The organism is Blastococcus sp. TF02-09, assembly GCF_003319105.1.
Lineage (GTDB): Bacteria > Actinomycetota > Actinomycetes > Mycobacteriales > Geodermatophilaceae > Blastococcus.
On sequence record NZ_QOHH01000006.1, the window covers coordinates 226,255 to 281,939 of the forward strand.

The window sequence follows — 55,685 nt, forward strand, 5'->3', positions numbered from 1 at the left end:
CCGCCGCCGCGAAGGCCGTCACCGAGCTGACCGCCGCCGAGCGGGCCGCCGAGCGGGACCGCGCCTCGTGGCAGGCCCGCCGCGACGCGCTGGCTCTCGGGCTGGCTCCCGTCGACGGCGCCGCCGCCGTCCTCGGCGCCGGGCTGCCCGGGGTCGTGGGCCCGGTCGCCGAGCGGCTGACGGTGCACCCGGGCGACGAGGTGGCACTGGCCGCGGCCCTGGGCGGGATGGCCGAGGCCGTGGTGGTCGCGGGCGTCGCCGACGCGGCCACCGCGCTGGAGCGGCTGCGGGCCACCGACGGCGGCCGCGCGGGGCTGCTCGTCACCGGCGGGCTGCCTCCGGTACCCCGGGACGGGTGGCCCGAGCTGCCCGCCGGCGCGCGCTGGGCGCTGGACGGGGTCACTGCGCCCGAGGAGCTGCGGCCCGCCCTGGCCCGCGCCCTGGAGCGGGTCGCCCTGGTGCCCGACCTGGCCGCGGCGGTCGGGCTGGTGGGCACCCACCCGCGGGTCCGCGCCGTCACCGCCGACGGCGACCTCCTCGGCGCCGACTGGGCGCTCGGCGGGCAGCGGGACGCCCCGTCGAACCTCGAGGTGCGCGCCCGCGTCGACGAGGCCGAGCGCGAGCTGGAGGCGGCGGTCACCCGCGCCGCGTCGCTCGCCGACGAGCTGGCGGCCGCCCGGGACACCGCGCGAGCACGGTCCGCCGACGTCGACGAGGCGCAGGCCGCGCGTCAGGCCGCTGACCGCGGCCGCTCGAAGGTGGCGGCCGAGCTGGCCGAGCTGGGCGCCGCCGCCCGGTCGGCGGCCGCGGAGGCGGAGCGGCACGAGGGCGCCCGCGTGCGCGCGGAAGGCTCGCTGGAGGCCGCGCAGCTCGCCCTCGCGGGCCTGGAGACCCGGCTCGCCGAGGCCGAGGCGGCCCCCGTGGAGGAGGAGCCGCCCACCGAGGAGCGGGATCGGTTGCGGGCCGAGGTGGCGACCGCGCGGCAGGGTGAGACCGAGGCGCGGCTCGCCGTCCGCACCGCGGAGGAGCGGGCCCGGGCGCTGCAGGGGCGCGCCGACTCGCTGCGACGGCAGGCCCGGCAGGAGCGGGCCGCCCGCGAGCGCGCGGCGCAGGCACGGGCCGCCCGTCAGCGCGGGGCGGCCGTTGCCGAGCGGGTCCGGGCCGACGCCGAACGAGCGCTGACCGCCCTCGGCACGTCCTTGGCGCGCGCGGCGGCCGAGCGGGACGCACTGGCCACGCAGCGGGCGGCCGCCGAGGCCGAGCTGCTGGAGGTCCGCGGCCGGGTGCGGGCGGCGACGGCCGAGCTGGACCGGCTCACCGACGAGGTGCACCGCGACGAGGTGGCCCGCGCCGAGCAGCGGCTGCGGATCGAGGCGCTGGAGGGGCGCGCGGCCGAGGAGTACGGCGTCGACCTGCCGACCCTGGTCGGCGAGTACGGGCCGGCCTCGCCCGTGCCGCCGTCCCCGGCGGAGGTGGCCGCCGCGGAGTCGGCTGGCACCGAGCCGCCGGCACCCACCGCCTACGACCGCTCCGTGCAGGAGCGGCGGGCCGCCCGCGCGGAGCGCGACCTGGCCACCCTCGGCAAGGTCAACCCGCTGGCGCTGGAGGAGTTCGCGGCCCTGGAGGAGCGGCACACGTTCCTCGCGACCCAGCTCGAGGACCTCAAGAGCACCCGCCGCGACCTGCTCACCGTGGTCCGCGAGGTCGACGACCGCATCCACGACGTCTTCGCCGCCGCGTACGCCGACGTCGCCCGGGAATTCGAGGCCGTCTTCGCCACGCTGTTCCCCGGTGGGCAGGGCCGGCTGGTGCTCACCGAGCCCGACAGCATGCTCACCACGGGCATCGAGGTCGAGGCGCGGCCGCCGGGCAAGAAGGTCAAGCGGCTCTCGCTGCTCTCCGGTGGCGAGCGCTCCCTGACCGCCGTCGCCCTGCTGGTCGCGATCTTCCGCGCCCGGCCCTCGCCCTTCTACGTGCTCGACGAGGTCGAGGCGGCGCTGGACGACGTCAACCTGGGCCGGCTGCTCACGCTGGTGGAGCAGCTGCGGTCGACGTCCCAGCTGATCATCATCACGCACCAGAAGCGGACGATGGAGATCGCCGACGCGCTCTACGGCGTGAGCATGCGGGGCGACGGCATCACCGGCGTGATCAGCCAGCGGCTCCGCGAGCTCCCCGCCGCTTAGGCCCCGTCCGGAGGCTCGCCGCGAGCTTGCGAGTGGCGAGAGGGACGGGGTCCTTCTTCAGACGCCGGAGGGGATGCGCAGGTCCACCAGGAACGGCAGGTGGTCCGAGGCGCCCTCGGCGTCCAGCACCCGCGCCTCGGCGACGGTGACCCCGCCGGAGACCCACGCCTGGTCGATCCGGCGGTGCGGGGAGTGCGCCGGGTGGGTGTGCCCCTCGTCGCGCTGCCAGAAGCGCCAGCCGGCCTGGTCGCCGCGGTCCTCGGCGAGCTCCCAGGCGTCGGTGAACCGCTCGCGCAGGGGGTGCAGCTCCGGGGCGTCGGGCCGCGCGTTGAAGTCGCCCACGAGGACGCCCGACGCCATCTCCTCGGTGTGCAGCGCGGCCAGGGCGGCGACCTGCTCCCCCCGCTCGGCGGCCGACCGCGTGGTGAGGTGCGTGGCGGTGACCCACAGGGTGCCGCCGTCGAGCTCCAGCATGGTGCGCAGGGCGCTGCGGGGCTCACCGGTACCGGGCAGCCGGTGGACGTCGCTGATCAGGATCGGCAGCCGCGAGAGCAGCGCGTTGCCGTACTGCCGGCGGGGGCGGTCGCCGGGGTGCGGCTCGTCGATGGCCGGCCCCCACGCCAGCTGCATGTCCAGCGCGCGGGAGAGCAGCAGCGCCTGGTCGACGTCCTCGCTGCGCGGGCCGAACCAGCGGTCGACCTCCTGCAGGCAGATGACGTCGGCGTCGGCCGCGGCCAGCACCTTGGCCAACCGCGGCAGGTCGTGCCGGTCGTCCTCCCCGACCCCGTGGTGGGTGTTGAAGGTGACCAGCCGCACCGGGATCGGCGGCTGGTCGGGACCGGGCGCGGGGCGGATGCCGAAGGGGTCGGTCACCCGCCCAGCCTCTCAGGCGTGCGACAGCGGGGTATCGAGCACCTGCCGCAGGGACGTGTCGCCGATCTCCGAGACCGACAGCAGGAAGCGCGCCTCCCGGTCGTGCAGCACCAGCTCGCCGATCTGGTTGCCGAAGAACGGCCCGGCCTGCTTCTCCCACTCCAGCGCCGTCGGCTCGGCCTTGGCCCACCGGGCCAGCCGCTCGGTCCAGCGGCGCGCCGCCCGGCTCCAGCCGATCTTGAAGCCGACCCGGATGGGGTGCGGGGCCTGGTTGTGCAGCGGGGAGACGGTGAGCTGGTGCACCCGCGCGTCCAGGTCGCCCGGGCGCACCAGCTCGGCGGCGTAGGCGTGGTGGACGTCGCCGGAGAGGATCAGCGCCGTGGCCGGGGCCCGGCCGTGATCGCCGCGCGCGACCGCGGTCAGCGCCTCGCCCAGCCGCTCGAAGGAGTGCCCGAACGCCGCCCAGTGCTCCAGGTCGGCCGCCTGCCGGATCCGCTCCGAGAGCCGGCCGCGCCACCGGTTGTGGTGCCGCACGTTGAGCGTCTCGTTCCAGCGCTCTACGTTGTGGATCGCGTGCGGCAGCAGCCAGGGCAGCGAGGTGCCGATGATCAGGTGCTCGACGCCCTCGTCGACCGCCCGGCGCATGGCCGCCTCCACCCAGGCGAACTCCTCCTCGTCGAGCATCCGGCGGTGCTGCTCCTCGAGCACCCGGCCGGCCCGGCTGTCGACCATGAGCAGCCTCGCCTCGCCCCAGTGCCGGACGAAGCTCCACCGGATCGTGGCGGGCTCGGCGTCGGCCAGCTCGGCCATGTGCCGCAGCATCGGCTCGGCGTCGCGGAGCTCGTCGTCCTCGGCCATGTCCTGGATGGCCTGCCAGGTCGCGTTCTGCTCGAGCTCCTGCGGGCTGAGATTGCCCAGGTGCTGGTAGACCCAGTAGCTGACCAGTCCGCCGCTGATCCGCCCGGCCCACCAGGGCTGCCGCGAGGCCGTGGCCCGCCAGGCGGCCGAGGTGTTCCAGTCGTCGATCATCTCGTGGTCGTCGAAGATCATCGAGGACGGGATGGTCGAGAGCAGCCACCGCACCTGCGGGTCCTGCCAGGACTCGTAGTAGAGCCGGGTGTACTCCTCGAAGTTCGCGACCTCGTCCTCCGGCGCCGTGTGCTCGGTGTGCCGGTCCCGCCGGCGGTGCAGCAGCGACGCCGTGTGCTCGGTGAGCTCGTCGGCGTAGACCTGGTCGCCCAGGAGCACGAGCGCGTCGGGCCAGCTGTCCTCGGGCTGGGCGGCGAGCTGCTGGGCGTACAGGTCGAGCGCGTCGGGCGGGATGCCCTCGCTGTCCTCGACGGTGCGCGGGCTGGCGTATCGGCAGGAGCCGAAGGCGAGCCGGAAGGGCCCCGGCCGGCCGGGGGTGCGGATCCGGCTCGGCGGGAACTGCGAGTCCGCCGGCGGCCAGACCTCGACGTCGTCGAGCCGCACCTCGTACGGCGTGGTGCTGCCGGACTCCAGGCCCTCCACCACGACCAGCGCGTAGTGGTGGCCGGCCACGCAGAAGGTGCGCGCGGTGCGGCCCAGGACGTCGACGACGCAGGCCCGGTCGGTCTCCACCCAGACCGTCGCCGAGACGGGGTCGACGTGCCGCAGCAGCGGTCCGAGGAGGAGGGCGGGCGGACTCGCCGCGTTCGGTGCCATGGGCTCAGCCTGGCCTACCGAGCTGTGAACTGTCTCCGCCCGGAGCCGCCGCTGCGGTACCGGCCCGGGCTGGGAGACTCGGGGACATGGAATTCGTGCTGATCGCCATCGCGATCCTCGTGGTCGGGCTCGTCGCCGGGATCGGTCTGCTGGTGAGCGCCGGACGGCGCACCACCCGCCTCGACGACGACGCCGCCACCGGCACGACCCTCACCCGGCCCCGGCCGCCGGAGACCGCGACGCCGGCCCCACCGGCGCCCTCCGGGTCGACCGCCTCGGGCCTGGGCCTGCCGCCGGAGACCGCCGAGCTGCCCCCGGCCGAGCCCGAGCCGGGGCTGGTCTTCGAGACGCCGCCGCCGTCGGCCGGTCGCCTGGTGCGGCTGCGCTCCCGGCTGGCGCGCTCGCAGTCGTCGCTGGGGCGCGGGCTGCTCACCGTGCTGGCCCGCGAGCGGCTCACCGAGGACGACTGGGAGGAGCTCGAGGAGACCCTCCTGGCGGCCGACATCGGCATCGGGGCGACCACCCGGATCGTCGAGCGGCTGCGCACCCAGTCGATGGTGCTGGCCACCGCGTCGCCGGCCGAGCTGCGCGAGCTGCTCGTCTCCGAGCTCACCGCCGTCCTCGGGCCCGACCTGGACCGGACGCTGGGCACCGACCGGCACGACGGGCTGCCCGGCGTCGTCCTGGTCGTGGGCGTGAACGGAGCGGGCAAGACGACGACGGTCGGCAAGATCGCGCGGGTGCTCGTCGGTGACGGCAAGAGCGTGATCCTGGGCGCGGCCGACACCTTCCGCGCCGCCGCCGCCGACCAGCTCGAGACGTGGGGCGAGCGGGTCGGCGTGCTCACCGTGCGCGGCCGCGAGGGCGGCGACCCCGCGTCGGTCGCCTTCGAGTCCGTGCGCACCGGCGTGGAGGCGGAGGTCGACACCGTCGTCGTCGACACCGCGGGCCGGCTGCACACCAAGTCCGGGCTCATGGACGAGCTCGGCAAGGTCAAGCGGGTCGTGGAGAAGCAGGCGCCGGTCACCGAGGTGCTGTTGGTGCTCGACGCGACGACGGGGCAGAACGGCGTCGTCCAGGCCCGCGTCTTCACCGAGGCCGTCGAGGTCACCGGCGTGGTGCTCACCAAGCTCGACGGCACCGCGAAGGGCGGCATCGTCGTCCGGGTGCAGCAGGAGCTGGGCATCCCGGTGAAGCTGATCGGGCTGGGGGAGGGGGCCGACGACCTGGCCCCGTTCGAGCCGCGGGCCTTCGCCGAGGCGATCGTCGGCTGACGCCGGAGGTCAGGACGGCGAGGAGCTGGGCGCCCACCGCTCCTCGATGCGGCCGAAGCGCCACACGGCCACCGCCGCGAGCCAGGCGACGACGAAGAGGCCGACGATCGCGAACCCGACGTAGCCCAGGTCGAGCGAGGCGGCCCAGGCGAGCGGACCGGATTCGACGCCCGCCTGCTCGACGATCAGCCCGAGGAGGACCAGCGCGCCGATCACGAGGGCGACGAGGACCGACAGCAGGGTGACGGTCAGGTTGTAGAAGACCTTCCGGACCGGCATGAGGAAGGCCCACCCGTAGGCGCGGGTCATGAGCACGCCGTCGGCGGTGTCGAACAGGCTCATGCCGGCCGCGAAGAGCACCGGCAGCACGAGGATCGCGTACCAGGGCAGCACGAAGGCCGCGGAGCCGGCGGCCAGCACCAGCAGCGCCACCTGCGTGGCGGTGTCGAAGCCCAGCCCCATGAGCAGGCCGACCGGGTAGAGGTGCCAGGCCTTGCTCACCCGCCGGGTCACCCGCCCCAGGAGCCGGGCGAGGAAGCCGCGGTTGTGCAGGTGGTGCTCGAGCTCGGCCTCGTCGAACTCACCGGAGCGCATCCGCCGGAACACCCGCGCGATGCCGATGGCGGCCACCAGGTTCATCAGCCCGATGGCCAGCAGGAACACCCCGGCCACGAGCGTGCCGATCAGCCCGAGGGTCTGCCCGACGGGGGAGTCGCCGTCCTGGACCACGCCGGCGACCGAGCGCACCCCCAGGACGAGCAGCAGCGCCGCCCCGAACACGACCGAGGAGTGCCCGAGGGAGAACCAGAACCCGGTGCCGACCGCGGACTTCCCCTCACCGACGAGCTTGCGGGTGGTGTTGTCGATCGAGGCGATGTGGTCGGCGTCGAAGGCGTGCCGCACCCCGAGCATGTACGCGGTCAGCCCGACGCCGACGCCGAACACCCCGGTACTGCCCAGCTGGTAGCCGTGCGGCGCCACCGCGAACAGCAGCACGCCCCAGCCGACGAGGTGGAGCACGAGCACGAACAGGCCCATGCCCGCGATGGACCGCCGGTCGGCGGGCGAGAAGCGCCCAGGGGCGGCTGCGGGGGAGGGCGAGAGAGTGGGCGGCACGTCCGGACCTTATTGCAGGTCGTTTGCAATTAGCCACGGGAGGAGCCGGGGAACGGCGCAGCGGGGCCCGCGCAACACGACCGCAACGAGGGGCGCCGACACGCGGTGCGGAGTTCACCGCCGCGAAACAACGACGCGCTGCCGGCAGAAACATCCGCGCGGCACGGTGAACGCCACGTCGCCCTCACCCCGCAGGGACCGGCGCCACCGACCGGCCGTCCGGCCGACGACCCCCTCAGGAGGTTGCCGTGGTCAACACCGGCGACACCGCCTGGATCCTCACCAGCGCGGCGCTCGTGCTGCTGATGACCCCAGGCCTGGCGCTCTTCTACGGCGGCATGGTCCGCGCGAAGAGCGTGCTGAACATGATGATGATGAGCTTCGGGGCGCTGGCGCTGATCAGCGTGCTCTGGGTGCTCTACGGCTACTCGATGGCCTTCGGCGACGACGTCGGCGCCGGCCTCCTCGGCGACCCGTTCCAGTACTTCGGCCTCGAGGGCCTGATGGAGGACACGACCAGCGAGGCCGGCGGTCTGCCCGCGATGGCCTTCGTCGGCTTCCAGGCGGTCTTCGCGATCATCACCGTGGCGCTGATCTCCGGCGCCATCGCCGACCGCGCCAAGTTCGGCTCCTGGATGGTCTTCGCCGGCGTCTGGGCCACGATCGTCTACTTCCCGGTCGCGCACTGGGTGTTCGACTTCAGCCTCGACGACCACGTCGGCGGCTGGATCGCCAACAACCTGGCGGCCATCGACTTCGCCGGCGGCACCGCGGTGCACATCAACGCCGGTGCCGCGGGTCTCGCGCTCGCGCTGGTGCTCGGCAAGCGCCGCGGCTTCGGCCGGGAGGCCATGCGGCCGCACAACCTCCCGCTGGTCATGCTCGGCGCCGGCCTGCTGTGGTTCGGCTGGTTCGGCTTCAACGCCGGTTCCGCCGTCGCCGCCAACAACACCGCCGCGGTCGCCTGGGTCAACACCCTCGTCGCCACCGCCGCCGCCGCGCTCGGCTGGCTCGCCACGGAGCGGATCCGCGACGGTCACGCCACCTCGCTGGGCGCCGCGTCCGGGGTCGTCGCGGGCCTGGTCGCCATCACCCCGGCCTGTTCGTCGCTCTCGCCGGTCGGGTCGATCGTCGTCGGCGCGATCGCCGGTGTGCTCTGCGCCCTCGCCGTCGGCCTGAAGTACCGGCTCGGCTACGACGACTCGCTCGACGTCGTCGGCGTCCACCTCGTCGGTGGCCTGTGGGGCACGATCGCCGTGGGCTTCTTCGCCACCGCGGCGGCTCCGGCCGGCGTCGACGGCCTCTTCTACGGCGGCGGCGCCGACCAGCTGTGGCGCCAGGTCGTCGGGGCGCTCGCGGTCCTGGTCTTCTCCTTCGTCCTTACGCTGGTCATCGGCCTCGCCATCCAGAAGACGATCGGCTTCCGGATCACCGAGGAGGACGAGGTCACCGGTATCGACAACGTCGTGCACGCGGAGTCGGGCTACGACTTCGCCTCGCTCGGCAGCAGCGGTTCGACTGCACCATTGGCCGGCCAGGCGCGCGCCGAGGCCCGTAGCACGGAAGGGAGCCGGGCATGAAGCTCGTCACCGCCATCGTCAAGCCGTTCAAGCTCGACGACGTCAAGAACGCCCTCGAGCTGATCGGCATCGCCGGTCTGACCGTCAGCGAGGTCCAGGGCTTCGGCCGCCAGCGCGGCCACACCGAGGTGTACCGCGGCGCGGAGTACCAGGTGGACTTCGTCCCCAAGGTCCGCATCGAGGTCGTCGTCAGCGAGCTCGACGCCGCCCGCGTCGTCGACGCCGTGGTCGAGGCCGCCTCCACCGGGCAGATCGGCGACGGCAAGGTGTGGGTCACCACGATCGACGAGATCGTGCGGGTCCGCACCGGCGAGCGCGGCGACGACGCGCTCTGACGCACCGAGCACACCCGCGGCGGCCGGGGTGGTGGCACCGCCCACCACCCCGGCCGTCGCACTTCCTGCTGGACCACCGGAGGGGGAACACGTGCTGGACACCGAGGCGCTGCCGGGACTGGGCCGCGCCGACCGCGTGCAGGTCGTCGACAGCTGGCTCGCGGGCCTGCTGGACGACGCCGTCGCCGGCACACCCCCGCCCCTCCCGCGCCGCGGCGGCGCCCCGCCCCGCACCGGCACCGACGGCCTGGCGCTCGTGGCCGTCGGCAGCCTGGGCCGCCGCGAGCTGCCGCCCTACGGGGACCTCGACCTCGTGCTGGTCCACGACGGCCGCCCGGAGATCGCGGCCGTCGCCGACGCGCTCTGGTACCCGGTGTGGGACGCCGGTCTGCGGCTGGACCACTCGGTGCGCTCGGTCGACGACGCCGTCGCGGTGGCCTCCAGCGACGTCAAGGCCGGGCTCGGGCTGCTCGACGCCCGGCTGGTGGCCGGCGACGCGGACCTCGCCGCCCGGCTGCGCACCGCCACGCTCGCCAGCTGGCGGCAGGCCGGGTCGCGGCTGCTGCCCGCCCTGCGCGACCTGCGCCGGACCCGCGCCCGGCAGGTCGGGGAGCTGGCCTTCCTGCTCGAGCCCGACCTCAAGGAGGCCTTCGGCGGGCTGCGCGAGGGTCAGGTGCTGCGCGCCGTGGCGGCCGCCCAGCTGGCCGACGAGCCCACGGCCGAGGTCGAGGCCGCCTACTCCTTCCTGCTCGACGTCCGCGACGAGCTCCGCCGGCGCAGCGGCCGGCCGACCGACGTCCTGGTCCGCCAGGAGCAGCGGCCGGTCGCCGTGGCGCTGGGCCTGCCGGGCGAGGACGCCCTGCTCCGCGAGGTCAGCCTGGCCGGCCGCCGGCTGGCCTTCGTCGCCGACGAGACCTGGCGGCGGGTGGAGGCCGCGCTCGTGCGCCGTCCCCGCAGCCGGTACCGGCGGGTGCGCCGCGAGCCGCTGGCCGAGGGCGTGGTCCGCCAGGGCGACGAGGTCGTGCTCGCCCGCGACGCCCGCCCCGGCGCCGATCTGGGGCTGCTGCTGCGGGCCGCGGCCGCCGCGGCGCGGGTCGACCTGCTGCTCTCGCCGTACACGCTCAAGGTCCTGGCGGTGCACAGCCAGGAGCTGCCCGAGCCGTGGCCCGCGGAGGTGCGCTGGTCGTTCCTCCGGCTGCTGGCCAGCGGGCGCTCCGCCGTCCCGGTGCTCGAGCAGCTGGACCAGGAGGGCCTGCTGTCCCGCCTGATCCCCGAGTGGGACCGCGTGCGGTCGCTGCCGCAACGCCACCCCTGGCACCGGTTCACCGTCGACCGCCACCTCGTCGAGGCCGCGGCCGCCGCCGCCGAGCTGACCCGGGACGTCGACCGGCCCGACCTGCTGCTGGTGGCCGCGCTGCTGCACGACATCGGCAAGGGCTGGCCGGGCGACCACAGCGAGGTGGGGGAGCCGATCGCCGCGGCCATCGCCGCCCGCATGGGCTTCGCCGAGGCCGACGTCGCGATGATCGGCACGCTCGTGCGCCACCACCTGCTCCTCCCGGCGACGGCGACCCGCCGCGACATCGACGACCCCGCCACCATCGACCGGGTCGCCGCCACGATCGGCGCCGACGCCGCCGTCCTCCAGCTGCTGCACGCGCTGGCGCAGGCCGACGGCGCCGCCACCAGCGCCTCGGCCTGGTCCCCGTGGAAGGCGCACCTCGTCGCCGCGCTGGTGGCCCGGGTGCAGGGGAAGCTGGTCGGCGGGCCCGTGGAGGAGACCAGCCCCGTGCTGCACCCCGCCACCCCTCAGGTGACCGCCGCCATCCCCGACGTCCCGGGGCTGGTGACCGTCGGGATCGAGGACGTCGCCGACGGCCAGCAGGTGACCATCGGGGCGCCCGACCGGCCCGGTCTGCTGAGCACCTGCGCCGGCGTGCTGGCGCTCAACCAGCTCGACGTCCGGGCCGCGAAGATCACCGTGGCCGACGGCTACGCCACCAGCGTGTTCGCCGTGCGCCCGCGCTTCGGCCGGGCCCCGGTGCCGGAGATCCTGGCCGACGGCGTGCGGGCCGCGCTGGAGGGCACCCTGTCCCTGGCCGAGCGGCTGCGGCAGCGGGAGGCCGACTACCGGGAGGACGGCGTGCGGTCCGCGCCGCCACGGATCTCCTGGCACAACAGCGAGGTGAGCGGGGCAGCGACCGGCATCGTCGAGGTGCGGGCCGGGGACCGCGCGGGACTGCTGTACCGGCTGACGGCGGCGATCGCGGGGGAGGGGCTCGACGTCACCTCGGCCCGGATCGAGACCCTGGGCGCCGACGCGGTGGACAGCTTCTACGTGTGCAACCCCTCCGGTGACGCCGTCGACGCGGAGCAGCGGCAGCGGGTGGATGCGGCCCTGGTGACGGCGATGCGGCCGGCGGTGGAGACGCCGCGGACCTAGCTCCGGCGGACGCGGGGTGGGAGACACGCCGGCCGGCGGTGTCCGGGAACTGTCGGTGGGGCGTGCTTGTGTCGGTGCCGAGCGGGACGGAACGGTCCCACCGGGGGAAGGATCGAGCGTGGACCGCGAGCTGTGGCACTGCTCCGACTGCGGCGACGAGCGCGAGTTCGTCCAGCCGCCGTGCACCGACGGGCACACCGAGGACGGCGGGCACTGCCCGGAGTGGGCCTGCGTCGACTGCGGCACCGCCCTCGTGACCGGGGTTGTCGTGCTGCAGCCGGCCGTGGTGGCCGCCACCGTGCGCGCCCGCATCGCCGCGTAGCCGCAGTCGATACCCTGGGGTCAGGTGGCACGGGTCTCCCGTGCCCGTGACTCCAGCTGAGGACGTGCTGTGTTCGAGACCCTCTCCGACCGCCTGGACAAGGTCTTCACCGGCCTGCGGGGCAAGGGTCGGCTGACCGACGCCGACATCGACGCCACCGCGCGCGAGATCCGCATCGCGCTGCTCGAGGCCGACGTCGCGCTGCCCGCCGTGCGGGCCTTCATCGACGCGGTCAAGCAGCGCGCCCGCGGCGCGGAGGTCTCCCAGGCGCTCAACCCGGCGCAGCAGGTCATCAAGATCGTCAACGAGGAGCTCATCGGCATCCTCGGCGGCGAGACCCGCCGCATCCGGCTGGCCAAGCAGTCGCCGACGGTGATCATGCTGGCCGGTCTCCAGGGTGCCGGCAAGACGACCCTCGCCGGGAAGCTCGGCCGCTGGCTCAAGGAGCAGGGGCACACGCCGCTGCTCGTCGCGGCGGACCTCCAGCGCCCCAACGCGGTCAACCAGCTGTCGATCGTCGCCGGACAGGCCGGTGTCGACGTCTTCGCGCCCGAGCCGGGCAACGGCGTCGGCGACCCGGTGCAGGTGGCGCGGGACTCGATCGACCACGCGCGGCGCACCATGCACGACGTCGTCGTCGTCGACACCGCCGGCCGCCTCGGCATCGACGCCGAGCTCATGCAGCAGGCCGCGGACATCCGCGACGCGGTGCGGCCCGACGAGACGCTGTTCGTCGTCGACGCGATGATCGGCCAGGACGCCGTCACCACCGCGCAGGCCTTCCAGGACGGCGTCGGGTTCAGCGGCGTGGTGCTGACCAAGCTCGACGGCGACGCCCGCGGTGGTGCGGCGCTGTCGGTGCGGCACGTGACCGGCCAGCCGATCATGTTCGCCTCCACCGGCGAGAAGCTCACCGACTTCGACGTCTTCCACCCCGAGCGGATGGCCTCGCGCATCCTCGGGATGGGCGACGTGCTCACCCTGATCGAGCAGGCCGAGAAGACCTTCGACGCCGACCAGGCCGAGCGCATGGCGGGCAAGCTCGCCTCCCGCGAGGGCTTCACCCTCGAGGACTTCCTCGAGCAGATGATGGCGATCCGCAAGATGGGGCCGATCGCGAACCTCCTCGGCATGCTGCCCGGCGCCGGCCAGATGAAGGAGCAGCTCAAGCAGGTCGACGACCGCGAGCTGGACCGCGTGGCGGCGATCATCCGGTCGATGACGCCGCAGGAGCGGGTCAACTCGAAGATCATCAACGCCTCGCGGCGGGTCCGCATCGCCAACGGCTCGGGCGTGACGGTGACCGACGTCAACAACCTGCTGGAGCGGTTCGCCCAGGCCCAGAAGATGATGGGCCAGATGGCCGGCAGCATGGGCATGCCGGGCATGGGGCCGATGTCGAAGAAGGCCCGCGGCCGGCAGATGCAGGCGCAGTCGAAAAAGGGCAAGAAGGGCAAGGGCGGCAAGGGCAAGGGCGGCCCCGCCCGCCGTCCGGTCGGCGCCCCCGGGCTGCCGCCCGGCGCCGGCAACCCGTTCGGTGGCGCGGGCGGCCTGCCCAGCCTGCCGCCGGGTCAGGGCCTGCCCGACCTCACCAAGCTGAACTTCGACCAGTTCAAGGACGGCAGCGGCCGGTGAGCCCGACGCCGTCCCCGCTGCACCTGTCCGGTGTGGTGCTGCCCCAGGGCGAGCACCGCGACGTCTGGGTGCGCGAGGGGCGGTTCACCTTCGAGCCGGTGCCGGGCGCGGAGACCGTCAGCCGCGGCGGCTGGCTGCTCCCCGGCCTGGTCGACGCGCACTGCCACGTCGGCATCCTGCGCGGCGGCGGGCACGCGGAGGACCTCTCCGCGGCGCGCGCCCAGGCGCTGACCGAGCGCGACGCCGGCGTGCTCGCGCTGCGCGACTGCGGCTCACCGGTCGACACCCGGGCGCTGGACGGCGACCCCGACCTGCCGACGATCATCCGCGCCGGGCGGCACATCGCCCGCACCCGCCGCTACATCCCCGGGCTGGGCGTGGAGATCGAGCCGGAGGACCTCGTCGAGCAGACCCGCGTGCAGGCCCGACGGGGCGACGGCTGGGTGAAGCTGGTGGGCGACTGGATCGACCGCTCCGTCGGCGACCTGGCTCCCGAGTGGCCGGCCGACGTCGTGGCCGCGGCGATCGCGGCGGCGCACGAGGAGGGCGCCCGGGTCACCGCGCACACCTTCGGCACCGACGCGTTGCCCGCCCTCATCGAGGCCGGCATCGACTGCATCGAGCACGGCACCGGCCTCACCGAGGAGCTCATCGGGCAGATGGCCGCCCGGGGCACCGCCGTCGTCCCGACGCTGGTGAACGTGGAGAACTTCCCTGGGTTCGCCGCGGCGGGGGAGAAGAAGTTCCCGACCTACGCCAGCACGATGCGGCGGCTGTACGCGAACTCCGGGGCCGTCGTGCGGGCCGCGTTCGAGGCGGGCGTGCCGGTGTTCGCGGGCACCGACGCCGGCGGCGGTATCGACCACGGGGTGATCGCCGACGAGATCCGGGCGCTGTGCGAGGCCGGCATCCCCGCCGCGGACGCGGTGGCCGCAGGCTCGTGGAGGGCGCGCGAGTGGCTGGGGCTGCGCGGCATCGAGGAGGGCGCCGTCGCCGACGTCGTCGTCTACGACCGGGACCCGCGCGCCGACCTCGACGCCCTGCGGTCGCCGCAGCGGACGATCCTGCGCGGTCGCGTCGTCGGCTAGGCAGCCGACGGCGGCCCGAGGACGAGCGTCACGGTGGTGCCCGAGCCGGATGCGGTGATCGTCATCCGGCCGCCCGAGCCCTCGGCGGTGCGCCGGGCGATGTCCAGGCCCAGACCGGTGGAGTGCGCGCCGCTGCGGCCCCGCGCGACGGCGCCCTCGGGCATGCCCGGCCCCGCGTCGCGGACGATCAGCTCGCCGCCGCCCGCGGGCCCCGGCCGGACCGCGACGGTGAGCGGCGTCCCCTCGGGGGTGTGCGCGAAGACGTTCCCGAGGAGCCCGTCGACGGCGGCGCCGAGATCGGCCGCCGACACCCGGACCGGCGTCGGCGCCGCAGGCAGCTCCACGGTGAGGGTGCGGTGCTCCTCCTCGGCGAGGACCGACCAGAACCGGGCCCGCTCGCCGACCACGGCGCCGGCGTCGCAGCCGGCCCCCAGCCCCTCGCGAACGCTGCGGCGTGCCTCGGAGATGACCTCGTCGATGCCGCGGCTGACCGCGTCGACGTCGTCCAGCAGCCGCTCGCGGTCACCCGGCGGCAGGCCCTCGACGTCGAGCCGCAGCGCGGTGAGCGGGGTGCGCAGCCGGTGGGCCAGGTCGGCGGCGTTCTCCCGTTCGGCGTCCAGCAGCTCGCCGATCCGCCCGGCCAGCCGGTTGACCGCACCGGCCACCGCGCGCACCTCGGCGGGGCCGGCGGGCGTGGCGCGGGCGGCGAGCTCGCCGTTGCCCAGCCGGTGGGCGGTCTCGGCGAGCTCGGTGACGGGACGGGTCATCGTGCGGGCCAGCCGGTCGGCGACGACGAGGGCGAGGACCAGGAGGGTCACCCCCAGCGCCCCGAGCACCAGCCAGGTGCGGGTCACCCCGGCGCGCAGCGTCTCCGCGTCGACGAAGACCTCGATCAGCGCCTCGCCGTCGGCCCGCTGCACCGGCTGCAGCAGCAGCACCCCGGACGCCGAGTCGGTCCGCGCGGCACCCGACGGGGTGCCGACGTCCCGGTCGGCGGGGTCCCCGAGCCAGGTGCCGTCGGTCCAGCGGACGGCGGTGCGCAGGTCGTCGGAGGTGCCGACCAGCCCCGCCGCGACCTGCTCGCGCGGGTCCAGCCCCACCGACGGGGTCAGGAACTGCAGCTGGGCCTGCGCCGCGTCCAGCGCCCGCGCCTCGGCCACCCGGGCCACGAGCGAGGCGGCCGGCAGGAGGAACGCCAGCAGCACGATGGAGGTGGTCGCCGCGACGAGCAGCGTGATCTGCCGCCTCACGGCTCGGGCTCGGCCAGGCGGACGCCCACCCCGCGCACCGTCTGCAGCAGCCGCGGTTCGGCGGCGGACTCGCCGAGCTTGCGGCGGAGCCAGGACAGGTGGACGTCGACGGTCTTGTCCGATCCGCCGTAGGGGAGCTGCCACACCTCGGTGAGCAGCTCCCGCTTGGTGACGACGGTGCCGGCGCGGGCCGCCAGGTAGGCGAGCAGGTCGAACTCCTTGGGCGACAGCTCCACCGCCCGGCCCGCCCGGGTCACCCGCCGGCTGCGCGGGTCCACCGTCACGTCGCCGACGGTCACCGCGGCCGAGGTCGCCTCGGCGTCGCCGGCGGCGCGGCGCAGCACCGCCCGGATCCGGGCCTCCAGCTGTCCGGCCGCGAAGGGCTTGACGACGTAGTCGTCGGCGCCGGCGTCGAGCGCCTGCACGATGCTCTCCTCGTCGTCGCGGGCCGTCGCGACGATGACGGGGACGGCGGAGACCGCCCGCAGCATCCGCAGCAACTCGCGACCGTCGAGGTCGGGCAGCCCGAGGTCCAGGAGCACCAGGTCGGGACGCTCGTCGACGGCCAGCCGCAGGCCGTCGAGCGCGGTGCCCGCCGAGGTCACGGCGTGCCCGCGGTCGCGGAGCGCGCGGATCAGCGCCGCGCGGATCCGCTCGTCATCCTCGACCACCAGGAGCTGGGCCATGCCGGGGACGCTAGCGGCGCTCGCCCGCCCGCAGGTGCGTGTCGACCCGATCCGGTGGTGCCCTTGACGCCGTCTTGGGGCGCCGTTAACCCTCGCCGTCGGAGGGTCTGCGCCATGAAGCGAACCATTGCACTCGGAACCGCCTGGACCGTGTCCGCGGCGGCTGCTGTCGGCCTGGGCTTCCTGGCCGTGTCCCTCGTCGACGCCTCGGCGTCGCCGGGATCGACGCCGGCGTCGGTGACCACCACCTCCGCCGCGCCGACGTCCGGAACCACCGCGTCGTCCTCCCCGTCGGCCACCGGCCAGTACGACACGGTCGGGGGCACCGTCGTCGCCGACTGCGCCACGGGAACGCCCGTCCTGGCCGGCGTCCCCGCCGCGGGCTGGTTCGTCGACGACTCGAACGACCCGGGGGAGATGGAGTTCGAGAGCGGGGAGCAGAAGGTGGAGGTGCACGTGGTCTGCACCGGCACCGAGCCGGTGTTCGGCCTCGACGACTCGTCGTCCTCGTCGCCGTCCACGTCACCGACGTCGTCGTCGTTGCCCACGACGGGCTCGGACGACGCCCCCGGGGACGACTCCGCCGGCCGGGTCGGTGGCGGGCACGGCGCCGACGACTGAGCGCTCCCGGGCCCGGCGGGAGAAATCGCTCGCCGGGCCTGGGAGACTGCGACCGTGCTCCTTCGCATGTCGACGCTGTTCCTGCGCACCCTCCGCGACGACCCGGCCGACGCCGAGGTCGCCAGCCACCGGCTCCTGGCCCGCGCCGGCTACATCCGCCGGGCCGCGCCGGGCGGGTTCACCTGGCTGCCGCTGGGCTACCGGGTGTTCCGCAACGTGGAGCGCGTCATCCGCGAGGAGATGGACGCGATGGGCGCGCAGGAGGTGCACTTCCCGGCGCTCCTGCCCCGCGAGCCCTACGAGGCGACCAACCGCTGGACCGAGTACGGGCCGAACCTCTTCCGGCTGCAGGACCGGCGCGGCAACGACTTCCTGCTCGGCCCCACGCACGAGGAGATGTTCACGCTCCTGGTGAAGGACCTCTACGGGTCCTACAAGGACCTGCCGGTCTCGCTGTACCAGATCCAGACCAAGTACCGGGACGAGGCGCGGCCCCGGGCGGGGCTGTTCCGCGGCCGCGAGTTCACGATGAAGGACAGCTACTCCTTCGACGTCGACGACGCCGGCCTGGACCGGAGCTACGCGCAGCACCGCGACGCCTACATCCGGATCTTCGACCGGCTGGGCCTGGAGTACGTGATCGTCTCGGCGATGTCCGGCGCGATGGGCGGCTCGAAGAGCGAGGAGTTCCTGCACCCGACCGAGATCGGCGAGGACACCTTCGTCCGCTCCGCCGGTGGCTACGCGGCCAACGTCGAGGCCGTCACCACCGTCGTCCCCGACGAGGTCCCGTTCGACGGACTGCCGGCCGCGCACGTCGAGGACACCCCCGACACCCCGACGATCGAGTCGCTGGTCGCCGTGGCGCAGCAGCTCTTCCCGGAGGCCGGCTACACGGCGGCCGACACGCTGAAGAACGTCGTCGTCAGCGTCGTGCACCCCGACGGCACCCGCGAACCGCTCGTCATCGGCCTGCCCGGCGACCGCGAGGTCGACGACAAGCGCCTCGAGGCGCAGCTCGCGCCGGCGGAGATCGAGGCGTTCACCGAGTTCGACCAGCACCCGCTGCTGGTGAAGGGCTACATCGGCCCGCAGGTGCTGGGTGCGGAGAGCGAGTCGAAGATCCGCTACCTGGTCGACCCGCGGGTGGTCGCCGGGACCCGCTGGATCACCGGCGCCAACGAGCCGGGCAAGCACGTCTTCGACCTCGTCGCCGGCCGCGACTTCACCTGGGACGGCGTCATCGAGGCCGCCGAGGTGCGCCCCGGTGACCCCGCGCCCGACGGCTCCGGCCCGCTGGAGCTCGCCCGCGGCGTGGAGATGGGCCACATCTTCCAGCTGGGCCGCAAGTACGCCGAGGCGCTGGACCTCAAGGTGCTCGACGAGAACGGCAAGCTGGTCACGGTGACCATGGGCTCCTACGGCATTGGCGTCTCCCGCGCCGTGGCGGCCATCGCCGAGTCCACCCACGACGAGCTCGGGCTGGTCTGGCCGCGCGAGGTGGCGCCTGCCGACGTGCACGTCGTCGCCACCGGCAAGGACGCCGCCGTGTTCGAGGCGGCCGAGGCGCTGGCCGGCGAGCTGGTCGCCGCCGGGCTCACCGTGCTCTACGACGACCGGCCGAAGGTCTCGCCCGGCGTGAAGTTCAAGGACGCCGAGCTGCTGGGGATGCCGACCATCGTGACGGTCGGGCGCGGTCTGGCCGAGGGCGTCGTCGAGGTCCGCGACCGGGCGTCGGGCGAACGCGAGGAGGTGCCGGTCGCCGAGGCCGCTGCCCGCGTGCTGGCCGCCGTCCGGGGCTAATCGGCGACCAGCTCGACCTCGTAGCCGTCGGCGTCCTCGAGGTAGGCCGCGCGGTGCTCCGAGCCGCCGGCGAACGGGTGCCGGTCGGTGAACATCAGCGCCCAGCCGTGGTCGGGCGCCTCGGCGACCAGGGCGTCGAGGTCACCGGGGGAGCCGACCCGGAACGCCAGGTGGTTCAGGCCGGGGGAGCGGCGCTCGTGCCGGTCGCCCACGAGTGCCGGCGACTGCTCCACCACTACGTAGGTCCCGTCGGGCATCCAGCGCCAGGACCGGCCGTGCTCCCACGACTGGTACGGCTCGGCGCCGAGGCGGGTGAGCAGCCACCCCCACGAGCGCTCGGCGCGGGGCAGATCGGGCACCCACAGCTCGATGTGGTGCAGCGGACTCATCCTGTCCACGGGGCTCCTCTCGCGATCTGGCATCATGGCGGGTCGAACATGGCGGCAGCGGCCCTCTCACCGGTGCCGACCGTGTCCATCGCTCCGCCCCGGCGTACCCCCACACGCCGCACCGGCGGGCAACCACACAGCGTTCGAGGAGAACACCACACACCGTGGCCACCAAGATCAAGCTCATGCGCCTGGGCAAGATGCGCGCGCCGTACTACCGCATCGTCGTCGCCGACGCCCGCACCAAGCGGGACGGCCGCTCGATCGAGACGATCGGCAAGTACCACCCCAAGGAGGAGCCCTCCTTCATCGAGGTGAACAGCGAGCGGGCCCAGTACTGGCTCGGTGTCGGCGCCCAGCCGACCGAGGCCGTCACCGCCATCTTCAAGGTGACCGGCGACTGGCAGAAGTTCAAGGGCGAGGCCGCGCCGCCGCCCATGCGGGTCGCCGAGCCCAAGCCGGACAAGAAGGCCCTCTACGAGGCCGCCGTCCGCTCCGGCATGGACGAGCCCACCACCGACGCGACGACGGCCAAGAAGAAGGCCGCGCCGAAGAAGGCCGCTGCTGAGGCCCCGGCAGCCGAGGCCGCCGCTCCCGAGGCGGACGCCGCCCCGGCCGAGACGCCCGCCGAGTAAGACGTGCTCGAAGACGCGCTCGAGCACCTGGTCAAGGGCATCGTCGACCACCCGGACGACGTGACGGTCGACCTGCTCACCAACCGCCGCGGCAAGACCCTGGAGATCCGGGTGCACCCGGACGACCTCGGCAAGGTCATCGGCCGCGGCGGCCGGACCGCCAAGGCGCTGCGCCAGGTGATGACCGGCGTCGGCGGACGCGGCCTGCGGGTCGACGTCGTCGACACCGACGGGCGCTGAGCACCTCTCCCTTGCCAGGAACACCGCACGACGACGACACCGTGGTGGTCGGCCGCATCGGCCGGCCCCACGGTGTCCGTGGTCTGGCCACCGTCGAGGTCCGCACCGACGACCCCGATCTGCGCTTCGCCCCGGGGACCGTGCTCCGCACCGACCCGGCCGCGCGGGGTCCGCTGACCGTCGTGGACAAGCGCTGGCACAGCGGCACGCTGCTGCTCCAGCTCGCCGCTCCCTCCGGGGAGGTCTACGACGCCCGCGAGACCGTCGACACGCTGCGCAACACGATGCTGCTGGTGCCGGTGGCCGAGCTGCCCGAGATCGAGGACCCCGACGCCTTCTACGACCACCAGCTGGTCGGGCTCAGCGCGCGGCTGCCCGACGGGTCGGTGATCGGTGAGGTCACCGCCGTCCGGCACGAGGCGCAGGACCTGCTCGTGGTCCGCCGTGGCGAGGGCGGGGAGGTGCTCGTCCCCTTCGTGGCCGCGATCGTGCCGACCGTCGACGTGGCCGGCGGCTTCCTCGTCGTCGACCCGCCCGAGGGGCTGCTCGAGCTGTGAGCTTCCGCGTCGACGTCGTCACGATCTTCCCGGAGTACCTCGCCCCGCTGCGTCAGTCGCTGCTGGGCAAGGCCGCCGAGCGCGGCCTGGTGAGCATCGGCGTGCACGACCTGCGGCAGTGGACCGACGACGTGCACCGCACCGTCGACGACTCCCCGTACGGCGGCGGCCCCGGCATGGTGATGAAGCCCGAGCCGTGGGCGCAGGCGCTGAAGGCGGTCCGCCCGCCGGGCACCCGCCTGGTCGTGCCCACCCCGGCCGGCCGTCCGTTCACCCAGCGCCTGGCCGCCGAGTGGGCCGCCGAGCCGGGGCTGGTCTTCGCCTGCGGGCGGTACGAGGGCATCGACCAGCGGGTCGCCGACTGGGCTGCCGAGGCCGGTCCGGTCTCCGAGGTCTCCATCGGCGACTACGTGCTGGCCGGCGGCGAGTCGGCCGTGCTCGTCATGGTCGAGGCTGTGACCCGGCTGCTGCCCGGGGTGGTCGGCAACCGGGAGTCGGTGGAGTTCGACTCGCACGCCGACGGGCTGCTCGAGGGCCCGTCCTACACCCGGCCGGCGTCCTGGCGCGGGCACGAGGTGCCGCCGGTGCTGCTGTCCGGCGACCACGCGGCCATCGAGCGCTGGCGGCGCGCGGAGTCGCTGCGGCGGACCGCCGAGCGCCGTCCCGACCTGCTGGCGGCGCTGCCCGACGGCGCCCTGGACGACGCCGAGGCTGCGGCGCTCGAGGGACGCTGAGCGGCGTGCCCGGTACGGCGGTGGTGCGGCCCTCGGCGCGCGTCGTCGTCCTCGACCCCGCCGGGCGGGTGCTGCTGCTCCGGGCCCGGCTGACCGATCCGGACATCCCTCCGGGCGAGGTCCTGTTCTGGTACACCCCCGGCGGCGGCGTGGAGGACGGCGAGTCGCTGCGGACCGCCGCGGTCCGCGAGCTGGCGGAGGAGATCGGCCTGGACGTCGACCCGGCGGCGCTGGAGGGCCCGGTCTGGCTCCGGCGCTTCGTCGGGCCGTTCGCGGGCGTCGCGTTCGACAACCGCGAGACCTACTTCGTGCTCCGCGACGTCGTGCATGAGGTCGATGCACGTGGCCGCACCGAGCTGGAGGTCCTGGGCGACGAGCCGCACCGCTGGTGGAGCGCGGGGGAGATCGCCGCGAGCAGCGAGGAGTTCGCACCCCGCGAACTGGCCGAGCTGCTCCCCGCGCTGCTCGACGGCCCCTGGACCGGGGTACCGCGCATCGTCACCTGAAGATGTGGCACGATGGACCACTGCTGCGCACCGTCGGCCGCGTCGACGGGAGTTCCCCCGGGGAGTCCGCAGCTCCCGGGCACGGACAGCCGGGGTGCTCCGCTGTCCGACCGCATACGAGCCACTGCCAGAACATGAGGACTGCCGCGATGAACACCCTGGACGCACTCGACGCCGCTTCGCTGCGCGACGACATCCCGACCTTCCGCCCGGGTGACACCGTCAAGGTGCACGTCCGCGTGGTCGAGGGCAACCGCTCCCGCATCCAGGTCTTCCAGGGCGTCGTCATCCGCCGCCAGGGCGGCGGCATCCGCGAGACCTTCACGGTCCGCAAGGTCAGCTTCGGCGTCGGCGTGGAGCGCACCTTCCCGGTGCACACCCCGGTCGTCGAGAAGATCGAGGTCCTGGTCCGCGGTGACGTCCGCCGCGCCAAGCTGTACTACCTGCGCGAGCTCCGCGGCAAGGCCGCCAAGATCAAGGAGAAGCGCGACGTCGTCGCACGCTGACCTGCGCTGACATCCGGGCGGTCGTTCCGCCCGTCTGCGTCTCCGGCGGGCCCTCCGCGCCGTACGCTGCTCTCGATGAGCAGTGAACGGCCCGGGGGGCCCGCCGACGTCGTCCCGGGGGAGCCCGACCCGCCACGCGACACCCGTGCCGCAGCCGACCCGGAGGGCCCGATGGACGAGCCCGAGGGCCGCGCCGGACGACGGAGACGCCGCAACGCCGAGGGGAAGAAGGGGTCCCTGCTCCGCGAGCTGCCCGTGCTGCTCGTCGTGGCGTTCCTGCTGGCGCTGGTGGTCAAGACCTTCTTCGTGCAGGCCTTCTTCATCCCGTCCGGGTCGATGGAGCAGACCCTGCACGGCTGCCCGGGGTGCACCGGCGACCGGGTGCTGGTGAACAAGGTGCCCTACTGGTTCGGCGAGCCCGAGCCCGGCGACGTCGTCGTCTTCAAGGGCCCGGACACCTGGACCCCGGAGGTCACCGTCGCCGAGCCGGGCAACTGGTTCACCAGCAGCATGCTGTGGCTGGGCCGCACCGTGGGCGTCGCCCCGCCCAGCGAGGACGACTTCGTGAAGCGGGTCATCGCCGTCGGCGGGCAGACGGTGGAGTGTTGCGACGCCGAGGGCCGGGTGACCGTCGACGGCGAACCGCTCGACGAGCCCTACATCTACGAGAACACCCCGACCGAGCAGCGCTCGTTCGCCCCGGTGACCGTGCCCGAGGGCCGGCTGTGGGTGATGGGCGACCACCGGTCCGCCTCCTCCGACTCCAAGGCGCACGTCTCCGACCGCTACTCCGGCACCATCGGCGTGGACGACGTCATCGGCAAGGCCGCGATCCGGGTGTGGCCGATCAACCGCTTCGGCTTCGTCGGCTCGCCGGACATCCAGGACGTCGAGGCGTCCGCCAGCGGGGTGCAGGCCGGTACCGCCGGGGTGCGCCCCGACCTGCTCGCCTCCTCGGCGGTGGGCCTCGTCGGCGCCGTCCCCGTGGTCGCCTGGCGACGCCGCCGGCGCCGTCGTCGCTGATCCCGCTCCGACCTCGCGGACCGCGCCGTACCCACGGCGCGGTCCGTCGTCGTTCCACCCCCGCCATTCCCGAATGGCTCCGCCGTGCGCGTCAATGCACGACCGATGGTGCGGGTGTGACCCGGAGCGCATTGGTCGATCTGCATCCGGGAAATCGGAAAAATGTCGGAAAAGTGTTCAAGCAACCGTTTCACCCTTCCGATGGAGGTTGTGCAAGCAATTCGGAGTGAAACGGAGTCTGTTGTGTCTGCACCTATGGCGAGCACCGCCCGCGGGGTCACCCGCGTGCTCCTCCTCGCCGACGCGCCCGTCCTGCGTCGTGGCCTGGTCAGCATGATCAACGAGACCGCGGGCATGCAGTCCGTCGGCACCCCCGGCGAGCTGCGCCGCGCCATGACGCTGGCCGAGACGGCCCGTCCGGACGCCGTGGTCGTCGAGCTGGGCTCCGGCCGCGCCGCCACGCTGAACGCCTGCCGCGACCTGCGCCGCCGCTTCCCGCGGGTCGCCATCGTCGCGCTGGCCACCTCCGAGGACCCGGCGGTCGTCAACGAGGCGCTCGCCGCCGGCGTCGGTGGCTACCTGCTGATCAACACCTCGCCGACCCTCCTGGGCTGGGCCATCCTGGCCGCCCGCGCCGGCCGCACCGTGGTCGACCCCCAGATCCGCCGGGTCGAGCCGTCGGCCACCCCGGCTGCCAAGCCCTTCACGCCCGAGGTGCCCCTGACCCGGCGCGAGCAGGACGTGCTCGACGAGCTGCTGCAGGGCCAGTCCAACCGGCAGATCGGCCGCAACCTGTTCATCAGCGAGGACACCGTCAAGAGTCACGTCAAGGCCATCCTGCGCAAGCTGGGTGCCCGCGACCGTGCCCACGCGGTCTCGCTGGTGCTGTCCTCGCGCAGCCCGGTGTGCACCTGCGGTGCCCACGGCGCCGTGCGCGCCGAGGAGCCCGAGGTCTCCGTCGAGCTCTGAGTCGCGAGGGGCACCCCGCCCCTCGAGTGTTCCTCCGCATGCAGGGCCGGTCCTCTCCAGGGCCGGCCCTGCGTGCGTCCGGGGACGGGCCAGTGTCGGTCCGGAACGGGGTTCCCCGGCGTCGTACTGTCGGTGACCGATGGCTGCCCGTCCCGTTCACTCCACCGCCGCACCGGCGTCCCGCCGGCGCCGGCCGACGGCCGGCGAGGAGCGCGCCGACGCGCTCTGGGACATGGAGCGCTCGCTGCGCCGGCGCGGGTTCACGGCCGTCGCCGGCGCCGACGAGGCCGGTCGGGGCGCGTGCGCCGGGCCGCTGGTGGCCGCTGCGTGCGTGCTGCCGGCGGGCAAGCGCGGTCGGGTGCCCGACCTGGCCGACTCCAAGCTGCTGACCGCCGCGTCCCGCGAGCGCGTCTACGCCGAGATCCTCGACCGGGCGGTGTCCTGGTCGGTGGTGCAGATCCCGGTGGAGGAACTGGACGCCCGCGGCATGCACGTCACCAACCTGGAGGCGCTGCGCCGGGCGGTGTGCACCCTGGATCCCGAACCGGACTACGTGCTCACCGACGGGTTCGCGGTGCCAGGGCTCGCGCGGCCGGGCCTGGCCGTGTGGAAGGGCGACCGCGTCGCCGCCTGCGTGGCCGCCGCGTCGGTGCTGGCGAAGGTGACCCGGGACCGCGTGATGGTCGAGCTGCACGAGCGGTGGCCGGAGTACGACTTCGCCGGCCACAAGGGCTACATCACCGACGTGCACACCGCCGCGCTGGAGCGGCACGGGCCCAGTCCGGCGCACCGGATGCGCTTCGTCAACGTGGCGCGGGCGCGCGATGCCCACGCCGGGCGGGTCCACCGGCTGCCCGGCGACGACGCCATGCACGATGATGGGGACATGCGCCCTGTGTCCTGCGAGCCACCGACGAGCACCGAGGACCGATGAGCACCGAGGATCTCGAGAAGTACGAGACCGAGATGGAGCTGCAGCTCTATCGCGAGTACAAGGACATCGTCCGCCAGTTCACCTACGTGGTGGAGACCGAGCGGCGGTTCTACCTCGCCAACTCCGTGGACCTCCAGGTCCGGGAGGCCGGCGGGGAGGTCTACTTCGAGCTGAAGCTCTCCGACGCCTGGGTGTGGGACATGTACCGCCCGGCCCGGTTCGTCCGCAACGTGCGGGTGCTGACGTTCAAGGACGTCAACGTCGAGGAGCTGGACAAGCCCGACCTCGAGCTGCCGGACACCCCGCCCCGCACCTGAGCGCCGTCACTGGTCGAGGGACTGCACGCGCTCGAGGTTCGTCACGTCGAACACCTCGGCGGCCGAGACGACGCTGCCCCTGCCCCCGGCGAGCGGCTTCATGGTCAGCCAGCCCGCGGGGGAGAAGCGGACGAGGGCATCGACCGGCGGCCGGTTGGAGACGACGGCGGTGCGCAGCCGCACGCTGGCCTGGTAGGTGTCCCGGTCGTTGATCTGGACGACCGTCTCGACGTACATGGCCGGACGGTAATCCGGGGGAGGGCCGGTCCCGGTCCACAGACACGCCCCCCGTCCACAGCTTCTCCGGACCGCTGGGCCGCCCGGCCCCGCCCGCCGAAGGTGGACGGGTGCCTCCTCTCCGCCTCGGCGACCACGGCGAGCGCCTCGCCGCCACCTACCTGACCGACGCCGGTCTGCGCGTCCTCGACCGCAACTGGCGGTGCCGCGAGGGCGAGCTGGACATCGTCGCCCGCGACGACGGCGCGCTCGTCTTCTGCGAGGTCAAGACCCGCCGGGGCACCGGCTACGGCCATCCGGCGGAGGCGGTCACCCCGGCCAAGCAGCGCCGCATCCGGCTGCTGGCCCAGCGGTGGCTGGCCGCGCACGACGAGCACGCCCCGGTGATCCGCTTCGACGTCGTCGGCGTCCTCGTCCACCGGGACCGGCCTGCCGACGTCACGCACTTCCCGGCGGCCTTCTCGTGACGCTGGCGCGCACCTGGTCGGTGGGGCTGGTCGGCGTCCGGGGGGCGCTCGTCGAGGTGGAGCTGGACATCGCGCAGGGTCTTCCGGGGGTGGCGCTCGTGGGCCTCCCCGACGCGGTGGTGCGGCAGTCGGTCGACCGGGTGCGCGCGGCGGTGGTGAACACCGGTGGGGAGTTCCCGGCGCGGCGCATCACGATCGGGCTGTCCCCGGCGTCTATGCCGAAGCAGGGCAGCGGGTTCGACCTCGCGCTGGCCGTCGCGGTGCTGGCCGCCGCCGGCACGGTGCCGGCCGCCTCGATCGACCGGCTGGTGCTGCTCGGCGAGCTGGGGCTCGACGGGTCGGTGCGGCCGATCCGCGGGGTGCTGCCGGCCGTCCTGGCCGCGGCGCGCGCCGGGCACGAGCAGGTCGTCGTCCCGGCCGCCAACGCCGACGAGGCCGCGCTCGTCGACGGCGTCGAGGTGCTGGCGGTCGGGTCGCTGGGTCAGGTCGTCGAGCACCTGGCCGGGCGCTGCCGGTTGGCGGCGCACGAGCGCGCGGTCCCGCCCGACGCCGCCCCGATCGCCGACCTCGGGGACGTGGTCGGCCAGTCCGTGGGCCGCCGGGCGGTGGAGATCGCCGCCGCCGGGGGGCACCACCTGTTCCTCGCCGGGCCACCGGGCGCGGGCAAGACGATGCTCGCCGAGCGGCTGCCGGGGCTGCTCCCACCGCTGGACGAGCAGGCCGCCTTGGAGGTCACCGCGATCCACTCGATCGCCGGGACGCTCCCGTCGGCCGCCCCGCTGCTCACCCGGCCGCCGTTCGAGGCGCCGCACCACTCGGCCACGATGGCGGCGCTGGTCGGCGGCGGGTCGGGGCAGATTCGTCCCGGTGCGCTGTGCCGCGCCCACCGCGGGGTCCTCTTCCTGGACGAGACGCCCGAGTTTCCGCGGGCCGTGCTCGACACGCTCCGCCAGCCACTGGAGCGCGGGGAGGTCACCATCTCGCGCGCGTCCGGTGCGGCCACGTTCCCGTGCCGGGCCCAGCTGGTCTTGGCCGCCAACCCGTGCCCCTGCGCCAGCGCCGCGGGGGACACAGCGTGCACCTGCAGCCCGCTCGAGCGGCGCCGCTACCGCTCGCGGCTGTCCGGACCCCTGCTCGACCGCATCGACCTGCGCGTGGAACTGCCGCCGGTGACCCGCGCCGCCTGGCTCGACGGGGTCGGCGAGCCGGAGTCCACCGCGGTCGTCGCCCGGCGGGTGCTGCAGGCGCGCGCTGTGGCGGCCGAGCGGCTCGCGGGCACCGGTCTGGCGCTCAACAGCCAGGTGCCCGGTCGGCTCCTGCGCGGCCGGTTCGCCCCACCGCGGGCGTCGCTCGCGCTGGCGGAGCGGGCGCTGGAACGCGGCGCGCTGTCCGTCCGGGGGTTCGACCGCGTCCAGCGGGTCGCGTGGACCCTGGCCGACCTGGCGGGGCACACCGTGCCCGGCCCGGACGAGATCGCCGAGGCCCTCGGCATGCGTCTCCAGCGGGCCGCGGCATGACCACGCTCGACGAGGACCTCGAGGACGCCGCGTCGGCGGGCGATCCGGCGCACCCGGGCCTGCGGCGGGCGCGGGCCTGGCTCAGCCGGGCGGTCGAGCCGGGGACTGTCGATCTCTGGCGCTACGTCGACCACCTCGGGCCGGTGGTGGCGGTGCAGCGACTGCGCAGCGGCGCGGCCCCGGACACGCTGCGGTCCCTCGTGGGTGCGCGGACCGAGCAGGACGCGACCCTGGCCGACCTGCAGCGCGCGGAGCGGTGCGGCGCCCGGCTGGTCACCCCCGAGGACGACGAGTGGCCGTTCCTGCAGTTGCACGCGCTCACGCTCGCGGTGGCCGACGAGCCGGCCGATCGGCGCCACCAGTCGGAGCGGACGAAGGCACCCGTACCGCCGCTGGCGCTGTGGGTCCGCGGACCGGGCCGGCTCGACGAGCTCGCCGACCGCTCGGTGGCCGTCGTCGGCTCCCGCGCCTCGACGGCGTACGGCGAGCACGTCGCCGCCGAGCTGGGCCACCAGCTGGGTGAGCGGGGCTGGACCGTCGTCTCCGGCGGCGCCTACGGCATCGACGCCGCCGCGCACCGCGGCGCGCTGGCAGCGGAGGCGCCGACGATCGCGGTCCTCTCCTGCGGGGTCGACCGTCCCTACCCGGCTGCGCACGGCGCGCTCTTCCACCGCATCGCCGAGACGGGTCTGCTGGTCAGCGAGTGGCCGCCGGGCTCGGCACCACTCAGGCACCGCTTCCTCGTCCGGAACCGGCTGATCGCCGCCCTGACCCGGGGCACGGTCGTGGTCGAGGCGGCTGCCCGCTCGGGGGCCTTGGCCACCGCGCGACGGGCCCAGGACCTCGGCCGCTCGGTGCTGGTCGTGCCCGGCCCGGTGACTTCAGCGATGAGCGTCGGCTGCCACGAGCTGCTCCGCGACGAGCAGCTGGGCGCCCGGCTGGTCGCCTCCGCCGCCCATGTCATCGACGCCGTGGGCAGCATCGGCGCCGACCTGGCCGATCCCGCGCCCCGGCCGGAGTCGGTGCGCGACGGGCTGTCCGACCTGGCCACCCGGGTCCTCGACGCCTGCCCGGTGCGGATCGGGGTGAGCCCGGAGCGCCTGGCCGCGGTCGCAGGCTGCGACGTCCTCGAGGTGCTGCGCGTGCTGCCCGCGCTCGAGCTGGCCGAGCTCGTGCAGTGGACCGGCACCGGTTGGCGGGTGACACCGCCGCCGAAGCCGGCGCGCGGGAAGGGCCGGCCCGGCGTGGCGTCTTGACCGGCCGGGCGGGTCGACGGACGGTTCCGCCATGGCGACGGGGACGGCGGACGCGCGCTCCGCGCTGCCGCCGGCCCTGGCCGAGGTGCTGGCCGGCTACGAGGAGCACCTCGCCAGCCAGCGGGACCTCTCCGAGCACACCGTCCGCGGGTACGTCACCGACGTCGTCGGGCTGCTCGACCACCTCGCTCGCCGTGGGGGAGAGCAGGCGCACCACCTCGACCTCCCCGCGCTGCGCAGCTGGCTGGCCCAGGGGCGCACCAGGGGGCACAGTCGCGCCACCACTGCCCGGCACGCCGCCGCCGCGCGGTCGTTCACCCGCTGGCTGCGCCGGTCCGGGCTCACCACCGAGGACGTGGGACTGCGACTGGTCAGCCCCAAGGCGCACCGCACCCTGCCCGACGTCCTGGCACCCGACCAGGCCCGCGCGGTCGTGGAGTCCGCCGCCGGGGCCGAGGAGCCGGTGGGCCTGCGCGACGCCGTCGTCCTCGAGCTGCTCTACGCCAGCGGCATCCGCGTCAGCGAACTCGTCGGCCTGGACGTCGACGACCTCGACCGGGGGCGCCGGGTGCTGCGGGTCCTCGGCAAGGGCCGCAAGGAGCGCACCGTCCCCTACGGAGTGCCCGCCGAGGCCGCTCTCGAGGCCTGGCTGACCCGAGGCCGCCCGGCCCTCGCGGCCGCCTCCTCCGGGCCGGCGCTCCTGCTGGGCGTCCGCGGAGGCCGGCTGGACGCTCGCGAGGCGCGCCGCATCGTGCACGCCGCCGTCTCCGGCACGGCCGGCGCGCCCGACATCGGCCCGCACGGCCTGCGGCACTCCGCGGCCACCCACGTGCTGGAGGGCGGCGCGGACCTGCGGTCGGTCCAGGAACTGCTGGGTCACGCTAGCCTCGCGACGACGCAGATCTACACGCACGTGACCGTCGAGCGGCTCCGTGCGGTCCACGCCCAAGCTCACCCCCGGGCCTGAGCGGGGGACGGGTGCGGATGGGACGGGCGGCGGGAACCATGAGGCAGGACCACGGGGCGCGAGCCCGCGGCGCGAGCAAGGAGGGCCACCGTGCCTGAGGCAACGATCTCCCGGACCGACGAGTCGTCCGAGGACACCGACGCCTTCATCGCCCAGCTGTGGGCGGACTACGTGGCCGACCGCGACCCGGGCCTGCGTGACCGGCTGATCCTGCACTACGCGCCGCTGGTCAAGTACGTCGCCGGCCGCGTCGGCAGCGGTCTGCCCAGCCACGTCGAGCAGGCCGACCTGGTCTCCTACGGCACGTTCGGCCTGATCGACGCGATCACCCGGTACGAGCCGACCCGCGAGGTCAAGTTCGAGAGCTACGCGATGGCCCGCATCCGCGGCGCGATCATCGACGAGCTCCGCAACACCGACTGGATCCCGCGGTCGGTGCGCATGAAGGCCCGCCAGTTCGAGCGCACCGTCGCCGAGCTCGAGGCCCGGCTGCACCGCACGCCGACCGACGACGAGGTCGCCGACGCGATGGGCATGGACGTCGAGGAGATCCGCAAGTTCCTGGGCCAGCTGTCCCTGGTTAACGTCGTCGCCCTGGACGAGCTGCTCACCGACGACGACGGCGGCTCGCCACGCCTCGGGGACACCCTCCAGGACACCCGCGCGCTCGACCCGCAGGCGATGGCCGAGAACGGCGAGGCCCGCCAGCTGCTGGCCCGCGCGGTGGAGCAGCTGCCCGAGCGGGAGAAGGTCGTCGTCTCGCTCTACTACTTCGAGGGCCTCACCCTCGCCGACATCGGCCGCGTGCTCGGCGTGACCGAGAGTCGGATCTGCCAGCTGCACACCAAGGCCGTGCTCCACCTGCGCACCAAGCTCGCCGACATCGCCTGACGCCGGGCCAGCACGCGTGGCTACCGCACGCGGCGGTCGGGCGAGGGGTTGGACCCGGGCGACCCACGTCCGCGCCAGCAGTGAGCACCTGGGGTTCAACGATCCCGCGCGGCGGCAGCCCGGCCAGGCATCGTCCGGGTGCCGACGATGTGCGACGACGGCGTGTTCTAGCCGCGGAATGCGCCGCAGGCGCACATCGCTGCGCCGCCGGTGCAGCACCTCCGCGGCCACCGGGCTCAGCGCAGGGGGAGCAGCCGCACCCGCACGACGAGCAGCAGCAGCGGGTCGAGGTACTCCTCCCCGCGGCGCAGCCCCCAGTGCAGGCAGGCCTCGACCGGGCAGCCGGCGTGCCCCGGCGCCAGCGTGCCGACGGGGGAGCCGCGGGCCACCCGCTGCCCTGCGCCCACGACCGGGTCCACCGGCTCGTAGGTCGTCCGTAGCCCGTCGGCGTGGTCGATGCTCACCACCGGCCGGCCGGCCACCATCCCGGCGAACACCACGACCCCGTCGCCCGCGGCCAGGACCGGCGTCCCGGGTGCAGCGCCGAGGTCCACGCCCCGGTGGCCTGGACCGTAGGCGTGCGCGGGCGGCTCGAACGGCCGGGTCACGTCCGGCCGGCCCGCCACGGGCGACGTCCAGGCACCGACGACCGGGGGCGCCGGTCCGGCCGCCGCGGGCACCGGTGCGAGCACCGCCACGACGAGGGCCGTGAGGACGGCGGGGAAGGCAGCGCGCATGCGCCGATCCTGGGTCCGGGGACCGCCCGGTGAACGGTCCGGCGAGCGGCTGTGGAGAGCGGCCGACGGCGGGGAGACCACCGGCCGCCGTCGCGTATGCTGTCGGATGCGACCCGTCCGTCGGGTCGACTTCGCGCGTCCTCATCCCGCCGACACGGCGGGGCGATCGCCGCCTCGGTCCCGGTCCGCAACGGCCGGGGGAGCGGTGACGCAGGACGCCAGGGCGGTCGCCACCCGGTGCCCGCGACAACCGGAATCACGCGCGGCCCGCGGCCGCGCGCGTACAGCAGAGAGGCTGCAATGGCAGTCGTCAGCATGAAGCAGCTGCTCGACAGCGGCGTCCACTTCGGGCACCAGACCCGCCGCTGGAACCCGAAGATGAAGCGATTCATCTTCACCGAGCGCAACGGCATCTACATCATCGACCTGCAGCAGACGCTCGGGTACATCGACAACGCCTACGAGTTCGTCAAGCAGACGGTCGCGCACGGTGGCTCGATCCTGTTCGTCGGCACCAAGCGCCAGGCGCAGGAGGTCGTCGCCGAGCAGGCCACGCGCGTGGGCATGCCCTACGTCAACCAGCGCTGGCTCGGCGGCATGCTCACCAACTTCCAGACGGTCTTCAAGCGCCTCGAGCGCCTCAAGGAGATCGAGGACATGGAGCAGACCGGCGTGCTGGTCAGCCTGTCCAAGAAGGAGCAGCTGGTCCTCAGCCGCGAGAAGGCGAAGCTGGACCGCTCCCTCGGCGGCATCCGCGACATGAAGAAGGTGCCCAGCGCCATCTGGATCGTGGACACCAAGAAGGAGCACATCGCCGTCGGCGAGGCCCGCAAGCTGAACATCCCCGTCGTCGCGATCCTGGACACCAACTGCGACCCCGACGAGGTCGACTACAAGATCCCGGGCAACGACGACGCGATCCGCAGCATCGCCGTGCTGACCCGCGTGGTCGCCGACGCCGTCGCCGAGGGCCTCATGGCCCGCTCGGCCGCGCAGGCCAACGCCGCCCGCGAGGACGGGGCTGAGCCGGTCATCGGCGGCGACCAGCCCCTGGCCGACTGGGAGCGCGAGCTGCTGACCGGTGGTGACGCCGCGGCCGCTCCGGCCGACGACGCCACCGCCACCCCGCTGCCGGAGACCCCGGCCGAGCCGCCGACGGTCACCGCCGAGGAGGTCGCCCCGGTCGAGGGCGTCCCCGCCACCGGCAGCACCGAAACCGGCACCCAGGGCGCCGAGAACGGCTGATCGCCCGGCGCCGTCCCCGAGCCGGGGACGGCGCCGCGGCGCGCCCTAAGCACACACAGACTCCAGAGGAAGAGAGACATGGCTGACTTCACGGCGGCCGACGTCAAGCGTCTCCGCGACGCCACCGGCGCCGGCATGATGGACTGCAAGAAGGCCCTGACCGAGGCCGACGGCGACTACGACAAGGCCGTCGAGCTGCTGCGCGTCAAGGGCGCCAAGGACGTCGGCAAGCGCCTCGAGCGCTCGACGACCAACGGCATCGTCGTCAGCAAGGACGGCGCTCTGCTCGAGCTGGACTGCGAGACCGACTTCGTCGCCAAGAACGCCGACTTCATCGCGCTGGCCGAGCGGCTCATCGAGATCGGCCTGCAGAACAAGCCGGCCGACGCCGAGGCGCTGCTGGCCACCGAGGTCGACGGCCAGACCGTCGCCGCGCTGGTCGAGGGCGAGTCCGCCCGCATCGGCGAGAAGCTGGTGCTCTCCCGCTTCGTCGCGTTCGAGGGCACCGTCGCCACCTACCTGCACAAGCGGGCCACCGACCTGCCCCCGGCCATCGGTGTCGCCGTGCAGTACAGCGGTGGCAGTGAGGACGCGGCCCGCAGCCTGGCGATGCACATCGCCGCCGCGCGCCCGCGCTACCTCACCCGCGAGGAGGTCCCGGCCGAGGCGGTCGAGACCGAGCGTCGCGTCGCCGAGCAGACGGCCAAGGAGGAGGGCAAGCCCGAGCAGGCGATCGCCAAGATCGTCGAGGGTCGGGTCAACGCCTACTACAAGGACTTCGTCCTGCTCGAGCAGCCGTCGATCACCGAGCCCAAGCGCACGGTGAAGCAGATCGTCGACGAGGCCGGCCTGACCGTGGAGCGCTTCGCGCGCTTCGAGGTCGGCCAGGCCTGAGCAAGGACCCCCTTGCCCCCCACCGCTCGCACGCTCGCGGCGGGGCCCTGCAAGGGGGCCGTTCCAGCACCTCACGGCGGCCCCGCTCCCTTCACGGAGAGCGGGGCCGCTCGTGCGTGCGGCAGGATCACCACACTGATGTCGAACGAGGGATACGCGTTGACCGACACGACCGCACCACTGTCCGCGCCCACCGCGTTCCAGCCCGCCGACGGCGCCGGCTACAAGCGCGTGCTGCTCAAGCTCTCCGGTGAGGCGTTCGGTGGCGGGACGGTCGGCATCGACTCCGGGATCGTGCACAGCATCGCCCAGCAGCTCGCCGACGTCGTCGCCGGCGGCACCCAGGTCGCCGTCGTCGTCGGTGGTGGCAACTTCTTCCGCGGCGCGGAGCTCGCCCAGGCGGGCATGGACCGCCGGCACGCCGACTACATGGGCATGCTCGGCACGGTCATGAACGCCCTGGCCCTGCAGGCGTTCTGCGAGCAGGTGGGGCTGGAGACCCGGGTGCAGACGGCGATCACGATGGGCCAGGTCGCCGAGCCCTACATCCCGCGCAAGGCCGTCCGGCACCTGGAGAAGGGCCGGCTGGTCATCTTCGGTGCCGGTGCGGGCATGCCGTACTTCTCGACCGACACCGTCGCCGCCCAGCGGGCGATGGAGATCGGCTGCCAGGTGCTGCTGATGGCCAAGAACGGCGTCGACGGCGTCTACGACGACGACCCGCGCACCAACCCCGATGCCGTCATGTACGACCACCTGGACTACGCCACGGTCCTCGCCGACGAGCTCAAGGTCGCCGACGCGACCGCGATCAGCTTGTCGATGGAGAACCGGATGCCCATCGTGGTGTTCAACCTGCTGCGCGACGGCAACATCGCCCGGGCGACCGCAGGTGAGAAGATCGGGACGCTGATCAGCCAGCCGGCCTGACACCGGCGCACAGACGAGGACGATGGCGGAGCGAGAACCGCCGCAGGAGGGACACCCCGTGATCGACGACACCCTGCTCGATGCCGAGGAGCGGATGGACAAGGCCCTGTCGGTCGCCCGGGAGGATCTCGGCTCCGTGCGCACCGGCCGGGCCGCGCCCTCCATGTTCAGCAAGATCATGGTCGACTACTACGGCGCCTACACCCCGGTGCCGCAGATGGCCTCCATCACCGTGCCCGAGGCGCGCATGGCCGTGATCAAGCCCTACGACATGAGCCAGCTGACCGCCATCGAGCGGGCCATCCGCGACAGCGACCTCGGCGTCAACCCGACCAACGACGGCCAGGTCCTGCGGGTCGTCTTCCCGCAGTTGACCGAGGAGCGTCGGCGCGAGCTGGTCAAGCAGGCCCGGTCCAAGGGCGAGGACGCCAAGATCGCCATCCGCAACATCCGCCGGCGCGCCAAGGACGAGCTCGACCGCATCGCGAAGGACGGGGAGGCCGGCGAGGACGACGTCCGCCGCGCGGAGAAGGAGCTCGACAGCCTCACCGAGCAGCACGTGGCGCACGTGGACGAGGCGATGAAGAACAAGGAGACCGAGCTGCTCGAGGTCTGAACACCGACGACGGCTTCCCGCTGATGACGCCTCCCCCCGCCGACCGCCCGGGCTCCCTGCGCCCGGGCTCGACGCCGTTCCCCTCCGGACCGCACGCCGCGACCGGCAGATCCGTCGGCGACACCGGGCCGGTCGGCCGCTCGCGTGCGGTGCCCCCGCTCCCGCCGCTGCCCTCCCGGGCGCCGGTGAGCGCCCCCGACGCGACGGTGGAGGCGTCCGCGGTCGCACCGCCCGCCGCTGACGCGGTGGCCGACCTCCCGACCGGGGAGCTGACGGAGGCCGGTGAGCCGACGGAGGCCCGGGAGCTCACGGAGGCCCGGGAACTGACGGAGGCCGGGGAGGCGGACATCGGGGAGGCGCTGGACGAGCCGGCGACGACCGACGTGCCGGTAGCCGCGCTGCCCGAGACCGAGAAGCCGGTGGACGGCCACGGCCGGGCCGGCCGCGACCTGCGCGCCGCGATCGGCGTGGGTGTGGCCCTGGTCGCGGTGATCATCGGCTCGCTGGTCGTGCGGCGCGAGGCCTTCGTCGTCCTGGTGGTCGTGGCCATCCTGGTCGGCGTCGTCGAGCTGACCCGCGCCCTGCAGGCGGGGTCCTTCCGCGCGCCCGTGGTGCCGCTGCTGGTGGGCTCTGTCGCGATGCTCGTGCTGGCGTGGAGCCGCGGCCCGACGGGGCTGGTCACCGGCTTCCTCGTCACGGCGCTGGCGGTGCTGCTCTGGCGGCTGGGGGACGGCCCGGCCGGCTACCTGCACGACGCCGCCGCCGGCGTGCTCGTGGCGCTCTACGTCCCCCTGCTGGCCGGGTTCGCCGTCCTGCTGGTGGTCCCCGACGACGGCGTCGCCCGGGTGCTGGCCCTCATCGCCACGGTGGTCTGCAGCGACGTCGGCGGCTATGCCGCGGGGGTGCTGTTCGGCAAGCACCCCATGGCGCCCTCGATCAGCCCGAAGAAGTCGTGGGAGGGCATGGCCGGCTCGGTGCTGGCCTGCGTGGCCGTCGGCGTCGCGCTGTTCACCCTCACCTTCCACGAGCCGTGGTGGGGCGGGGCCCTGTTCGGCGTCGCGATCGCCGTGTCGGCCACCATCGGCGACCTCGGTGAGTCGCTGATCAAGCGGGACCTCGGGATCAAGGACATGGGTAACCTGCTCCCCGGCCACGGCGGGCTCATGGACCGGCTGGACTCGCTGCTGCCCTCGGCCGCGGTCGCTTACCTGCTGCTCTCCCTCTTCGCCCCCTAGAAGGACCCCGCTGCCCCCACCGCTCGCAGGCTCGCGGCGGGACCCTGCAGCGGGGCCGTTCCATCAGGCGGCGGAGGTGACCCACCAGGTGCGCCCGAGGTCGGCGAAGCCGCGGTGGGCGTACCAGTGCCGGGGCCAGTCGTCGGCGGCCGCCTCCAGCACCACCAGGTCGCACCCGGCCGCGGCGGCGAGCTCCAGCGCCCGGGCCACCAGCGCGTCGCCGTGCCCCCGGCCGCGGTGCGCCGGGTCGGTCATCACCGACTCGAGCGCGGCCGTGGCGCCGTCCACCCGCAGCTGCGCGGCGGCCACGACCCGGCCCTCCTCGCGCACGGCGAGGTCGGTCACCGCGACGACGAGGTCGTTGAGCCGCTCGCGGCCGATCAGCTGGCCGACCACGGCGTCGAGCCGCCCCGGCGGAAGGTCGAGGTCGCGGCGCCAGGACCGGTCCCAGAGGTCGTGCACCTCGGTCTGCGCGACCACCTCCACGCGGCTCCCGGCGGTGCCCACCGGCGGGTCGGCGGGGGAGCGGCCCATGAGCACCAGTTCCTCGGCCGTCCAGCCCTGCCGACCCAGCGCGGCCGCCACCTGGCCGGCGCCGGGCCAGGTGAGCTGCGCGGCCCGGTGCGGCCAGCCGGCGTTCCCACCGACCTCCTCGGCGGTGGCGGCCACCGTCGCCGCGTCGACCGGGGTGCTCAGCACCAGGCGGTTGTTGTCGTGCGACGACGGGACGTCGGGGTCGAGCACCGCCACACCACCGGGGACGTCTCCGACGCCGACGGCCCGGCGCACCGGCACCGAGGTGTACAGCGCCACCGCTCGCCCGTGCCGGTCGCCCGGCGCGGGGAGCACCGGCTCCACCGGCGGCCGGTAGGGGACGACGGCGACGATGGCGCTGGTCGGCAGCGGGCCGTAGAGGTGGGGGAACAGCATCCCGGGCGGGTCCTCGGGACGGCCGGGCTCGAAGCGCACCGGATCGGCCAGCCGGGCGGGGTCGACCACGAGCAGCACGAGGTCGCGCCGGCCGGGGAACAGCGCGGCCGCCGGCAGGTGCACCTGCGCGGGGGTGGAGAGGTGCACGAAACCCACCGCCTCCAGCGACGGAGGACGCACCGCGCCGTCGTCCAGGGCCGTCCGCCACTCACTCGGCTCGATGAGGTGCAGGAGCACGTCGGGCTCGGGACGCGGCCGAGGGGTGCCTGTTGCCACCCTGAGATCCTGCCCTGGTGACCGACGACGAGCTGGCCGGCCCCACCGACTGGGGGGCCACCGTCGGCGTCGGCCCCTGGCCGGGCTCCTGGCCGGAGGACCCGCGCTACGACCCGGAGCTGCTCGCGCAGGGCGACCGCCGCAACGTCGTCGACCGGTACCGCTACTGGACCGTCGAGGCGATCGTCGCCGACCTCGACCGGCGCCGGCACGAGTTCTCGGCGGCGATCGAGAACTTCGGCCACGACCTCAACATCGGCACGGTGGTGCGCACCGCCAACGCCTTCCTGGCCGCCGAGGTGCACATCGTGGGCCGGCGCCGCTGGAACCGGCGCGGGGCGATGGTCACCGACCGGTACCAGCACGTGCGCCACCACCCCGACGTCGCCGCGCTGCTCGCGGTCGCCGCGGAGGAGCGGCGGCCGGTCGTGGCCGTGGACAACCACCCCGGCGCGGTGCCGATCGAGACCGCCGAGCTGCCCCGGCGCTGCGTGCTGCTGTTCGGCCAGGAGGGCCCCGGCCTGACCGAGGAGGCACGCGCCGGCGCCGACCTCACCGTCTCCATCGCCCAGTTCGGCTCCACCCGGTCGATCAACGTCGGCGTCGCGGCCGGTATCGCGATGCACGCCTGGGTGCGGCAGCACGCGACGATCGGCTAGCTGTCGAGCACCTCGCGCAGCCGGGCCGCGAAGGGCTCGGGCTCCCCGGCGTAGCCGTGCTCGCCCCCCATGAACCCGCCGTGGTGGCTCGGGAAGACCGTGAGCTCCTGGCCGAGCAGCTCGGCGGTCCCGGCGGCCGTGCGCCAGGTGAGCGTGCCGCGCGACTCCGTGCCGGCGGCCACCACGATGCGGGTCGGCGACGCGTGCACGGCGGCGACGTCGGGGCGGTAGGCGGTGACGGCGTTCGAGACGCCGGACAGCAGCGGGTCGCTCCGCGTGCCGTCGTCCTCGGCGGGCAGCCCGAACGTCTCCGGCGCGGGCACCTCGAAGTCGTCGCCGAACTCGCCCTGCCGGCTGGTGAGCGCCATGAACCCGGCCGTCCCGGCGCCCCAGCCGCGGGCGGCGTAGGCCTGCTGCACCGCCCGCTCCGCGGCGAAGACCTGCGCGGCGTCCGGCAGCACGCCGACCAATGGGGGCTCGTGCGCCACCAGGGTGCGGACGTCACCGGGGGAGCGGGCCAGCCAGGCCAGCGCGGTGACGGCGCCCCCGCTGCTGGCGAAGAGGTCCACCGGACCGGCACCGAGCGCGCCGACCAGTCGGCGCAGGTCGTCGGCCTGCTGCTCCGGGTCGTTGTCGGTTCGGCCGTCGGTGCGGGCGCTGCGGCCGAGGCCCCGCGGGTCGTAGGTGACCACGGTGCGCTCGGGGAAGAGCCCGGCGAAGGTCGCGAAGCCGGCCGCCTCCATCGGCTGCCCGATCAGGAGCAGCGGAGGCCGCCCGTCGGCGGTCGGGAGGGGCCCGCGGACGTCGTAGGTCAGGACGGCGCCGGGCACGGGGAGCGTCGCGGTCACGAGCACGGGGGTCATGCCGGTCCGACCGCCCGCACCCGGCGAACTCATCGGGTCAGCGGCGGGTCGGCGTCCATGCCGCGGGCGGCGAGCGCACGCTCGATCGCCGCGCAGACGGTGCGCACGACGAAGACCCGCGCCCACCGCTTGTCCTCGCCGGCGACCACGTGCCACGGCCCGGCCTGGTGATCGGTCCGGTCGAGCATCTCCTCGATCGCGGCCTCGTACTCGGGCCGCTTCTCGCGGTTGCGCCAGTCCTCGTCGGTCAGCTTCCACGCCTTGTACGGGTCGTCCCGCCGGGACTCGAAGCGGCGCAGCTGCTCCTCGGGCGAGACGTGCATGAAGAACTTCACCACCACCGTCCCCTCGGCGGCCAGTGACGTCTCCAGGTCGACGATCTCCCCGTAGGCGCGGCGCCAGGCCTCCTCCGGGGCGAACCCCTCGACCCGCTCCACCAGCACCCGGCCGTACCAGGTCCGGTCGAGCACGGCCATCCCGCCCCAGCCCGGCAGCGCCGGCCAGAACCGCCACAGGAAGTGGTGCCGCTTCTCGTCGGGGCTGGGTGCGGCGAACTGCGCCACCCGCGCGTGCCGGGGGTCCAGCGGCTCGACCAGCCGCTTGATGGCCCCGCCCTTGCCCGAGGCGTCCCAGCCCTCGAAGAGCACCAGGAGCGGCGGGCCGAGCGCGCCGGAGCCGATCTGGCCACCCAGGAGCAGGCGCAGGTGGGTCAGCCGCTCCTGCGCGGCGGCGAGCTGCGTCTTCGCCTCCTTCTTGTCGAGGGAGGCGGTCAGGTCGACGTCCGCGAGCCGGCTCATGCCCGGTCACCCTGCCAGGGGATCGACCGGCGGGGTGAGTTCGGTCTCCGGACCCGGTGGCCCGGCCCGCGGAGTGGGACGATGAGCAGGCCATGACTGCCCTGCCCCTCGTCTTCGACGCCCCCCGGCGCGGGATGCCCCCGCGCCACCTCGCCGACCTCACCCGCGAGGAGGCGCGCGCGGCCGTCGCCGAGCTCGGGCAGCCGGCGTTCCGCGCCGACCAGCTGGCCCGGCACTTCTACCGCGGGGTCACCGACCCGGCGCAGATGACCGACCTGCCCGCCGACGCCCGCGAGGCGCTCACCGAGGCGCTGCTCCCCGGGCTGCTCACCGTCGTCCGGCACCAGACGGCCGACGACGGCCGCACCCGCAAGACGCTGTGGCGGCTGCACGACGGCGCGCTCGTGGAGAGCGTGCTCATGCGCTACCCCGGCCGGGCCACGGTCTGCATCTCCAGCCAGGCCGGCTGCGGCATGGCCTGCCCGTTCTGCGCCACCGGCCAGCAGGGCCTGACCCGCAACCTCTCCGCCGCCGAGATCATCGGCCAGGCGGTCGCCGCCGCCGCGGCGATGGCGAACGGCGAGCTCGCCGGCGGGCCGGGCCGGCTGTCCAACGTCGTCTTCATGGGCATGGGGGAGCCGCTGGCGAACTACGCCCGCGTGCGCAAGACCCTCGATGCGCTGCTCACCCCGGCGCCGCACGGCCTGGGCCTGTCCCAGCGCTCGGTCACCGTCTCCACCGTGGGGCTGGTGCCGGCGATCCGGCGGCTGACCGACGAGGGGCGCAACGTCACCCTCGCGGTCAGCCTGCACGCCCCCGACGACGAGCTGCGCGACACCCTCGTGCCGATCAACACCCGCTGGAAGGTCGGCGAGGTCATCGACGCCGCCGACGCCTACGCGCGGAAGACCGGCCGCCGCTACTCCATCGAGTACGCCCTCATCCGCGACGTGAACGACCAGCCCTTCCGGGCCGACCTCCTCGGCAGGCTGCTGGCCGGCAAGCTCGCGCACGTCAACCTCATCCCGCTCAACCCCACGCCGGGCAGCAGGTGGGACGCCAGCCCGCTGCCCGCCCAGCGGGAGTTCGTCGCCCGGCTGCGGGCCGCCGGGGTGGCGACGACGGTGCGCGACACCCGCGGGCAGGACATCGACGGCGCCTGCGGTCAGCTCGCCGCGGCCGACAGCGTGAGCGCGCCGAGCGTCGCTCTCCCCATGCCGGCGGTCGAGCCGCCGGTGGAGCTGGGCGCCGAGGGAGACGAGTGAGCGCGGGCGCCCCGGCGGACTCCGAGGCGCACGAGCACACCCACGCCGACGTCTCGGGCGGTTGGCTGCGGGCCGCCGTCTTCGGGGCCATGGACGGGCTGGTGACCAACACCGCCCTGGTCGCCGGCGTCGGCGGCGGTGGGGCCGCCCCGCGGGCGATCGTGCTCGCCGGGGTGGCCAGCCTGGTGGCCGGGGCCATCTCCATGGCGCTCGGTGAGTTCACGTCGGTCAAGACGCAGAACGAGCAGCTCGAGCTCGAGGTGCAGAAGGAGCGCCGCGAGCTCGCCCGCAATCCCGAGGGCGAGCTCGCCGAGCTGATCGGACTGCTGCGCGACCGCGGCGTGGACGACCGGCTGGCCCGGACGGTCGCCGTCCAGCTCTCCCGCGACCCGGAGACCGCGCTGCGGCTGCACGTGGTGGCCGAGCTCGGCCTGAACCCGGACGACCGGCCCTCGCCGATGGTCGCGGCCGTGTCGTCGTTCGTGACCTTCGGCCTCGGCGCGCTGATCCCGCTGCTGCCGTTCCTCGCCGGGGTGTCGGTGCTGTGGCCCGCGCTGGTCGCCGGCGGCATCGGGCTGCTGGCGGCCGGGGCGATCTCGTCCCGCTTCACCCCGCGCCCGTGGTGGTACGCCGGCAGCCGCCAGCTGCTGTTCGGCGCGGCGGCCGCGGGGCTCACCTACCTGGTCGGCTCCGCCATCGGCGTCACCGTCGGCTGAGCCGTCAGCGGCTGCGCCAGGCGTTCCGCCGCCGCACGATGTCCCACACCAGGATGATCACCAGCAGGGCGGCGGTGCCCAGGACGTAGAGGTCCTCGACCCGGCCCTCGTGGTTGCCGACCAGCAGGGTCAGCACGATGGCCACCACGACCCAGGCGGCGCGGCGACCGGCCTTGCCGGTCTCCCCGTGCCAGCCCCAGTCGGCCGGCTCCTCGTGCTCCACCGGGTGCGCGCCGGCACGGACCACGCCCTCCTCGCGCCCGGGCTGGTTCACCCGCTCGGTGGCCGGGTTGTCCTGTGCGATCCGGCTGCGGTGCAGTGCATCGCTCACGGCGTCGTCCTCCTCGCTGGCGCTCGTGCTGGTTCGCACGGTCTCGTCCCGCATTCTGTCAGGACCCCCTGCCGGGCACCCGCCGAGGTCACCCTCTCCGCGCGCCGTGGCGGTCGGGGAGGATGCATGCCGTGACGACGCTGCGTGAGGTGACCGTTCTCGGGTCGACGGGGTCGGTCGGCCGGCAGGCGATCGAGGTGGCGCTGCAGAACCCGGACCGGTTGCGGATCACCGGGCTGGCCGCGGGCGGGGGCGACGTCGCCCGGCTCGCGGAGCAGGCGCTGGCCCTCGGCGTCCGCACCGTCGCCGTCGCCAGGGCCACCGCGGCCCAGGACCTGCAGCTGGCCTTCTACGCCGCCGCCTCGAAGCGCGGGTGGTCGCGTGGCGAGTACGCGCTGCCGGAGATCCTCGCCGGGCCGCGGGCCGCGGAGGAGCTGGCCGCCCGGCCCGCCGACGTGGTCCTCAACGCCATCACCGGGTCGATCGGGCTGCAGCCGACGCTGTCGGCGCTGGCGGCCGGCCGCACCGTGGCGCTGGCCAACAAGGAGTCGCTGATCGCCGGCGGGGACCTCGTGCTCGCCGCCGCGGCTCCCGGCCAGCTGGTGCCCGTGGACTCCGAGCACTCGGCCCTCGCGCAGTGCCTGCGCGCCGGGCAGCCGACCGAGGTGGCGCGGCTGGTGCTCACCGCCAGCGGCGGACCGTTCCGGGGGCGCTCGGCCGCCGACCTCGAGCAGGTCACCGTCGAGCAGGCGATGGCCCACCCGACCTGGGACATGGGCCCGGTCATCACCATCAACTCGGCCACGCTGGTCAACAAGGGCCTCGAGCTCATCGAGGCGCACCTGCTCTTCGGCGTGCCCTACGCCGACATCGACGTCGTCGTGCACCCGCAGTCGATCGTGCACTCGATGGTCACCTTCGCCGACGGTGCCACCATCGCCCAGGCCAGCCCGCCGGACATGCGGCTGCCCATCGCGCTGGGCCTGGCCTGGCCCGACCGGCTGCCCGAGGTCCAGCCCGCCCTGGACTGGACGGCGGCCAGCACCTGGGAGTTCCTCCCGCTGGACGAGGTGGCGTTCCCCGCGGTGCGGCTGGCCCGGGCGGCGGGGGAGACCGGTGGCGTGGCGCCGGCGGTCTACAACGCGGCCAACGAGGAGGCGGTCGCGGCGTTCACGGCGGGTCGCCTGTCGTTCCCGGGGATCGTCCAGCTGGTCGCGCGTACCCTCGACGAGGCGCCGGACCTCGGCGTCCCCACGCGCGTCGAGGACGTCCTGGCCGCGGAGAAGTGGGCCCGGGAGCACGCCCGGGGACTCATCGCCGGAGGCTGAGCTGAGCGGGTTGCTGCTGACGATCCTGGGGGTCGTGGCCTTCGCGGTGGGCCTGCTGTTCAGCATCGGCTTCCACGAGTTCGGCCACTTCTACTGGGCGCGCAGGTTCGGCATGCGCGTGCCGCAGTTCTTCGTCGGCTTCGGCCCCACGGTCTTCTCCCGCCGCTACGGGGAGACCGAGTTCGGCATCAAGGGCGTCCCGCTGGGCGGCTACATCCGCATCGTCGGCATGATCCCGCCAGCGGAAGAGGGCGAGAGCAAGCGCGCCACCCGCATGCGCAGCTTCATCGCCGAGGTGCGCGGCCAGGCCCTGGACGACGTGCTGCCCACCGACGGCGACCGCGTCTTCTACAAGAAGCCCTGGTGGCAGCGGATCATCGTGATGGCCGCGGGCCCGCTGCACAACCTGGTCCTGGCCGTCCTGTTCTTCACCGTCGTGCTCACCGCCTTCGGCATCCCCGGGGCGACGACGACGATCCGCGCGCTCCCGGAGTGCGTGCTCCCGGCCGACGCCCAGGCCCGGGAGTGCCCCGAGGACGCCGCGCCCTCCCCGGCGGTCGCCGCCGGTCTGCAGCCCGGCGACACGATCGTCGCCGTCGACGGCCGCGAGGTGTCCCGGGTGCCCGACACCGGTCAGGACGACGAGGCAACCGGCTGGGGGCAGGTCCAGGACGCGATCCGGGAGAGCATCGACACCCCCGTCGTCCTCACCGTCGAGCGCGAGACCGACGGCGCCACCCGGCAGCTCGACCTGACCGTCACCCCGATCGCCAACACCGTCCGCGTCGACGACGACGGCGACGGCGAGGCCGACGGCACCCGGACAGTGGGCTATGTGGGGGTCCAGGCGGCGCAGACCTACGTGCAGCAGCCGATCACCGCCGTCCCCGGGGCCATCGCGAACTACGCCGTCCGGGCCGTCGACCGGCTGGCCGAGATCCCGCAGCGCGTCCCGGCGCTGTTCCGGGCCGCGTTCCTGGGGGAGGAGCGCGATCCGCAGGGGCCGATCGGCGTCGTCGGTGTCGGCCGGATCTCCGGCGAGGTCTTCGCGCTGGACCGGATCAGCACCACGGAGAAGATCAGCACGTTCTTCCAGCTGCTCGCCGGGATGAACCTGGTGCTGTTCCTGTTCAACCTGCTGCCGATCTACCCCCTGGACGGCGGGCACGTCGCCGGGGCGCTGTACGAGAAGGCGCGCGCCACCGTCGCCCGGCTCCGCGGGCGGCCCGACCCCGGCCCCTTCGACATCGCGCGGCTGATGCCCGTCGCCTACGTCGTGGCGGGGCTCTTCCTGGTGCTGTCGGCGCTGCTGTTCATCGCCGACATCGTCAACCCGATCACCCTAGCCGGCTGAGCCGGCCGGGAGCCGATCAGCACGCCGGCGACCACGAGCACCCCGGCAGCCAGCTCGACCAGGTCCAGCACCTCGCCGAAGGCCAGCCACGAGGCGAGCACGCCGACCACGGGCACCAGCATCGAGAACGGCGCCACCACGTTCGAGGGGTGCCGGGACAGCAGCGAGTTCCACAGCCCGTACCCGACGAGCGTGGCGACGACGACCACGTACAGCAGCCCCAGGACCGCCGGCAGCGCCTCGGCGGTGGCGACGCCGGCCAGGGAGCGGCCGATCCGCTCCGGGCCCTCGACGAGCAGCGCCAGCGCCAGCATCGGCAGCGGCGGCACGACCGCCGACCACAGCGTGAGGTGCAGACCGTTGGGCGCCTGCGCCTGCCGGCTGCAGACGTTGCCGATCGCCCAGCCCAGCGCCCCGCACAGCGTGAGGACGACGGGCAGCCACGCCGCGGTCTGCGAGCGGTGGACGGCGATGACCGCCAGCCCCCCGACGGCGATCGCGACGCCGGCCAGCTGCCGCGCCGACAGCCGCTCGTGCAGCCAGACGCCGGCGAGCAGGACCGTGAACGGCGCCGAGGCCTGGAGCACCAGCGAGGCCAGGCCGCTGGGCATCCCGGCGGCCATGCCGAGGTAGAGGAAGGCGAACTGCAGCAGCCCGATGCCCAGGCCCACGCCGACGAGCCAGCGCACCGGGACCGGCGGCCGGGGCACGAGGAGCAGGGCGGGCAGCGCGACCAGCGAGAACCGCAGGGCGACCATGAACAGCGGCGGGAAGTGCTCGAGGGCCAGCGCCGTCGCGGGGAAGTTGACGCCCCAGCAGACGGCGACGAGGCAGGCGAGCAGGCGGTCGCGGAGAGGCACGGCGTCGAGCCTCCGGCCCCCGAGGGTGAAGGACAAGCGCAATCAGGTGCAGCGACCATGTAGCGTCGCTTCATGGTCGACGACGGGCTCTGGCACCGGGTGGACGTCGGGCACCTCGCCGTCGTCCGCGAGCTGGCCGAGCACGGATCGGTGACCGCGGCGGCCCGGGCCACGTCGCTCTCGCCATCGGCGGTCTCCCAGCAGCTCAAGGTGCTGCAGCGGCGGCTCGGCGTGGTCCTGGTCGAGCGGGCGGGCCGCGGGGTGCGGCTGACCGACGCCGGCCGGGCGCTGGCGGGCATCGCGGCGACGTCTCGACCGCCCTGGCCACCGCGGAGGCCGATTGGCAGCGCTACCGCGGCGGGGTCGGCGGCATCGTGCGGCTGGCGACCTTCCACTCGGCCGGCGAGCTGCTGGTGCCCGGGCTGCTCGACCGCATGGCGCAGCACCCCGACGTCGTCCTGGAGACCTTCGACGAGGACGTGCTGCAGGACGACTTCGCGGGCCTCGCCGCCGAGTACGACGTCGTCGTCGCCCACCGCTCGGACGACGTCCAGCCGCCGCGGCGCGACGGCCTCGAGGTGCGCCTGCTGCTGCGCGAGCCGCTCGACGTCGCCCTGCCGCTGGACCACCCGCTCGCCGGGCGGGACCGCGTCACCCCGGCGGACGTGATCGATGAGGACTGGATCGTCCCCCCGGCGGAGTTCCCCATCGACCGGGTGCTCACGGCGCTCGCCGCCCAGGCGCGCTCACCGGTGCGCATCGTGCGCCGGACCACCCACCTGCCCCTGACCGAGAAGCTGGTCGCCCGCGGGCACGGCATCGCGCTGCTGCCCCGCCACACCACCCGCGACCGGGCCGAGGGCCGGCTGGCGCTCGTGCCGCTGGCCGACCTCCGCGCGGGCCGGGTCGTCGAGGCGCTGATGCGCCCCGACCGGGCCGCCCGCCGGTCGGTGCAGGTCGTCGTCGAGGCGCTGGTCGCCGAGGCGGCCGCGTACGCCGGCTGAGATCACCCCGGCGTGCACCTCGCCGGATGGCGGGCCGGTGGATACTGGGGGCATGGCCATCCCCGTCGGTCTCGGCATGCCCGCAGCGCCCCCGCCCGTCCTCGCGCCCCGTCGCAGGACCCGGCAGCTCGACGTGGGCGGCGTCGGCGTCGGCAGCGACTTCCCCGTCAGCGTGCAGTCGATGACGACGACGAAGACCGCCGACATCAACGCGACGCTGCAGCAGATCGCCGAGCTGACCGCCTCGGGCTGCCAGATCGTGCGGGTCGCGGTGCCCGACACCGACGACGCCGAGGCGCTGCCGATCATCGCCAAGAAGTCGCAGATCCCGGTCATCGCCGACATCCACTTCCAGCCCCGCTACGTGTTCGCCGCGATCGACGCCGGCTGCGCCGCCGTCCGCGTGAACCCGGGCAACATCAAGAAGTTCGACGACAAGATCGGCGAGATCGCGAAGGCGGCCAAGGACGCCAGCATCCCCATCCGGATCGGCGTCAACGCCGGCTCGCTGGACAAGCGGCTCCTGGCCAAGTACGGCAAGGCCACCCCCGAGGCGCTGGTGGAGTCGGCGCTGTGGGAGTGCTCGCTGTTCGAGGAGCACGACTTCCGCGACATCAAGATCTCGGTCAAGCACAACGACCCGGTCGTCATGGTCCGGGCCTACGAGCTGCTGGCCGCGCAGTGCGACTACCCGCTGCACCTCGGCGTCACCGAGGCCGGGCCCGCCTTCCAGGGCACGATCAAGTCCGCCGTCGCCTTCGGCGCGCTGCTGTCCCAGGGCATCGGCGACACCATCCGCGTCTCGCTGTCGGCCCCGCCGGCCGAGGAGGTGAAGGTCGGCAACCAGATCCTGGAGTCGCTGAACCTCAAGCAGCGCGGCCTGGAGATCGTCAGCTGCCCCTCGTGCGGGCGCGCGCAGGTCGACGTCTACACGCTCGCGAACCAGGTCACCGCCGGGCTCGAGGGCATGGAGGTGCCGCTGCGCGTCGCCGTCATGGGCTGCGTCGTCAACGGCCCGGGCGAGGCCCGCGAGGCCGACCTCGGGGTGGCCTCGGGCAACGGCAAGGGGCAGATCTTCGTGAAGGGCGAGGTCATCAAGACCGTGCCGGAGTCGATGATCGTGGAGACCCTCATCGAGGAGGCCATGCGCATCGCGGAGCAGCAGACCGACGCCGGCGCGCCCTCGGGCCCGCCCGTCGTGTCCGTCAGCTGACCGGCCCCCACCCGCGCGCTCCCCGTGCTCCGATCGCCCACCGCCCGCCTCCTCGACGAGGGTGACGAGCCGGCCGTCCACCGGCTGCTGGCCACCGACCCCGTCGCCGCCTGCGTGCTGGCCGGCCGGGTGGAGCTCACCGGCACCGCACCGGTGGCCATGGGTGCGCCGCTGTGGGGCTTCGGCTCGGGGCGGACGCTCGAGGCGGTCTGCCTCGCCGGCGCCAACCTGATCCCCTTCGCCGCCCCCGGGGCGGAGCGGGCCGCCGCGGCCGCCTTCGCCGGGCTCGCCCGCCGGGCCGGCCGCCGCTGCAGCACGATCGTCGGTCCGTCGGCCTCGGTGGCGCCGCTGTGGGACCTGCTCGCGCCCTACTGGGGGCCGGCCCGCGACCACCGCGCGCGGCAACCGCTGCTCGCCATCGAGGGCCCGCCGGCGGTGGCTCCCGAGACACGCGTCCGCCCGGTGCGGACCCACGAGCTGGACACGCTGCTGCCGGCCGCCGTCGCCATGTTCACCGAGGAGATCGGGGTCAGCCCGCTGCGCATCGACGGCGGCGCGGGCTACCGGGCCCGGCTGGCCGAGCTGGTGCGGGCCGGCCGGTCGCTGGCCTGGATCGAGGACGGGCAGGTCGTGTTCAAGGCCGAGATCGGCGCGGTGAGCCGGGCGGTCTGCCAGGTGCAGGGCGTGTGGGTCGCACCCGAGCGCCGCGGCACCGGCATCGGCGCGGCCGGGACCGCCGCCGTCGTCGAGTACGCCCGGTCGACCGTCGCCCCCGTGGTCAGCCTGTACGTGAACGACTTCAACACCGCGGCCCGCGCCGCCTACGCCCGGGTCGGGTTCCGCGAGGTCGGCCAGTTCTCCAGCGTGCTCTTCTGACGTCGTGCCCCGGAGGGGTGCGGACGGCCCGCCGGGGGGCCACGCTGGGGACCGCCTCGGGCCGAGGCCGTCGACGCGGGGCAACTCCCGAGGAGCCGTGATGACCACAGGGCTGATCGAGCTGTCCGACCACCCGCCGCAGGCGGTGGCCGTGGTGTACGGGCACGTGAAGAACTCCGAGTACGACGACTTCCTCGCCGCCGCGTTCAGCGACGTCAGGAGGCTGCTGGCCGACCAGCACCTGACCCCGGCGGGGCCGCCCTTCGCCCGCTACCGGGCCACCCGCGTGGGACTGGACGTCAACGCCGGCCTCCCGGTCGACGACCGGTTCCGCCCGTCGGGCCGGGTGACCGCGGAGGTGCTGCCCGGGGGGCCCGCCGTGACCGCGCCGCACGTGGGCGACCACGGCACCGTCGGGTTCACCTACGCGACGCTGCAGGAGTGGCTCGCCGGCAACAACTACCAGCCGGCCGGCGACCCGTGGGAGACCTATCCGGACGGCGGGGCGGGGCGGACCCTGGTCACCGTGCCGTGCCGACCGCGGACGGCGCACCCCCGGCCGCAGCACATCCGGCCCTGACCGCGGGTCCGCCCGGCCACGACGACTCCATCTGAGAGGGTGGCCGCCGTGCGCAACTGGCGGCGACCTGCCCTCCTGGTGACCTCGGCCCTGCTCGCCGGGCCCGTCCTCGCTGCCTGCTCGGGCGGCGGTGAGGACGAGGCGCGCGAGACTGCGCAGGCCTTCCTCGACGACTGGGCCGGCGGGGACGCCGCCGCCGCGGCCGCGGCGACCGACGACCCGGACGCCGCCACCGCGCTGCTGGAGCAGACCGCGACCGACCTGCCCGACGCGGAGCTGTCCGCCGAGCTCGGCGAGGTGACCGTCGAGGACGGCGCGGCCACCGCGGACTGGACGGCGACCTGGGACCTGGCCGCCGCCCCGGACTGGACCTACGACGGCTCGCTGCGGCTGGAGGAGGGTGACGACGGCTGGCAGGTCGTCGCCGAGCCGACCCTCGTGCACCCCGAGCTCGGCGAGGGGCAGCACCTCGAGCTGGCCCGGAGCCTGCCCGAGCGGGCCGCGATCACCGACGCGTCCGGTGCGCCGCTGTTCACCGAGACCGAGGTGGTCAACGTCGGCGTCGACACCGGGAAGGTCACCGACCTGCCCGCGCTGGCGGCGGGGCTGTCGGCCGCCACGGGCATCCCCGCCGCAGACATCACCGCGGACGTGCAGGCGGCCCCGGCCGGCCAGTTCGTCCCGGTCATCACCCTGCGCCGGCCGGACTTCGAGGCCATCCGCGCCCGGGTGTTCGACCTGCCCGGCGCGGTCTTCCCGACCGACACCCGGCTGCTGGCCCCGACGCCGCGCTTCGCCGAGGCGCTCCTCGGCCGGGTGGGGGCGGCCACCGCGGAGATCCTCGAGGAGTCCACCGAGGACGGCGAGGCGCGCTACGCCGCCGGCGACCAGCTCGGCACCTCGGGTTTGCAGCGCGCCTTCCAGGAGCAGCTCTCCGGCACCGCCGGCTTCACCGTCCGCGTCACCGCGCTCGACGAGAGCATCGGGGACGAGGGTCGCGAGATCGCCGCCGTCGAGCCCGTGGCGGGCGAGCCGGTGCAGACGCCACTGGTCCCGGCCGTCCAGAACGCCGCCGACGCCGCCGTCGCGGGGGAGGCCCGGCCCACCCACCTGGTGGTCGTGCGGCCCGGCACCGGTGAGCTCCTCGCCGTCTCCTCCAACGAGATCGCCGACGCGGGCAACGCGCTCACCGGCAACTTCCCGCCCGGCTCGAGCATGAAGGCCATCACCGCCACCGCGCTGCTCTCCACCGGTGCGCTGACCCCCGCCGATCCCGTCGCGTGCCCGGGCACGACGGTCGTCGAGGGGCGCGAGTTCGAGAACCAGGACCAGTTCGACCTCGGCACCGTGCCGTTCACCGAGGCCTTCGCGCAGTCGTGCAACACGACCTTCATCCAGCAGGGCCTGGAGCTCCCCGACCCTGCGCTGGCCGAGGCCGCGGCGTCCTACGGGGTGGGCACCGACTGGCAGCTCCCCGTCGACGTCTTCTCCGGCAGCGTGCCCGGCGACAGCACCGGCACCACCAAGGCCGCGAACATGATCGGCCAGGGGCAGGTGCTGATGAGCCCGGCGCAGATGGCGCTGGTGGCCGCCGGCATCGCCAGCGGCACCCCGGCGGCGCCGGTCGAGGTCGTCGGCGCCGAGGCGTCCGGCCCGGCCCCCGCCGGCCCCGGCCAGGAGGTGCTCGACGCCCTCCGGCCGATGATGCGGCAGGTCGTGCTCACCGGCACCGCCACCGCGCTGGCCGACAACGGCGAGGTCTACGGCAAGACGGGGACGGCGGAGTTCGGCACCAACACCCCGCCGGACTCGCACGGCTGGTTCGTCGGCTACCGCACCGGTGGCGCGGCCGGGCCCATCGCCTTCGCCGTCCTGGTCGAGGGCGGCCAGTCCAGCAGCGCGGCGGTCGCCGTCACCGACGCCTTCCTCGGCGCCCTCGGCTGATCTACTGCGCGGGAAGGCCCGGCAGGGCCCGGGTGACCGGGTCCTGCCCGGCCGCGGTTCGCCAGGCGACCGCGCGCACCTCGGCGCCGGTCAGCGCCTCGAGGGCCAGCTCGCGGGTGCTCCGCTCGGCGGCCTGGTCCAGCACCCGCACCCACGCGGCGGACGTGCCGTCCTCCAGGACGACGCCCAGCGCGGCGGCGTCGACGGGCGACAGCACCGGGAACGGCAGCGCGTACCCGCCCTCGGCCGCGGCCGGTTCCACCGACCGCTCGGCGAGCAGCGTGATCAGGGAGTCCCGGACGTCGCGGTGCGCCGCCTCCGCGCCGGTGGCGGTACCGCGGTCGGCGGCCGGCAGGGCCGCCCCCACGACGCCGTAGCCCCACACCGCCGCGTGCTCGGCGGCCAGGGCGAGGCCGAGGGCGTCGTTCTCCGCGGCCAGGTCGCCGGTGCCGTCGTCAGCCATGGTCGCTTCCCGTCATGCCAGTCGTCCGTCCTGCCCGCGCAGACCCGCCGAGATCGAGCCGAGCAGGGCCGCCCGCGCGCCGGACTGGTTGACGCAGGCGGTCGCGTGCGAGGTCGCCGCCGTGGCCACCTGGTCGCGCAGCCACGCGCGGGCCTCGGCCGGCGACGGCGGGGTGCCGGGCGAGGGCGAGCTGGGCGTCGCGCCCGGTGCGGCGTCCCGGAGGCGCTCGAGCTGCTCACCGGCCTGGGCCGCGAGGTCCGCGACCTCCCCGGCGAGCCCCGGATCGGCCGCCCCGGCCGCGGTGTAGGCGGCCACGAGGGTCTCCTGCACCCCTACCTGGCCCAGCAGCTCGTCGGCCTGCGCGCCGGTCACCCGCTCGCGCTCGTCCGGCGGTGCGGAGGTGCACCCGACCGCCACGACCGCCAGACCGGCCGCCGAGGCGGCCAGCAGCGTGCGCCGGGAGAACCCGCGGGCGGCGGGGGAGGGGAGGGAGGACATCGGTGCCCATCCTGGCAGCCCGGGGCGCCCGGGGTCGGCACATGCGGACCGGAGACGTTCCGCGTCGGCTCCCGGGTCAGCGCCGTCCCGCCGGCCCCTCGCGTCCCACGGGCCGGGGACGGCGGCCGGGCCGGTGCCCGGTCCCCGGCCACTCCGCCGGGCGGTAACCTGGCCTCTTCCCCTCGGAACCCCTTCCCGGCAGCGCCGGGGGGCCCGGGGACGCGCGCTCCGCACCGTGCGGCCGCCCGAGCCTGAGGAGGTAGCAGTGTCCGCCTCTCGTGGCACCCCCCGCACCGACCCGGCCACCGCCCGGCTCGCCGGCTGGATCGCACCCGTCGTCGAGAGCGCCGGGTACGACCTCGAGGAGCTCGTGGTGACGCCGGCGGGCCGGCGCAGCGTCGTCCGCGTCGTCGTCGACCGGGACGCCGGCGTGACCCTCGACGACATCGCCGAGGTGAGCCGCGCGGTGTCCGAGGCCCTCGACACCAACGACGACGGCATGGGGCGCACCCCCTACGTCCTGGAGGTCACCAGCCCCGGCGTCGACCGGCCGCTCACCGAGCAGCGGCACTGGCGGCGCAACACCGGGCGGCTGGTCGCGGTGGCGGTGGGCCCGGCCGGCTCCGCGGAGCAGGTCACCGGGCGGGTCACCGGCGTCGACGACGCGGGCGTGACGCTCGCGGTCGAGGCGCAGGGCAAGCCCGGCGCCAAGAAGCGCCCACCCACGCCGCGCTCCGTGCCCTGGGCCGAGCTCGGCGCCGGGCGTGTGCAGGTGGAGTTCGCCCGCACCGACCCGGCCGGGGACGACCTGCTGGACGACGAGATCGACGACGACGAGATGGACGACCCGGAGCTCGGCGACGACGTCGCGCCCGGGGACGCGCGGCACGCGCGAGGAGGAGCACAGTGAACATCGACGTCACCGCGCTCAAGGCGGTCGAGCGGGAGAAGGGCATCCCGGCCGACACGGTGATCGAGGCGATCGAGACCGCCCTGGTGACCGCCTACCGGCACGCGGACGGAGCCGCCAAGCACGTGCGCGTGCACGTGGACCGCAAGAGCGGCGAGGTCGCCGTGCTCGCGCAGGAGCTGGGGCCCGACGGCGAGGTCGTGCGCGAGTGGGACGACACCCCGACCGACTTCGGGCGGATCGCCGCCAGCACCGCCAAGCAGGTCATCGTGCAGCGGCTGCGCGACGCCGAGCACGAGCAGACCTTCGGCGAGTACGCCGGCAAGGAGGGCGACATCGTCAGCGGCGTCGTGCAGGCGCACGACCGCCGCAACGTGCAGGGCACGGTGCTGATCGACATCGGCAAGGTCGAGGCCGTGCTGCCCCCGACCGAGCAGGTGCCCGGCGAGGACTACGCCCACGGCAGCCGGCTCAAGGCCTACGTGGTCTCGGTGGCCCGCACGTTCCGCGGTCCGCAGGTGACCGTCTCCCGCACCCACCCGCACCTGGTGCGCAAGCTGTTCGCGCTGGAGGTGCCCGAGGTGGCCGACGGTAGCGTCGAGATCGTGGCGGTCGCCCGCGAGGCCGGAGCCCGGTCGAAGATCGCCGTCCGCACCAAGGTCCCCGGGCTCAACGCCAAGGGCGCCTGCATCGGGCCGATGGGCCAGCGGGTGCGCAACGTCATGAGCGAGCTGCACGGCGAGAAGATCGACATCGTCGACTGGTCCGACGACCCCGCCACCTTCGTGGCCCAGGCGCTGAGCCCCGCCCGCGTCTCCGAGTCCCGGGTGGTCGACGCCCAGGCCAAGGCGGTGCGCGTCGTCGTCCCGGACTACCAGCTGTCGCTGGCCATCGGCAAGGAGGGCCAGAACGCCCGTCTCGCCGCCCGGCTGACCGGCTGCCGGATCGACATCCGCAGCGATGCCCAGGGCGACGACGACGCCGCCGCGCCCTCCCCGGGCGTGGGTCGGGCCCCCCTCCGCGCCGGAGCACCGGCTCCCGCGGCCGGGGGGCGTCCGTCCTCCCACCGGCCTCCGCCCCGACGCGTGGAACATCGGGGCCCCACGACGCGCTAGAGTGCAGGGTGGCCGAAACGTCGATCCCGGAGCGCACCTGTGTGGGCTGCCGGCGACGCGCTCCGGTCACCGATCTGCTGCGTGTCGTCGCGAGAGCCGGGGCCCTGGTCCCGGACCCGCGACGGAGGCTCCCCGGGAGGGGGGCGTCGGTGCACCCCACTCCGGAGTGCCTGGGCGCAGCGGAGCGACGCCGGGCCTTCACCCGCGCGCTGCGCCTTCCCGGGAGCAGCCCGCTGGAGGCCGGTCCGCTCCGGGACCACGTCCGCACGCTCTCGTCCTGAGCTGCCGGGCGGCCCCGGATCGGGCACCAGCAGGAACCAGTCGGGCCGGCACCAGGCCGGTCCGCACGTCGACAGGACACCGTCGGATGACTCAGCCGTGAAGTTCTCACGATGACCATGCGCCACTAACGACGAGGTCGAGCGGGCAAGCCGCCGGCCTCACCAAGAGGAGACCCGTGCCAGGCAAAGCCCGCGTACACGAACTCGCCAAGGAGTTCGGTGTCGACAGCAAGACCGTGCTCGCCACGCTCAAGGAGCAGGGCGAGTTCGTGAAGTCCGCCTCGTCGACCGTCGAGGCCCCCGTGGCCCGCCGGCTCCGCGAGGCCCTCGGTGCCGCCACCGGCGGCGCCGCACCGAGCGCTCCGGCGGCCCGTCCGGCCGCCCCGACCCCGGGCCCGCGTCCGGCGGCACCCGCGCCCCAGGCTCCGGCCGCGCCTGCTCCGCAGGCGCCCGCGGCCGCCGCGCCCGCGCAGCCGCAGGCCCGTCCGGCCGCGCCGGCCCCCGGCCCGCGTCCGGCCGCTCCTGCTCCGCAGGCCCCGGCGGCCGGCGCGCCGACCCAGCAGCCCGCTGCTCCCCGTCCGGCCGCTCCGCGTCCGGCCGGTGGCGGCGCACCCTCCGGCGCCGGTCCGCGACCGGGGCCCCGTCCGGCTCCGCGGCCGGGCAACAACCCGTTCAGCTCGCCCCGTCCGGCCGCTCCGCCGGCCGCGGCACCCGGTGCCGGT

The 55,685-nt window shown here is 74.6% G+C and carries 58 protein-coding genes and 1 pseudogene (1 of these 59 running past the window's edge); 44 read left to right on the forward strand and 15 right to left on the reverse strand.

All coding sequences use genetic code 11. The features are described 5' to 3' along the window. Window positions 1-2,186, forward strand: the 3' portion of a protein-coding gene (gene smc / locus DQ239_RS11410) for a chromosome segregation protein SMC (RefSeq protein ID WP_113834522.1). Its footprint begins 1,381 nt before the window's first position; only the last 2,186 of its 3,567 coding nucleotides appear in the window; its start codon lies beyond the left edge, outside the window; it ends in the stop codon at window positions 2,184-2,186. A gap of 57 nt (window positions 2,187-2,243) precedes the next feature. Here smc and DQ239_RS11415 read toward each other — a convergent pair whose 3' ends face one another. Both DQ239_RS11415 and DQ239_RS11420 read right to left on the reverse strand, forming a co-directional pair. Further along, the gene (locus DQ239_RS11415) at window positions 2,244-3,059 is read right to left on the reverse strand and encodes an endonuclease/exonuclease/phosphatase family protein (RefSeq protein ID WP_113834523.1); all 816 of its coding nucleotides are present in this window, start codon (window positions 3,057-3,059) and stop codon (window positions 2,244-2,246) included. Window positions 3,060-3,071: 12 nt separating this feature from the next. Next, the gene (locus DQ239_RS11420; protein ID WP_113834524.1) at window positions 3,072-4,745 is read right to left on the reverse strand and encodes an alkaline phosphatase D family protein; all 1,674 of its coding nucleotides are present in this window, start codon (window positions 4,743-4,745) and stop codon (window positions 3,072-3,074) included. 86 nt (window positions 4,746-4,831) lie between these two features. Here DQ239_RS11420 and ftsY point away from each other — a divergent pair, with 86 nt between their 5' ends. Further along, on the forward strand, window positions 4,832-6,019 hold the full coding sequence (ftsY, locus tag DQ239_RS11425; RefSeq protein WP_113834525.1) for a signal recognition particle-docking protein FtsY: 1,188 nt from the start codon (window positions 4,832-4,834) through the stop codon (window positions 6,017-6,019). Window positions 6,020-6,028: 9 nt separating this feature from the next. Here the strand turns inward: ftsY and DQ239_RS11430 are convergent, their stop codons facing one another. Then, window positions 6,029-7,135, reverse strand: coding sequence for a HoxN/HupN/NixA family nickel/cobalt transporter (locus DQ239_RS11430; RefSeq protein WP_199582894.1), 1,107 nt, complete (start codon window positions 7,133-7,135; stop codon window positions 6,029-6,031). A 248-nt stretch (window positions 7,136-7,383) separates the two neighbouring features. Between DQ239_RS11430 and DQ239_RS11435 the strand changes: the two genes are divergently transcribed. From DQ239_RS11435 to DQ239_RS11460, 6 genes are all read left to right on the forward strand, one after another. After that, entirely contained in the window at window positions 7,384-8,715 is a 1,332-nt protein-coding gene (locus DQ239_RS11435; RefSeq protein ID WP_113834527.1) for an ammonium transporter, read from the forward strand. Next, window positions 8,712-9,050 (forward strand): P-II family nitrogen regulator, encoded by a 339-nt coding sequence (locus DQ239_RS11440; RefSeq protein WP_026856120.1) that lies wholly within the window; start codon window positions 8,712-8,714, stop codon window positions 9,048-9,050. The genes DQ239_RS11435 and DQ239_RS11440 overlap by 4 nt, the downstream gene beginning before the upstream one ends. Before the next feature lie 91 nt (window positions 9,051-9,141). Next, window positions 9,142-11,493 carry a [protein-PII] uridylyltransferase gene (locus DQ239_RS11445; protein WP_113834528.1) on the forward strand — a complete coding sequence of 784 codons (2,352 nt, stop codon included), beginning with the start codon at window positions 9,142-9,144 and terminating at the stop codon, window positions 11,491-11,493. 118 nt (window positions 11,494-11,611) lie between these two features. Next, a complete protein-coding gene (locus tag DQ239_RS11450; RefSeq protein WP_113834529.1) occupies window positions 11,612-11,815 on the forward strand; it encodes a hypothetical protein in 204 nt (67 codons plus the stop codon). A gap of 69 nt (window positions 11,816-11,884) precedes the next feature. Continuing rightward, window positions 11,885-13,450, forward strand: coding sequence for a signal recognition particle protein (gene ffh / locus DQ239_RS11455; protein ID WP_113834530.1), 1,566 nt, complete (start codon window positions 11,885-11,887; stop codon window positions 13,448-13,450). Further along, window positions 13,447-14,538 (forward strand): amidohydrolase family protein, encoded by a 1,092-nt coding sequence (locus DQ239_RS11460; RefSeq protein WP_233489097.1) that lies wholly within the window; start codon window positions 13,447-13,449, stop codon window positions 14,536-14,538. The genes ffh and DQ239_RS11460 overlap by 4 nt, the downstream gene beginning before the upstream one ends. Here the strand turns inward: DQ239_RS11460 and DQ239_RS11465 are convergent. Together DQ239_RS11465 and DQ239_RS11470 are read right to left on the reverse strand one after the other, a co-directional pair. Then, complete coding sequence (locus tag DQ239_RS11465) at window positions 14,535-15,788, reverse strand: HAMP domain-containing sensor histidine kinase (protein WP_113834531.1); 1,254 nt, start codon at window positions 15,786-15,788, stop codon at window positions 14,535-14,537. The two genes, DQ239_RS11460 and DQ239_RS11465, sit on opposite strands and share 4 nt — an antisense overlap. Then, the gene (locus DQ239_RS11470) at window positions 15,785-16,474 is read right to left on the reverse strand and encodes a response regulator transcription factor (protein ID WP_113834532.1); all 690 of its coding nucleotides are present in this window, start codon (window positions 16,472-16,474) and stop codon (window positions 15,785-15,787) included. Before DQ239_RS11470 ends, DQ239_RS11465 begins: the two co-directional genes overlap by 4 nt. A 114-nt stretch (window positions 16,475-16,588) precedes the next feature. Here DQ239_RS11470 and DQ239_RS11475 point away from each other — a divergent pair, with 114 nt between their 5' ends. Continuing rightward, window positions 16,589-17,095 carry a hypothetical protein gene (locus DQ239_RS11475; RefSeq protein WP_147252088.1) on the forward strand — a complete coding sequence of 169 codons (507 nt, stop codon included), beginning with the start codon at window positions 16,589-16,591 and terminating at the stop codon, window positions 17,093-17,095. 54 nt (window positions 17,096-17,149) lie between these two features. Further along, a complete protein-coding gene (locus DQ239_RS11480) occupies window positions 17,150-18,898 on the forward strand; it encodes a proline--tRNA ligase (RefSeq protein ID WP_113834534.1) in 1,749 nt (582 codons plus the stop codon). Here DQ239_RS11480 and DQ239_RS11485 read toward each other — a convergent pair. Further along, a complete protein-coding gene (locus DQ239_RS11485) occupies window positions 18,895-19,287 on the reverse strand; it encodes a VOC family protein (protein ID WP_113834535.1) in 393 nt (130 codons plus the stop codon). The two genes, DQ239_RS11480 and DQ239_RS11485, sit on opposite strands and share 4 nt — an antisense overlap. 164 nt (window positions 19,288-19,451) lie before the next feature. On the opposite strand from DQ239_RS11485, the gene rpsP reads away from it, so the two are divergent. The 10 genes from rpsP to DQ239_RS11535 all read left to right on the forward strand — a co-directional run bounded on the left by rpsP (window position 19,452) and on the right by DQ239_RS11535 (window position 25,708). Further along, on the forward strand, window positions 19,452-19,922 hold the full coding sequence (rpsP, locus tag DQ239_RS11490; protein WP_113834536.1) for a 30S ribosomal protein S16: 471 nt from the start codon (window positions 19,452-19,454) through the stop codon (window positions 19,920-19,922). 3 nt (window positions 19,923-19,925) lie between these two features. Beyond that, entirely contained in the window at window positions 19,926-20,162 is a 237-nt protein-coding gene (locus tag DQ239_RS11495; RefSeq protein WP_113834537.1) for an RNA-binding protein, read from the forward strand. A gap of 11 nt (window positions 20,163-20,173) precedes the next feature. Continuing rightward, entirely contained in the window at window positions 20,174-20,719 is a 546-nt protein-coding gene (rimM, locus tag DQ239_RS11500; protein WP_199582896.1) for a ribosome maturation factor RimM, read from the forward strand. Further along, the gene (gene trmD / locus DQ239_RS11505) at window positions 20,716-21,453 is read left to right on the forward strand and encodes a tRNA (guanosine(37)-N1)-methyltransferase TrmD (RefSeq protein WP_113834539.1); all 738 of its coding nucleotides are present in this window, start codon (window positions 20,716-20,718) and stop codon (window positions 21,451-21,453) included. Before rimM ends, trmD begins: the two co-directional genes overlap by 4 nt. A 5-nt stretch (window positions 21,454-21,458) precedes the next feature. Continuing rightward, complete coding sequence (locus DQ239_RS11510; RefSeq protein ID WP_199582898.1) at window positions 21,459-21,959, forward strand: NUDIX domain-containing protein; 501 nt, start codon at window positions 21,459-21,461, stop codon at window positions 21,957-21,959. Between the two features lie 149 nt (window positions 21,960-22,108). Beyond that, window positions 22,109-22,465 carry a 50S ribosomal protein L19 gene (rplS, locus tag DQ239_RS11515; protein ID WP_113834540.1) on the forward strand — a complete coding sequence of 119 codons (357 nt, stop codon included), beginning with the start codon at window positions 22,109-22,111 and terminating at the stop codon, window positions 22,463-22,465. 75 nt (window positions 22,466-22,540) lie between these two features. After that, window positions 22,541-23,488: a signal peptidase I gene (lepB, locus tag DQ239_RS11520; protein WP_113834541.1), complete on the forward strand. Its 948-nt coding sequence runs from the start codon at window positions 22,541-22,543 to the stop codon at window positions 23,486-23,488. A gap of 255 nt (window positions 23,489-23,743) precedes the next feature. Next, window positions 23,744-24,457: a response regulator transcription factor gene (locus DQ239_RS11525; protein ID WP_113834542.1), complete on the forward strand. Its 714-nt coding sequence runs from the start codon at window positions 23,744-23,746 to the stop codon at window positions 24,455-24,457. 139 nt (window positions 24,458-24,596) lie between these two features. Continuing rightward, window positions 24,597-25,391 carry a ribonuclease HII gene (locus tag DQ239_RS11530; RefSeq protein ID WP_113834543.1) on the forward strand — a complete coding sequence of 265 codons (795 nt, stop codon included), beginning with the start codon at window positions 24,597-24,599 and terminating at the stop codon, window positions 25,389-25,391. Then, on the forward strand, window positions 25,388-25,708 hold the full coding sequence (locus tag DQ239_RS11535; protein WP_091764971.1) for a DUF2469 domain-containing protein: 321 nt from the start codon (window positions 25,388-25,390) through the stop codon (window positions 25,706-25,708). Before DQ239_RS11530 ends, DQ239_RS11535 begins: the two co-directional genes overlap by 4 nt. A 6-nt stretch (window positions 25,709-25,714) precedes the next feature. Here DQ239_RS11535 and DQ239_RS11540 read toward each other — a convergent pair whose 3' ends face one another. Further along, window positions 25,715-25,945: a hypothetical protein gene (locus DQ239_RS11540; RefSeq protein ID WP_113834544.1), complete on the reverse strand. Its 231-nt coding sequence runs from the start codon at window positions 25,943-25,945 to the stop codon at window positions 25,715-25,717. A gap of 110 nt (window positions 25,946-26,055) precedes the next feature. On the opposite strand from DQ239_RS11540, the gene DQ239_RS11545 reads away from it, so the two are divergent. The 5 genes from DQ239_RS11545 (at window position 26,056) to whiG (ending at window position 31,043) form a co-directional block, all read left to right on the forward strand. Next, complete coding sequence (locus DQ239_RS11545) at window positions 26,056-26,412, forward strand: YraN family protein (RefSeq protein ID WP_113834545.1); 357 nt, start codon at window positions 26,056-26,058, stop codon at window positions 26,410-26,412. Then, the gene (locus DQ239_RS11550; protein ID WP_113834546.1) at window positions 26,409-27,929 is read left to right on the forward strand and encodes a YifB family Mg chelatase-like AAA ATPase; all 1,521 of its coding nucleotides are present in this window, start codon (window positions 26,409-26,411) and stop codon (window positions 27,927-27,929) included. The genes DQ239_RS11545 and DQ239_RS11550 overlap by 4 nt, the downstream gene beginning before the upstream one ends. Then, window positions 27,926-29,185 carry a DNA-processing protein DprA gene (dprA, locus tag DQ239_RS11555; protein ID WP_113834547.1) on the forward strand — a complete coding sequence of 420 codons (1,260 nt, stop codon included), beginning with the start codon at window positions 27,926-27,928 and terminating at the stop codon, window positions 29,183-29,185. The genes DQ239_RS11550 and dprA overlap by 4 nt, the downstream gene beginning before the upstream one ends. A 31-nt stretch (window positions 29,186-29,216) precedes the next feature. Continuing rightward, window positions 29,217-30,152, forward strand: a complete 936-nt coding sequence (locus DQ239_RS11560; protein ID WP_113834548.1) for a tyrosine recombinase XerC — start codon at window positions 29,217-29,219, stop codon at window positions 30,150-30,152. Window positions 30,153-30,242: 90 nt separating this feature from the next. Next, on the forward strand, window positions 30,243-31,043 hold the full coding sequence (gene whiG / locus DQ239_RS11565; RefSeq protein WP_113834549.1) for an RNA polymerase sigma factor WhiG: 801 nt from the start codon (window positions 30,243-30,245) through the stop codon (window positions 31,041-31,043). A gap of 236 nt (window positions 31,044-31,279) precedes the next feature. Here whiG and DQ239_RS11570 read toward each other — a convergent pair whose 3' ends face one another. After that, complete coding sequence (locus tag DQ239_RS11570) at window positions 31,280-31,780, reverse strand: M23 family metallopeptidase (protein ID WP_113834550.1); 501 nt, start codon at window positions 31,778-31,780, stop codon at window positions 31,280-31,282. 300 nt (window positions 31,781-32,080) lie between these two features. Between DQ239_RS11570 and rpsB the strand changes: the two genes are divergently transcribed. The 5 genes from rpsB to DQ239_RS11595 all read left to right on the forward strand — a co-directional run bounded on the left by rpsB (window position 32,081) and on the right by DQ239_RS11595 (window position 36,700). Then, window positions 32,081-33,025 (forward strand): 30S ribosomal protein S2, encoded by a 945-nt coding sequence (gene rpsB, locus DQ239_RS11575; protein ID WP_113834551.1) that lies wholly within the window; start codon window positions 32,081-32,083, stop codon window positions 33,023-33,025. 78 nt (window positions 33,026-33,103) lie between these two features. Further along, window positions 33,104-33,919, forward strand: a complete 816-nt coding sequence (gene tsf, locus DQ239_RS11580) for a translation elongation factor Ts (RefSeq protein ID WP_113834552.1) — start codon at window positions 33,104-33,106, stop codon at window positions 33,917-33,919. Between the two features lie 159 nt (window positions 33,920-34,078). Further along, window positions 34,079-34,849, forward strand: coding sequence for a UMP kinase (pyrH, locus tag DQ239_RS11585; RefSeq protein ID WP_113834614.1), 771 nt, complete (start codon window positions 34,079-34,081; stop codon window positions 34,847-34,849). A 58-nt stretch (window positions 34,850-34,907) separates the two neighbouring features. Next, a complete protein-coding gene (gene frr, locus DQ239_RS11590) occupies window positions 34,908-35,465 on the forward strand; it encodes a ribosome recycling factor (protein WP_113834553.1) in 558 nt (185 codons plus the stop codon). A 23-nt stretch (window positions 35,466-35,488) separates the two neighbouring features. After that, complete coding sequence (locus tag DQ239_RS11595) at window positions 35,489-36,700, forward strand: phosphatidate cytidylyltransferase (protein ID WP_113834554.1); 1,212 nt, start codon at window positions 35,489-35,491, stop codon at window positions 36,698-36,700. A gap of 63 nt (window positions 36,701-36,763) precedes the next feature. Here the strand turns inward: DQ239_RS11595 and DQ239_RS11600 are convergent, their stop codons facing one another. Next, window positions 36,764-37,906 carry a GNAT family N-acetyltransferase gene (locus tag DQ239_RS11600; RefSeq protein ID WP_113834555.1) on the reverse strand — a complete coding sequence of 381 codons (1,143 nt, stop codon included), beginning with the start codon at window positions 37,904-37,906 and terminating at the stop codon, window positions 36,764-36,766. Window positions 37,907-37,923: 17 nt separating this feature from the next. Between DQ239_RS11600 and DQ239_RS11605 the strand changes: the two genes are divergently transcribed. After that, window positions 37,924-38,565 carry a TrmH family RNA methyltransferase gene (locus tag DQ239_RS11605; RefSeq protein WP_113834556.1) on the forward strand — a complete coding sequence of 214 codons (642 nt, stop codon included), beginning with the start codon at window positions 37,924-37,926 and terminating at the stop codon, window positions 38,563-38,565. Here the strand turns inward: DQ239_RS11605 and DQ239_RS11610 are convergent. Next, window positions 38,562-39,428: an alpha/beta hydrolase gene (locus tag DQ239_RS11610; protein ID WP_113834557.1), complete on the reverse strand. Its 867-nt coding sequence runs from the start codon at window positions 39,426-39,428 to the stop codon at window positions 38,562-38,564. The two genes, DQ239_RS11605 and DQ239_RS11610, sit on opposite strands and share 4 nt — an antisense overlap. Before the next feature lie 29 nt (window positions 39,429-39,457). Continuing rightward, a complete protein-coding gene (locus DQ239_RS11615) occupies window positions 39,458-40,225 on the reverse strand; it encodes a UDP-galactose-lipid carrier transferase (protein ID WP_113834558.1) in 768 nt (255 codons plus the stop codon). Between the two features lie 92 nt (window positions 40,226-40,317). Here DQ239_RS11615 and rlmN point away from each other — a divergent pair, with 92 nt between their 5' ends. Both rlmN and DQ239_RS11625 read left to right on the forward strand, forming a co-directional pair. Continuing rightward, window positions 40,318-41,490, forward strand: a complete 1,173-nt coding sequence (gene rlmN, locus DQ239_RS11620; protein WP_113834615.1) for a 23S rRNA (adenine(2503)-C(2))-methyltransferase RlmN — start codon at window positions 40,318-40,320, stop codon at window positions 41,488-41,490. After that, complete coding sequence (locus tag DQ239_RS11625) at window positions 41,487-42,206, forward strand: VIT1/CCC1 transporter family protein (RefSeq protein ID WP_113834559.1); 720 nt, start codon at window positions 41,487-41,489, stop codon at window positions 42,204-42,206. Before rlmN ends, DQ239_RS11625 begins: the two co-directional genes overlap by 4 nt. Before the next feature lie 4 nt (window positions 42,207-42,210). Here DQ239_RS11625 and DQ239_RS20620 read toward each other — a convergent pair whose 3' ends face one another. Continuing rightward, the gene (locus tag DQ239_RS20620; RefSeq protein ID WP_233489098.1) at window positions 42,211-42,537 is read right to left on the reverse strand and encodes a DUF2631 domain-containing protein; all 327 of its coding nucleotides are present in this window, start codon (window positions 42,535-42,537) and stop codon (window positions 42,211-42,213) included. A 122-nt stretch (window positions 42,538-42,659) separates the two neighbouring features. Between DQ239_RS20620 and dxr the strand changes: the two genes are divergently transcribed. Both dxr and DQ239_RS11640 read left to right on the forward strand, forming a co-directional pair. Next, entirely contained in the window at window positions 42,660-43,865 is a 1,206-nt protein-coding gene (dxr, locus tag DQ239_RS11635) for a 1-deoxy-D-xylulose-5-phosphate reductoisomerase (protein ID WP_233489099.1), read from the forward strand. Between the two features lie 10 nt (window positions 43,866-43,875). Beyond that, the gene (locus DQ239_RS11640; protein ID WP_113834561.1) at window positions 43,876-45,219 is read left to right on the forward strand and encodes a site-2 protease family protein; all 1,344 of its coding nucleotides are present in this window, start codon (window positions 43,876-43,878) and stop codon (window positions 45,217-45,219) included. On the opposite strand, the gene DQ239_RS11645 is transcribed toward DQ239_RS11640, so the two are convergent. Then, a complete protein-coding gene (locus DQ239_RS11645) occupies window positions 45,135-46,079 on the reverse strand; it encodes an EamA family transporter (RefSeq protein WP_113834562.1) in 945 nt (314 codons plus the stop codon). The two genes, DQ239_RS11640 and DQ239_RS11645, sit on opposite strands and share 85 nt — an antisense overlap. Before the next feature lie 374 nt (window positions 46,080-46,453). On the opposite strand from DQ239_RS11645, the gene DQ239_RS20920 reads away from it, so the two are divergent. The 5 genes from DQ239_RS20920 to DQ239_RS11670 all read left to right on the forward strand — a co-directional run bounded on the left by DQ239_RS20920 (window position 46,454) and on the right by DQ239_RS11670 (window position 51,696). Next, window positions 46,454-47,083: a LysR family transcriptional regulator substrate-binding protein gene (locus tag DQ239_RS20920; protein ID WP_233489102.1), complete on the forward strand. Its 630-nt coding sequence runs from the start codon at window positions 46,454-46,456 to the stop codon at window positions 47,081-47,083. Window positions 47,084-47,135: 52 nt separating this feature from the next. Continuing rightward, window positions 47,136-48,296, forward strand: a complete 1,161-nt coding sequence (gene ispG / locus DQ239_RS11655; RefSeq protein WP_113834563.1) for a flavodoxin-dependent (E)-4-hydroxy-3-methylbut-2-enyl-diphosphate synthase — start codon at window positions 47,136-47,138, stop codon at window positions 48,294-48,296. Between the two features lie 24 nt (window positions 48,297-48,320). Next, entirely contained in the window at window positions 48,321-49,172 is an 852-nt protein-coding gene (locus DQ239_RS11660) for a DUF4081 domain-containing GNAT family N-acetyltransferase (protein WP_113834564.1), read from the forward strand. 100 nt (window positions 49,173-49,272) lie between these two features. Continuing rightward, window positions 49,273-49,752 carry a GyrI-like domain-containing protein gene (locus DQ239_RS11665; protein ID WP_113834565.1) on the forward strand — a complete coding sequence of 160 codons (480 nt, stop codon included), beginning with the start codon at window positions 49,273-49,275 and terminating at the stop codon, window positions 49,750-49,752. Window positions 49,753-49,800: 48 nt separating this feature from the next. Next, window positions 49,801-51,696: a penicillin-binding transpeptidase domain-containing protein gene (locus DQ239_RS11670; protein WP_113834617.1), complete on the forward strand. Its 1,896-nt coding sequence runs from the start codon at window positions 49,801-49,803 to the stop codon at window positions 51,694-51,696. Between the two features lies 1 nt (window position 51,697). On the opposite strand, the gene DQ239_RS11675 is transcribed toward DQ239_RS11670, so the two are convergent. Both DQ239_RS11675 and DQ239_RS11680 read right to left on the reverse strand, forming a co-directional pair. Next, window positions 51,698-52,159 (reverse strand): ferritin-like domain-containing protein, encoded by a 462-nt coding sequence (locus DQ239_RS11675; protein WP_113834566.1) that lies wholly within the window; start codon window positions 52,157-52,159, stop codon window positions 51,698-51,700. A 12-nt stretch (window positions 52,160-52,171) separates the two neighbouring features. Further along, the gene (locus tag DQ239_RS11680) at window positions 52,172-52,657 is read right to left on the reverse strand and encodes a hypothetical protein (RefSeq protein WP_113834567.1); all 486 of its coding nucleotides are present in this window, start codon (window positions 52,655-52,657) and stop codon (window positions 52,172-52,174) included. Window positions 52,658-52,922: 265 nt separating this feature from the next. Between DQ239_RS11680 and rimP the strand changes: the two genes are divergently transcribed. The 4 genes and pseudogenes from rimP to DQ239_RS21295 all read left to right on the forward strand — a co-directional run. Next, window positions 52,923-53,567 (forward strand): ribosome maturation factor RimP, encoded by a 645-nt coding sequence (gene rimP / locus DQ239_RS11685; RefSeq protein ID WP_113834568.1) that lies wholly within the window; start codon window positions 52,923-52,925, stop codon window positions 53,565-53,567. Beyond that, a complete protein-coding gene (gene nusA / locus DQ239_RS11690; RefSeq protein ID WP_113834569.1) occupies window positions 53,564-54,682 on the forward strand; it encodes a transcription termination factor NusA in 1,119 nt (372 codons plus the stop codon). The genes rimP and nusA overlap by 4 nt, the downstream gene beginning before the upstream one ends. A 41-nt stretch (window positions 54,683-54,723) precedes the next feature. Continuing rightward, window positions 54,724-54,963, forward strand: coding sequence for a YlxR family protein (locus DQ239_RS11695; RefSeq protein ID WP_199582932.1), 240 nt, complete (start codon window positions 54,724-54,726; stop codon window positions 54,961-54,963). Window positions 54,964-55,139: 176 nt separating this feature from the next. Next, a pseudogene (locus DQ239_RS21295) lies at window positions 55,140-55,283 on the forward strand (translation initiation factor IF-2 N-terminal domain-containing protein); the annotation flags it as partial. Between the last annotated feature and the right edge of the window lie 402 nt (window positions 55,284-55,685).

Bases quoted from the DNA above. Each gene is read 5' to 3' on its own strand.
- DQ239_RS11535 (WP_091764971.1), top strand. From the start codon at position 25,388: ATGAGCACCGAGGATCTCGAGAAGTACGAGACCGAGATGGAGCTGCAG.
- DQ239_RS11530 (WP_113834543.1), top strand. From the start codon at position 24,597: ATGGCTGCCCGTCCCGTTCACTCCACCGCCGCACCGGCGTCCCGCCGG.
- DQ239_RS11595 (WP_113834554.1), top strand. From the start codon at position 35,489: ATGACGCCTCCCCCCGCCGACCGCCCGGGCTCCCTGCGCCCGGGCTCG.
- rplS (WP_113834540.1), top strand. From the start codon at position 22,109: ATGAACACCCTGGACGCACTCGACGCCGCTTCGCTGCGCGACGACATC.
- lepB (WP_113834541.1), top strand. From the start codon at position 22,541: ATGAGCAGTGAACGGCCCGGGGGGCCCGCCGACGTCGTCCCGGGGGAG.
- DQ239_RS11540 (WP_113834544.1), bottom strand. From the start codon at position 25,945: ATGTACGTCGAGACGGTCGTCCAGATCAACGACCGGGACACCTACCAG.
- DQ239_RS11525 (WP_113834542.1), top strand. From the start codon at position 23,744: ATGGCGAGCACCGCCCGCGGGGTCACCCGCGTGCTCCTCCTCGCCGAC.
- DQ239_RS11560 (WP_113834548.1), top strand. From the start codon at position 29,217: ATGGCGACGGGGACGGCGGACGCGCGCTCCGCGCTGCCGCCGGCCCTG.
- DQ239_RS11440 (WP_026856120.1), top strand. From the start codon at position 8,712: ATGAAGCTCGTCACCGCCATCGTCAAGCCGTTCAAGCTCGACGACGTC.
- DQ239_RS11615 (WP_113834558.1), bottom strand. From the start codon at position 40,225: ATGAGCCGGCTCGCGGACGTCGACCTGACCGCCTCCCTCGACAAGAAG.
- DQ239_RS11470 (WP_113834532.1), bottom strand. From the start codon at position 16,474: ATGGCCCAGCTCCTGGTGGTCGAGGATGACGAGCGGATCCGCGCGGCG.
- dxr (WP_233489099.1), top strand. From the start codon at position 42,660: ATGCATGCCGTGACGACGCTGCGTGAGGTGACCGTTCTCGGGTCGACG.
- DQ239_RS11680 (WP_113834567.1), bottom strand. From the start codon at position 52,657: ATGTCCTCCCTCCCCTCCCCCGCCGCCCGCGGGTTCTCCCGGCGCACG.
- DQ239_RS11675 (WP_113834566.1), bottom strand. From the start codon at position 52,159: ATGGCTGACGACGGCACCGGCGACCTGGCCGCGGAGAACGACGCCCTC.
- ispG (WP_113834563.1), top strand. From the start codon at position 47,136: ATGGCCATCCCCGTCGGTCTCGGCATGCCCGCAGCGCCCCCGCCCGTC.
- DQ239_RS11610 (WP_113834557.1), bottom strand. From the start codon at position 39,428: ATGACCCCCGTGCTCGTGACCGCGACGCTCCCCGTGCCCGGCGCCGTC.
- DQ239_RS11570 (WP_113834550.1), bottom strand. From the start codon at position 31,780: ATGCGCGCTGCCTTCCCCGCCGTCCTCACGGCCCTCGTCGTGGCGGTG.
- dprA (WP_113834547.1), top strand. From the start codon at position 27,926: ATGACCACGCTCGACGAGGACCTCGAGGACGCCGCGTCGGCGGGCGAT.
- tsf (WP_113834552.1), top strand. From the start codon at position 33,104: ATGGCTGACTTCACGGCGGCCGACGTCAAGCGTCTCCGCGACGCCACC.
- ftsY (WP_113834525.1), top strand. From the start codon at position 4,832: ATGGAATTCGTGCTGATCGCCATCGCGATCCTCGTGGTCGGGCTCGTC.
- DQ239_RS11485 (WP_113834535.1), bottom strand. From the start codon at position 19,287: ATGAGTCCGCTGCACCACATCGAGCTGTGGGTGCCCGATCTGCCCCGC.
- rlmN (WP_113834615.1), top strand. From the start codon at position 40,318: ATGACTGCCCTGCCCCTCGTCTTCGACGCCCCCCGGCGCGGGATGCCC.
- DQ239_RS11420 (WP_113834524.1), bottom strand. From the start codon at position 4,745: ATGGCACCGAACGCGGCGAGTCCGCCCGCCCTCCTCCTCGGACCGCTG.
- rpsB (WP_113834551.1), top strand. From the start codon at position 32,081: ATGGCAGTCGTCAGCATGAAGCAGCTGCTCGACAGCGGCGTCCACTTC.
- DQ239_RS11665 (WP_113834565.1), top strand. From the start codon at position 49,273: ATGACCACAGGGCTGATCGAGCTGTCCGACCACCCGCCGCAGGCGGTG.
- DQ239_RS11475 (WP_147252088.1), top strand. From the start codon at position 16,589: ATGAAGCGAACCATTGCACTCGGAACCGCCTGGACCGTGTCCGCGGCG.